We start from the raw sequence: 52135 nt of genomic DNA on the forward strand, positions 1-52135 counted from the left end.
CCGATTTTGCGCAGGCAGCCCGATACCCTCAAAGAGATTTCAGTATCATCGGAAGCCTTGAACGCGACAAGGTTTTTGGAAATGATACCCTTGACGGGATAATCTATTTTTCATTTTTCATGAAAGACAGCAAAAACCTGGTAAAACAGGTCTATTACAGAGGCGCTGAACCTCAGGATTTTATTAAGCTGGAACAAGTTGTGGTTACCGGGAAAATGACCGGTGAGCATTTTATTGCATCGTCAATGGTGCTGAAGTGCCCATCAAAATACAATAATAAAAATGTGCCTGAAGAGTTTGGTGAAAAGGAATTCAGGTAGCCTTTATTTCTGAAATTCAACATCGAAATCATCAACGAATGCGATGTTGTTGTTCGGATTCCAAACGTAGATACTGATGCGGTCATCGGGTTTAATATCTGCCGGCAAAGTATATGCGGCGTTAATATTTGTCCATTCATCCGCTTTCTTAACCTGGTCTTTCAAATCCAAACCTGCCCAAAAAATATTTTTCCCATTATTGTCAATGCTGATCACGAGGTTAGTGGTAATGCCGGTTTTCTTAAATAAGGTCCAAAAATTAATATTTACCCGTGTCGGGAGAAAGGTTGAATCAATATTTTTGAACGTTTGGCAAGGACCATAGCTAAAACGGTTCGTAGTATCAATTTTAGAACAACGACTCCCTGTATGACCGAATCCGGAAATTACTGTGTGCTGATTCATCCAAACGTCATCTTCCATTGAACTGCGCATTTTTGCAGAAGTAGGCCTGTTTACCGGAGTTTCTTCTTCGCATGCAACTAATGCCATAATTACCATGGCAATCAATAATGTACTTAGTCTTTTCATTATTTTACGTGTTAATGTGCAAAAGTATAAATTAATGTCAAATTTGCAATAATTACTGTTTGATTGTGTTTTTCGAAAATCGCGTCCCGGTTTTATAAAGTTATGCCCACATTAAAACCCAGCGTGAATTTCAGATGACCACTATAAATAAGCCCGAATTTTGTTATATCAATAATTTTTGTAGCGCCCGGGATGTGCTCACTCCATTTGTTATTTTTATATCCCGGACCGAGAAAAAAATCAATCGCCACTTTATTGGCTGCAATTACCTGAGCTCCAAATAAAATATTTACATTGAAATGACTTCCTGAATAGTAATCGGCGGTATTTCCTTTTTCAAATATACGGGCACTTGACCATGAGGAATGAAGCGCGAGATACGGCCCTTCAGGTCGTAAGTTCTTTTTAATGAAATAGAATTTGTAGGCAGCCTGGACCCTGTAACCATTGACTGAAAGTACCGGTTGCCCTTTGTTTTGGGAAGATTTTTCAGATAATATCAATAACATACTTTTGCCAAGATACGATGCGCCGATACTTAAAGATTGCCCTCGGGTGGTCATGAATTCGCCGACCAATCGGTATTCGGCGGTATATGGGACGTTTCCCCAGATAATCGGAAGAATATTGGTTTTAATCACCATGCCGATAGGATGCATTTTTTCGAACTTTTTCTTCAGAAGCGTATCGCGTCCGTCGTTATTATGCTGGGCCTGGACGTCAGGGGGCATGAGCATGCCGATTGCGAAAAACACCAATAACAGGCTTTTTGAAAGATGCTGCACGATGTTTGCCGGTCTTCGCAATTGATGTCGGATTAAGTTCTGGTATAGGGTGATGTGTTTTGTGCTGCAAAACGATTTGAAATATACTTATAATATCCGGTTACGGCGACCATGGCGGCATTATCAGTAGAATAAACGGTTGCAGGAATATATGCTGTCCACTTATTTTCTGCCTGCCCTTGCAGCAGTGCCGAACGCAATGCTGAATTTGCCGAAACGCCGCCCGAAACTGCGACGTGAGTGATGCCTGTTTTTCTGACAGCGTTTTCGAGTTTTCCGGTGAGTATTTTTACGATGGAATACTGAAGCGAAGCACAGAGGTTGGCAAGGTTTTCTTCAATAAAATTTGGATTAATTTTTAAATGATCGCGAACAAGGTAAAGGAAGGATGTTTTCAGTCCGCTGAAGCTGAAATCGAGCTCTCCAACGGCAGGTTCGGGAAGTGTGAATGCATGCGGATTTCCGCCAAGGGCATTCTTATCAACCATCTGTCCGCCAGGATACGGAAGCCCTAGAATTTTGGCTCCTTTGTCAAATGCTTCGCCGGCCGCGTCATCAATGGTTTGACCAATAACCTCCATTTCGAAATGGCTTTTTACAAGAATGATTTGTGTATGTCCGCCCGAAACAACCAAACAGAGAAAGGGGAATGGCGGAATCGCTTTATCATTTCCTTGTTCCACAATAAAGTGAGACAGAACATGGGCATGGATATGGTCGACCTCGATGAGTGGAATTCCTAAGCCAAGAGCAAAGGCTTTTGCGAAAGAAGTACCCACAAGCAATGAACCCAGCAGCCCCGGACCGCGTGTAAAGGCAACTGCATGTATGTTTTTTTTGTTTATTTTTGCTTTAATTAGGCATTGCTCAATTACGGGGATAATGTTTTGCTGATGTGCGCGTGAAGCGTATTCGGGTACAACGCCTCCGTAAAGCCGATGAATATCCTGACCGGCAATGACGTTAGACAACATGACATTGTCACAGAAAACAGCTGCAGCCGTATCATCGCAAGAAGATTCAATGCCTAAAATATATATACTCATGAAACGTTACTCATTTAAACGAGACCAAAAATATTAAAAAATTCCGGACTATATTGCTTTGGCTGTACTTAGTGCTGGTTGTTTTTCCGGCATCTCTGTATACATTGCTGCGCAGTAATGCAGTCCAGAACATTATTGCACAAGGCATTGCCACCTACCTTTCGTCTGAACTGAAAACCAGAGTATCCGTCGGGGGTGTCGATATTGCATTTTTTCTGGACGTTGTACTTGAAGATGTCCGGATAGATGACCTTCATGGAAACATTCTTCTGAAGGCGCGGCGCCTGGTGCTCGATGTGGGCGATATTCACCTGAAAGATCATGTGCTGAATGTTGATGAACTTACCCTCGACAATGGGCTGGTGGCGCTGAAACAATATAAAGGTGAGCATGCGCTCAATCTGCAATTTATTATCGATAATTATACTTCGCGCGATACCGTAACTACTTCGGGTGGAACACCCTGGAAGCTTGCTGTTACCGGTTTGAATATTACTGACTCGCGTTTTACCTATCGTAATTTTGAGAAAGATACCCTGGCAAGGGGTATTGATTTTGATAATCTGGATATTCATAATTTAAATTTGAAAATCAGTGATGTTACAATCAGCGGAGATACGATAAATGCTCAGATAAAGAATATCAGCCTGGCTGAAAGAGGCGGGTTTGTCTTGAACAGCATGAGTACGCTCGCTTCTGTAAGTTCGAAAGGAATACGAACCACCGGCCTTAAGATTAAAACTCCGTTTACAAATCTGGATCTGGATTTAGCTTTTGAGTATAATGAATGGGATGATTTCAATGATTTTGTCAACAAAGTCAACATGGTTTCCACAATCAGAGCAAGTGTAGTAAATACCTGCGATATCGCTTTTTTTGTGCCGGAAATGTGGGGAATGAATAATAAAATCAAGCTTATTGCTGAGGTTAGGGGAAAGGTGAAAAACCTGAAGGGGCGAAAGATGAAACTTATGTATGGCCGCTCTACATGGTTTGAGGGAGACATTGCTACCAATGGACTGCCTTTGATTGAAGAAACGTACATTCATGCTTCTGTTCACCGGGCGAGTACGAGCAAAAGTGATCTGGAACGGTTTCTGATTCCCGGGACCGGAGGAACAGCGACACATTTGAATCTTCCACCTGAATTTGCCAAACTGGGTAACGTGAGCGTAACAGGCTTTTTTACTGGGTTTGTGGGCGATTTTGTTGCTAAAGCAGATTTTATTACTGATATCGGAAAAATAACGACCGACCTTAAATTGCAAGGAGGCATGAAAAATAGTTTGCTCGGATATTCGGGCCGTTTGGTTACCAAAGATTTTGATTTGGGAACGCTGTTAAACGGTCAGGGCGGACTTGGCAAAGTGAGCATCAACGCTGCTATCGACGGTAAGGGAATAAGTGCCGAAACGGCCGACCTTTCGCTGACAGGGACTGTCAGCCGTCTCGATTTTAATCAATATTCATACACCGGAATAGCGCTGAATGCTACCCTCGCAAAAAAAATATTTAACGGACACCTGACCGTGAATGACCCCAATCTTGTGACCAATTTTGACGGAGGTGTTGATTTTACCGATACTATACCGGCCTTCGATTTTATTTCGCGCGTCACCTATGCAAATATGAAGGTGCTCAAATGGATAAAAACAGATTCCATTTCTGATGTTTCTGGTTCATTGAACTTTAATTTTAAAGGTAATACAATCGATAATTTGCAAGGCTCTGCATCCATCACGAATGCAAATTATAAGGAAGGTAAAAATGTATTTTATCTCAGCAAACTGGAACTCGACACGCATCGCGATACAACCGGTTACCGAACATTTAATCTGAAATCTGATTATGTGGATGCATGGTTCAAAGGATTTTTTGAGTTTAAGGAAATTCCTGCTTCTGCCTATAAATTTATCTCTGCTTACCTTCCGGGGATTAAGCTAAATCGCGACTCCCTCGAAAAAATTAAAGCTAAACAGCTTTTTGAGTTTGATATTACTTTTTATAACGCGACTCCTGTTGCAAAATATTTTGTGCCGGGGCTGAGTCTGGCGGCAGATACTAAACTGTTTGGCAGCTTTAATTCCGAGCAAAACAGTATGGCGGTGCAGGGCAGGTCAAAGGCAATCAGTCTTAATGGAATTGAACTTCTGAACCTTGAATTCAGAGCCGAAACACAGCACAACTATATTACGGCCAATCTTCTTTCCGATACACTTAAACTCTCCGACAGCACATGGATTCATAATGTAAGAATGAATGCCTTTGTGAGCAACGACAGTATCAAATCTCAATTGCTGTGGAACAACAATCGTTTTGAAGACCGCAATTCCGGCGATATCAAAGCATACGCGCTTATACACGAGAATGCCGGGATGACCATCGGTCTTGCCAATTCGCAGGTGGTTGTGGACGATTCACTCTGGCTCATCAGCAGTGGCAGCCGGATTCTGATTGATTCTTCTCGGTTTGAATTTCGTGATGTGCGGCTGGAATGCAACAGACAAAAACTTGCTGTTAACGGCGTCCTGTCTAAAAATCCTCAGGACTCTCTAAATCTCAGTTTCAACTCCTTTAACCTTTCCGATTTTGATTTTCTTTCCAATGCATATGATTTCGATCTTGACGGAACGGTAACCGGTACGGCGAGTTTGCTTGATGTTTATACCGCACCCACCTATTTCGCCGACCTTAATATAACCGGCCTTGGATTTAACGGCAGCAGGTTGGGCGATGCCGTTGTGAAAAGCAACTGGGATGATATCAACAAAGGCATTTCCATTGATGCACAAGTGCTGAATCGCGGTGATATCGGGACTATAAAACCACTGATTGCCAAGGGATATTATTTCCCCTTAAGTAAAAAGAATAATTTCGATTTGAATATTTTTGTTGAAAAGCTCGACCTGAGAGCACTTTCACGATACCTTGGCGAGACCGCTTCAATTATAAACGGAAATGCCACAGGCAGCCTTACACTTACCGGAACGAACGCAAATCCGGTGCTGGAAGGGCGTTTGAAATTGTGGCGAACATTTTTCAAAATCAATTACCTGAACACAATTTACTCCTGTGCGCCCGAAGATGTTCAGATATTGAAAAATGAAATACGCTTCGACAGCATGTTGGTGCTTGATCAGCCATATGCCGACTCGGCCTGGGTGAACGGAAAAGTAATGCATGATAATTTCAAAAATTTCAGGTTCGATATCAATATTCAGCCTCGCAGCCTGATGTGTATGAATACAAATGCCGCACTGAACGAATTGTTTTACGGTAAAGCATTTGCCTCGGGGAATGCACGCATTTATGGTGATGCCAAAAATATCAATATGGATATCCATGCGAAAACCGAAAAAGGAACGCAATTATTTATTCCGATGAGTTCGACATCATCGGTGAGCGAAAATAAATACATACACTTCAGGAATGCAGGAACAGCTATTAATGATGTGAACGGAGCCATTGACCTTTCAGGTATACAGATGAACTTCGCGTTTGATGTAACCGATGATGCCGAAGTGCAGATTATGTTTGACCCACAGGTGGGAGATAGAATCAGAGGCCGCGGTAATGGAAATATCCAGATGGAGATTAATACCAACGGCAGTTTTAAAATGTACGGCGATTACACGATTAAAAGCGGTGACTATCTTTTTACCTTTGAAAATGTAATTAACAAACGATTCGATATTTTACAGGGCGGAACCATACGATGGAACGGAGATCCATACGATGCCGATCTGGATGTCAAGGCGATTTACCGCGTTAAAGCAGGTCTGGCAGGGCTGGGTGTTGATACTAACAGCCGCTCTGTACCGGTAGAATGTATCATTAATATGTCGGGGAAATTAGTAAACCCAACCTTTAGTTTTGAAATTGATTTTCCCTCGCTTTCCGATTTTGAAAAGAGTCCTTATCTGGCAGAAGTGAACAGAAATCTTTCATCGAATTTCCTCACACTGCTGGTGCTTAACAGCTTTTACAGCTCCGGGGTGACCGGTACCAACGCGCAGGGCAGTGGCACGGGATTTCTCGGTAAAAGCACTACGGAAGTGCTCTCAAACCAGATGAGCAACTGGCTTTCGCAGATTTCAAAAGATGTGGACATTGGTGTTAATTATCGCCCCGGCGATCAGATAACGCGCGAAGAAGTTGAGGTTGCCTTGCGTACCCAGCTGTTCAATGATAAGGTTACTATAGAAAGCAACCTCGGAGTGGGTGGTGGTTCTGCCAATTCGGCCACTCAAAACTCAAACACTATCGTGGGCGATGTAAACGTGGAGGTGAAAATCACCGACAAGGTGAAGCTCAGCGTTTTTAACCGTTCCAATCAGAATGACTATTTGAGTAATAACGCGCCCTATACGCAGGGAGTCGGTGTATTCTACCGTCGTGAATTCAACACCTTCAAGGAATTGTTTCAGCGTAAAAAGAAGAAAAATCAGTAGCGGTTCACTTTTGCAAAGCTGCGTCTGATAGTCTTTTTATAATGAAGCTTCGGATATCCGATAATCAACATCAGCCCCATCTGATTTTTAGGATGAATGCCGTATTTCTTTTTGAGTTTGTAAGCTCCTTTTTGAATAAAAGGACCGACACTGCCAATCATGCATGTTCCCAAACCCAGCGATTCCGCTGCAAGCATGGCGTAGGTGCAGGCAATTTGCGGGTCGGCCGGATCACAGTAAGGTGTTCCATAAAAGTACAAGGCCACCGGGGCATCGTATAACAAATAATTTTTTCCTTCCTTGCGTGCTTTTGCCATAAAGCTGAGAAGCGGCGTGATGAATCCGCGCATCAGTTTTATCATTTCTTTTCCGTAAAACGGACGCATCATGGTGAGCATGAAAGGAGAGAACAGCCACCCTATACTTTTGAAATAGTCCATCACGTCGTTTGAAAATGTGCGCACCTTATCGTTTCCTTGCAGCACAAGCACTTCAACATCCGATGGCGGAAGTCCCATAGGCGCAGTCATTGCTGCGTTCAGGACCTTGTCAATTACCTCCTGTTCAACTTCTTTATCGCGAAAATCGCGTATGCTGCGGCGGTGGTTCATCAGCCTGAGCAGTTGGGTATAGTCCGCGCTTTCTTCCTTAGCGGGAAGCGGAAAAAAGTCATCGCTTGTGAGTGTTCTGCCCTGTACTCTGATACAATCATGCGGGCAAACCGCCTCGCACTGACCGCAACCAATACACCCAAACAATGGGTTGCGACCGAATACAATTTTATCTTCAATAATCTCAAGTGAGAAATCTTTACAAACCATAACACAATTGCCGCAGAGTGTGCAGTGTGTCATATCTATTTTAACCTCCGCTGCTTGATCGGTTCTACTGGTAGGTATTGCCATACACTTCTATTATTTTCTTGTTTTTTGTATGATGGTGTTGTGTGATACGTGTTGTTTGAAATTATTTTTTCTTACATACTACAATGAAATCTTTGGAAGTGCTTTCCAGCGGACTTTTTAAGTAGTCGCCATAAATGGTCACCAGTTCCAGATCAGAGAGGGCAATCAGGTGCTCAATCTCGTAACGGAAATAAAACCTCATTTTGAAATCCCAGCATTCTTCCAGTTGTTTATTTCCTTCGTCCCAAACAAATCGCATGGTAACACTGCTGACCTGATTTACAAGGTCGGCTTTCATGGTTGAGTATCGTTTTAGCTTTTTGCCCGGTTCGTATTCCCCGGAAAAATCCATCACATCGTCCAGACCTTCGGAGAGCATTTTTGGGTTGGGTACGTATAAGTCAAAAATAAAACAGCCGCCCGGTTCGAGGTGGCGTGCAACATTATTCAACGCTGCCAGCTGTTGTTCCACTTCAATAATGTGCGAAAACACTCTGAACGGTGCGAGAATCAAATCAAATTTCAACCCGAGATGCATTGTTACACAATCATCTTCGGTAACCCGGAATTGGTCTTCCGGAGCAAGTTTTCGCTTCAGAACGTCAATCATGCTGCGGCTTACATCAATACCATAAATATCAGCGCCCCTTTGTACAGCCTCTGTGAAGAAGCGTCCTGTTCCGGTGCCTATTTCAAGTACGCGGTTTTTGCAGCGCGCAATCTCATTCATAAAAAAATCGGAATCTGTTTTGTGGCGCAGACGTGCATATATCACATCGTAGAAGCGTGCAAAAGTTTCAGGATAATTAACCGTTTTGCTCATGTTCTGGATTTAAAGATATCGTGTATGTTTGCGGTCAAATCACCGAGCCGGGTGCATACATTGGCAAAGATATTGAAAAACGAAAAAATATCAGAGGCGTATGAGAATAATATAGACCTATGTTCAAACCTTACAGTTAGTTAACTGTTGAAATTCATTATCTGAAATTATCAAATGAAATTTGTACTTTTGTGCTCGTGAAACGGCCCCGTAGTTCAGCTGAATAGAACGTCAGATTCCGGTTCTGAAAGTCGGGGGTTTGAATCCCTCCGGGGTCACATTATTATCAAAATGCCGCTAATAATCAATGATTGAGGCGGCATTTTTTTGTTTTAATACGCACATACGAATTGAGTTATTCTGGTCCAATAAAAAAAGAGACCATCTCGATGTTGAGACAGCCTCTTCTAAATATAATTTCGAATTATTGGTATAAATGAAGGTGTTATTCCAGATTCAGTATCCCGAAATACGGAACTTTATTGCCAATTTTAAGTCCTGTACCGACGAAAATAAATGAGTTGCCATCCTCAATTCTTTTCGTTTGGCTCAAATCAACAAGGGCAAGCTGGCTGCCCACTTTATAGATTATTTTCTTCGTTATTTTACCATCGGCATCAACTACCGCATGCACCAGGCAAAGCTTGTCCGGATTGACCACTTTTACTCTCACCATTTTTGCACTTACCACGTTTGCCGGATTGTCGTAATAAAAAAGATGGGTGCTTGTGCCATCGCCAAATGCTTTACAGAACAATTCCGAAACATATTTTTTACTGCACACGTCTTTTTTAATCACATTGGCCCATTGTATTTCACCATCAAAATCGAATTTTATCAACCCCATGGTTTGCATAAAATATGAGGTTGCCGAGGATTGTGATGAACTGACCGATAATCGGTATTCACACACATAAAGGGCGCCATCATCGAGCTTCACAAGTTTACTTGGAGACGTAATGAACTTGATGCTTTTCTTATCAACATCCGGAAATTTTTCGCTGAAGGTTTTATCAATGGAATATGATTTTACAGTGGCACTGCCTCCTGATGTCAGGTCTTTACTGATGAAGAAAATTGAACTTTTTCCGCTTCCGACAAATCCTCCCTGTGACTGCATACCACTGATGCAAAGCATTCCTTTATTACTGATGCACCATGTATAATTGAACGTACCTTTGGAGTATTCTTCAGACAGAATGAGTTTCCATGAACCCGGTTTATCGGATGCCGCTGCAAATATGGTTCCTTTGGTTTTTTTTGTTATTGCCGTTGGTTGTGAGGCAATCATTACTACCGTTCCATTCACATAGGCGTAATCCACATCATTAAGGAAGGTGATGCTGCCAAAAACATCTTCCCGCTGTACGGAATCTTCGCGTACTTTCTTCAGCTTAGAATCATACACATCGACAAAAATGGTGGCAGGGTCATCATATAGCCGGGGTTTCTCGGGTGGTCTCACTTCAATATTCACCACAAGCATGTATTTTTTATCTTCCGAAATCCTGATTGCCGGCATTCCCGTAAAAGTGTGCTTTTTACCATGCAGTTTGTATGTTTGCTCTACCAGTACTTTGCCTGCATCATCGGTAATTACAAGCTTGTTGTCTTTTGCAAAACTCAGCGGGCTTTCGTCCATTGAACCCGCTAAAACATTGTAGTCGCCAAAGCTGTAAACAGCAAGATAGCCTGGGGCAGCATCGGGCAGGTTGACCAAATCAGACTTCGTAATCTCGGAATCAAAGTTCCGGATATAAACACCTTTGTTGCCTGTACTGAAAGGGTTGTTGTCCGGGATAATGTAAACCGAGCGAAACTCATCGGGCGAAGTTTTGAAAAAATAACTGAACTGTTCACCATCTTTGGTTGTCGGAATTTTTTTCATGTCAAAGTTTGCTTGTGCAGCAGCCATTATTACCGTGCTGCAGGCAAACAATACCAGAAGAATTTTTTTCATACAAATTGGGGTTGGTTTATAATCAATAGTTTCTGAAAATTCAATTCTGATTCAATCTTATGGTCACCGTTGCTCAGTAATTATACCGCGTAAAACTACCACTTATGTGACGAACAAATATATAATAAATTAATCACCAAACGGCATTCTAATAAAAATATAATCAGCAAAACGAGCTACTTCAAAAGGACGCGTCACACTGTCTTATCAGATAGCTTCTACATTGTATTTTTGACTTTGTCAGGAAGAAGCGGTGCGGAAGGTAAACCTGCGCGAACCGGCCAATAACTATTTCGAGAATTCAATTTCCAATATTGTGAAAGTACCCGGGATTACTGATGGTCTCGGATGCGGGTTTTCTTTCGTTGCTTCCGGCGTATCGCCAAAATCTGCTGTCGGCAAATATATTTTGTGTGTCAATTTATCGAGGGCGATGGTGCGTGCTCCTTTCTGAGTGGTCACATTTTCAAGTACCTTGAAGGTATTTTCATTTTCTTCTGCCACTACTGTCATTGTGCCATCACCATTAGAACTATATGCGTATTTTTTTTCAGAATCGAATGCTACCCCGTCCACACGGTCACCGATAGGAAGCGTTGTTATTACTTTTCCCGACAAGGCGTCAACAATTACCATCAATTTGTCACAGACGCTGAATAAACGATGCGTTTTGTTGTCAAGAGCCAGCCCGCTGGGACCTTCGCCCGGTGCGATTGACCAGTTTTGTATAACTTTCATGGCAACAGGATCAATTACGCTGATGTTGCTTTTATCCTCAATATTCACATAAATTTTTCCATTGCTGTCAGTAACCGCGAATTCAGGTTTACCTTCAAGGGCAATGGTTCCTACCACTTTATTTGTTTTTGCGTCCAGCACTGTGGCATTACTGCTGCGCCCGTTGAACGTGAATACACGGTGCGTAAATGGATCGTACAGTATGGCATCCGGGTTATTTCCGGTTACTTTTATTTTTTCAATAGTGGTGAAATTCTGAAGATTAAAGACTGTTACAGAAGTATCTTTTCCGTTGCTGATAAATCCTTTGTTCAGGTCATTGGCAATTGCGATTCCGTGAACTCCTCTGGTATCTTGAATCGTAGCGATAACATTCTTTGTACTGACATCGAGCACTTGCACCACCATTCCGTGTGATATAAAAAGATGGTGTGTGGCTTCATCCATGAAAAGGTAATCCCAGCCGCCATCACCGTCGACGTGAATTTTGTCTGCAATTCTGTAATTTGAATTTTTCTGTTGTGCAATGGTGCCAACTGAACTCATAAATATCAGTACAATAATAATTATCAACGACTTTTTCATCAGATTAAATTTTCTTGTAGTTAAATGATAAAATGTTGTTCACTACTGATAACATCTGTTTATAATAAGCAGAATATCGGGTTTAAATATATGGTCGGAGGCGAAATTAGCTTTTTATTAAATCTCTTGTTACATTTGTGTCAAAGTGAAGGTTGTATAAAAGTGTTTCTAAGGATATCCAATAATAATTATTTCGACCTGAAAATGTTCTTACTAATAAATTATTTGCGATGAAGAACTTGATTAAAGGAAAAACGGTAAGTATGATAATGATTGGTGCACTTATAAGTGTAATTATTATTATGCAGGCAACAACTATTTTCTCACAAACGGTAGGCGTGGCAATAAGCCCCAACGGTGGTTCTCCCGACGGTTCCGCAATATTGGATCTTACAAGTGCCGCGCAGGGACTGCGTATTCCACGGGTTGCGCTCACAGATACGGCACTTGCTTCGCCGGTTGTCAATCCCGCCAATAGTCTGTTGGTTTTTGATACAGTGACTTTTATAAACGGCACATCCGGTTTTTATTACTGGGACGCACCTCATACACAGTGGATAAAGCTAGCCACCGGTAACGGAATTATCGGCCCGACAGGACCTGCAGGTCCCGCGGGTGTAGTTGGACCATCCGGCCCGGCAGGATTGGCAGGTCAGGCAGGTGCAGTCGGACCCACGGGTCCCACAGGCACAAACGGAAGCAACGGAGCAGCCGGTACAACGGGCGCAACGGGTCCCACAGGTCCCACAGGTCCGACAGGTGCAGGGGGATTTTCAAATTTTATTATTATCAGTAATACAGGTACATCAAATGGTACTATTCCTGCCAACATAACAAAAATCATGGTTGAGGTGTGGGGCGCCGGCGGGGGCGGCGGTTGGGGTGCTGCCTATAATAAATTAGGATCCGGAGGAGGAGGAGGTGGTGCCTATACTTTAGCTATTATCAGTGTTACTCCGCTGAGCAGCTACAGCGCTTTTGTCGGCACTGGTGGTCCGGGCGGAGCTGGCGGAACACAAATTGCCGGTACTGCCGGAGGCGCCAGCACTTTTACCTATGGCAGCACCATCATCACTTCGGGGGGAGGGCAAGGCGGACTTCCCGCTACCGGAAGTGCCGGAACGGCAAGTGGTATCGGTGGGGCAGGCGGAACTGCAACAACCCTTAATTGTATCAACATTAATGGAACTCCCGGTGAAAATGGTGATTACCTGAATACAAGCCCCGGCAATTGCGGCAATGGCGGAAGCTCCCCTAATGGCGGTGGAGGAGGATCTGCAGGGGGTGGCGTTCAGGGTTACAGAGATGGCGTTGTCCCCGGTGGTGGCGGTGGTGGAGCGTTTACGTCTCTGGTATCCGGAAATGGCGCAAATGGACGTGTGGTTATTTGGTACTGATAGCTCAATTTTGCAATTTGTCGATTGAACCATCTGAGAAAGCTTTGTGTGTAAAGCATGGTGTTGCAGAAATTAGGTTTTCAGCATATTATATATTATATTTGTTTCCATCAAGCATCAGGAATTATCTGTAAGAAGGGTTTCTTATATTTTAGTTTTGCGCCGAACTAAAGATTTTCGTTGAAAATATACTAATAGTGAAATATTGTGAAAAAATTTATTCTTATCCCGGTATTGCTCGCTTTCAGCACTCTTGCACGGTCACAGGGCGTGATAAATGATGGCGCAGCCATCAAAATTACTGCAGGCACGGTAATGTATTGGGGCGGTACATCAAATTCTTTCACGAATCAAGCGCATGGCACGAGTCAAGGCAGTGTTGATCTTGCCGGAACGATGGTGATATCCGGAAACTTCACGAATAATGCTGCAAATAATGTGTTTATCGGGGCAAACCAGACTGACGGTACGGTGAAGTTTACCGGCACAGCCACGCAAACCATTGGTGGCACAAGCGCAATAAACTTTGAAAATGTCGAGATTAATAAAAGCGGTGGTACAGCTACGCTTAACTCAACGAATAATAAGGTGTATGGGAATATGCTGATAAATGCCGGTGTGTTCAATGCTTCAGATAAAATATTTCATGTTGCCGGGAACTGGACAAATAATGGCACATTTACTTCCGGCACATCCAGTATAATTTTTGATGGCACTGCCACTCAGACCGTGCACTCCGGTGGCAGCTCCTTCTCCGGAATTACATTCAATAACACCGCGACAGGAAATACAGACATCAACCTGAACGACAATTTGTCGATTACATCAAATGCAACTTTCACTAACGGTATCGTTTACTATACCAATAGTGCAATGATGACATTTCAGAATGGTGCAACATCAAACGGCGGCGACTCTCTCAGCTTTGTGGACGGCATTGTAACTAAAAGCGGAAACAACAGTTTCGACTTTCCGATTGGTGATGTTGCCGGTGTAAATGTTGTTTGGGGACCGGCGGCAATTGCTTCTCCCGCTCAAAGTTCAACCATCACTGCCGGATACCAATTTGTTGCACCTGCAAATCCGACAGTCATCTGTTCAGGAATTGACCATGCAAGTAACGCAGAGCAATGGAATCTCACTTCCAATCTTTCTTATCCTGACGTTACACTGTACTGGAAAAATTTGACGCGCAGCGGTCTGGGGAACCTGGCAGATATAAACCTTGTGAACTGGGAGGTTTGCAGCGGCTCCAATAAATGGACGGAAAAAGGAAATGCAGCTATACAGGATAATGCGTGGCAGGGACACATCACCGGGTCTTTTTCATCGTATGGCACGATGACGCTGGGTGCTAAATGCATCACACCGAGTATAACTTCCAGCACACCCGGTTCAAACTGCGGTACAGGAACTGTTATACTCAGCGCGGCATGCAGCCAGGGAACCGTCAACTGGTACACCTCTTCCTCAGGTGGAAGTCCTGTTGGTTCGGGCAGCCCATGGACAACGCCATCAATAAGCACCACTACAACCTATTATGCTGAAAGTGATAATAATGGTTGTAAATCCTTATCGAGAACGCCGGTTATTGCTACCATCAATCCACTGCCCAATGCAACGGTCAGCGCCATAGGTGGCTGCGGCGGTTCGGGCACCGTTACAGTTACGTCCGACATTACCGGAAATCAGACTTTCTATTTGTGTGATGGCTCAGGCAATATACTGAATACTGCCACTGCCAATGCTTCATATTACGATTTTACGTCACAGCCGAATGGAACGTACACCGGGAAAGTGCTGTTTGGTAACTGTACATCGGTACTGTCAACGGCAGTGGTTCTTTCAAGTGCAACCTCAACCACATGGACCGGTTTGGTTTCTATTGACTGGAACACGGCGGGAAACTGGAACTGTGGCATTCCCAGTGCAACTGTCAGCGCGACTATTCCATCCGGGACACCGCGACAGCCAACCATTTCAAACGCGGCAGAATGCAAAGATCTGAACATCCTCAGTGGTGGCATATTGACCATCAGTGCAGGAAAATCACTTACTGCTTCCGGTCCGACCAACCTGAATGGTGCGCTCTGTATGGTTATTAAATCCGATGTCAGCGGAACCGGTTCATTTATAGATAACGGCTCAATCACCGGTGCAGGTACCGCCAAGGTTGAACGCTATATCCTCGCCAACGACTGGCACTATATCAGTAAACCGGTAAACACTGCTACAGCCTCTATTTTCAACGGCAGCTATCTGAAAAAGTGGATAGAGTCAAACTACTCATGGCTCAACATTACGTCTCCGTCTGCGGCATTAGCAATCATGGAAGGCTATGCGCTGAAAAGTCTTACCACCAAGGTTTTTAGCTTTACGGCAAAACCCAATACGGGTGTGCTGTCTATTGCTGTTACACGAAACACATCTCAGGTGTCCAGCAAGCGAGGCTGGAACCTTGTCGGGAATCCGTATCCCAGCTCCATTGACTGGATGGCAGCGACAGGATGGACTAAAACCAACGTGGATAATTCAATCTATATTTACAATAACAACTACGCCAACTATGCTGTGTATAATGGAGGTACACAACTTGGCGTGAATGGCGGTTCACGGTATATTGCAGCCGAGCAAGGTTTTTTTGTGACCTGCAGCAGTTCGGCGGGCGGCACATTGGGAATGAATAATTCTATCCGTATTCATAACAACACACCCTTTCTGAAGTCTTTGGCATCAGGAGACTACGTGAGACTTACCCTTGGGCACCAAGGAACGACAGACGAAATTATCATCAATGTGAATGCCGATGCCAGCAATGATTTTGACGGTGCTTTGGATTCCTACAAGATTATTACTCCTGAAATTGACCAGATATGGTCGGTGAACTTTTCGGATATGACAAAACAATACGCCATCAACAGCATATCTGATGTGGCGAGTAATCCTGATATTCCCGTGGCTTTCGCACCAACAGCAAATGGAACTTATACCATCTCGGCTTCAGAGTTTGAAAGTCTGAAATTACAGACAGGAATTTATCTGGAAGATATTAAATCCGGCATTATCACTGATCTGGTTGAAAATCCATCCTATTCATTTACCGCATCAACAACAGACGATATTAATCGTTTTATTATACATTTTGGTAAACAGCAGACTACAGGAATCAAGGCAGTCGATGGCAACAGTGAACTAAGTCTTTATCCAAATCCGAACAACGGCAGGTTTATTATTTCACTTCGTGATAAACTGGAAGGCACAGCCACGATAACTGTTTATGATGTGCTTGGCCATTGTGTTATCAGCAAAGAAGTGAATGGACTTGTGCAGGAAGAATTTGGTTTGCAGAATCTTGCTTCCGGTGTTTATACGTTGAAAGTTATCGGTGCGAGAGAATTGCCCACCATCCGTTTCATTGTAAATCAATAATTATTAACCTGTGAAAAGAAGCATTAAAACAGCAAGAACATGAAAAATCTGAAATTTACTTTCCGCTTCCTGAACCTGAAAGGTGCAATATGTCTTTTTCTCACTTTTCACAGTTTACTGTTCACGCTTCACGGATTTTCCCAGGGCGTATCAATTAACAGCTCCAATGCAGCGCCCGATCCATCAGCAATGCTCGATGTAAGCGGCACCACTACCGGTGTGCTGATTAACCGTATGACTTCCGCGCAACGTAATGCAATAGTAAATCCTGCTGAAGGGTTACAAATATTTAATACGGATACGAAATGTATTAATTTCTATAAAAACCACGGCTGGTTTGAGGTGTGCGGTAACTGTGTACCACCTGCAGCCCCTGTGGCAGGAAATAACGGACCGCTTTGTCTGACTTCCACATTGAATCTCACAGCATCGGCTATTCCGTATGCTACCTATTCCTGGACCGGACCCAATGGATTTACTTCTACTGCCCAAAATCCTTCAATCACCAATGTTACAACTTCGAATGGTGGGGTATACTCAGTGATGTCATATATCAATTGTAACAGCAGCGTGGCCACAACCAGTGTCACTGTAATAGGCCCGATTCCCTCAACCTTTACATGGAGCTCGTTAAACCCACTTGTTAATGAGTTGGTTACTTTCACGCCCACACAGACGGGCGCTAGTTACAGTTGGACTTTCCAGGGTGGAAATCCGGCTACAAGCACTGCCCAAAACCCGGTTGTTTCCTGGGCTATTGGCGGCACCTATAATGTATCCCTTACGGTTACCGTCAGCGGTTGCGTTTCGGTGGTAACAACACAGCAGATAACAGCTACTTGTCCTCCCGGTACTGCCTCTTTCACATATACCGGAGCTGTTCAAACATGGACAGTACCACCATGCATTGCAAGCATTTCCATTGATGCAAAAGGTGCACAAGGGGGAGGACCTGCGGGTGGAAAAGGCGGTCGGGCGATAGCGACTGTTACTGTAACACCAGGCTCGACGCTCTATATTTATGTCGGTGGACAACCAACCACAAGACCGGGCGCAACAAGTGGCGGGTTTAATGGTGGCGGTAAAGTTATGGCGCTGCCATGCGGTGGCTCTACCTCCGATGGATGGGGTGGTGGAGGAGCTTCAGACGTAAGAACCTCAGTCAGTCTCAGTGACAGGCTGATTGTTGCTGCCGGTGGTGGTGGTTCCGGCTATAGCAGTGGCGCCGGTGGAATCGGCGGCGGTCTCACAGGTGGCTCGGGAACAAGCTTCTCGGGTATTGCAACAGGCGGCACACAAACCGGAGGCGGTACATCCGGTGCCAATCCGGGTAGTCTGGGCATTGGTGGTGATGCGGGTCCCCTTTCCGCTCTTTGTATAGGCGGAGGCGGTGGCGGTGGATATTATGGCGGGGCAGGTGGCAGCACCGGCAGCGGCGGCGGCGGCTCAAGCTGGACCGGGTATCCGGGAAGCACCAACACGACAAATACAGCCAATTATAATACCGGCAATGGTTCCATCTCAATAACGTACTAAAGGGCATTTGTAAATTCCAATACCCGGACTAACGACGGGGCATCTCGCTTGCTGAAATATTGACTAAGCTTTCCAAAAAACGGACTATGCTTGCTGAAATATTGACTTCGCTTCCGGAATAATGGACTACGCTTCCCGAAAAAATGACAATACTTCCTGAAAAAAGGACTACGCTTGCTGAATTATTGACTTGGCTTTTCGTAAAAATGACTACGCTTCCTGAAATGTTGGGAGTGTTCAGAAAAGTGTGTCATTCTGCTTGGTGCAGGGTTCTGCCCTGAAGCCGTAGGCGGAAGGGCAGAACCCTGCAAAGGTATATAATTATAAATATTTTTCATAACGGCTCCCAAACTCCTCCATAAGTTCTTTCTGGATTGATACCCAACTCAGGGCTTTCTTGTGCCAGCTTTTTTGGTTGTGCATTAATGCCAGGTATAATTGTTTCAATAATCCTTTATCATTACTCCATGCGCCTTTTGATTTGGTTACTTTTCGCATTACCCTGTGCAGCGCTTCCACAGGGTTGGTAGTATAAATCATTCTGCGGATATTTTGACTATAATCCATATATGCCATTAACTCTTCCCATTTTTCTTCCCATTTTGGACGTATTTCCTTGTATTTGCTGTCCCACTGCGTGCCAAATGCAATCAATGCTATAGCTGCCTGCTGCCGGTCCGCTGCTGTATATATTTTCCGTAAATCACTGCATAATGCTTTGATGTCTTTGTTGCTAACAAACCTAGTTGAACTGCGAATCATATGAACGATACACCGCTGGATAATGGATAATGGGAAAACCGCCTCTATCACGTTCTGGAAGCCAGTCAGCCCATCAACACAGAAGAAAATAACATCTTCTACACCTCGTTTCTTAATGTCTTCTAAAATTAAACCCCATTGCCGGGAACCTTCGGATTCATTTAAATATAAGCCTAAAACATCACGCAGCCCATCTACGGTAACTCCAAAAGCTGTGTATATAGCTTTACTGATTATCCTGCCATCTTCTCTAACCTTGTAGTGTATGGCATCCAAATATACAATAGCATAACATGGAGCCAATGGGCGTTGCTGCCATTCGATGATCTCTGACCAAACTCGGTCAGTCACCGCACTGATTGCTCCAGCACTTACTTCTAATCCATAAAGTTCCCGAAGTTGATAACGAACATCTTCTACCGAATGTCCTCGGGCATACAGGCTTAAAATGATGTCATCTAGTCCCGTTCCTAAATCCCGATCCCACTTCTTTATCAGATTTGGCTCATGTTCTCCATTACGATCCCTTGGGGTACGAACTTCAATAGGACCGACACGGCTTTTAACCGTTTTATGGGTATGGCCATTGCGCCGATTATCTTTGTCGGTGAGTTTGCTCTCCTTAAGGTGATAATCCATCTCTCCTTCTAAGGCAGCATTTACAAGAGCTTGTAACATATCCGTGAAAATCCCGCCATCACCCACTATGGGATCTCCATTATATAATCTACTTATTACTTCTGCTCTCTTACTTTCGTCCGGTATTAAATCTTCTAATCGCGGTCGTTTTTCTCTTTTATTTTTCTCCATATGTCAAAGTTAAAAATTGTTTATTCGCTTTGACACACTTTTTTGAACAGCCTCGAAATGTTGACTAGGCTTCCTGAAAAAATGACTACGCTTCCCGAAATGTTGACTACGCTTCCGGAATAAATGACTACGCTTGCTGAATAAATGACTACGCTTCCGAAAAAAATGACTACGCTTCCGGAAAATTGGACAGTTTAATTTTTCGAATTGACTAATAGGAACAGCGATTCACAGTAATCAGAATATTTCTATTCCAAACTTTTGAATGTCTGCTAAGAAGTTAGCGTCGTCAAAATCTTTCTCAATCAGGATAGGTTCAATTCTGTCATCAATTTGTCTTCTCAGTTTCCAAAGTATTGGATTTATTGAAAAATAATCACCGTCAATATGGTTGACAACAATTGCCACATCAATGTCGCTGTCTTCTCTGTTTGTGTTTCTTGCGTAGGAACCAAACAGGTATACATTTTCCAGTTGGAAATAATCGTTCAGCAAAAGTTTATACGCTTTTACTTTATCTATAGCTTCGCTTTTATCCATTGCTGTATTTCTTTTGTCTTTTCAATTATTTCAATACACTTTGCATCTGTCAGGCTTTTCATGAGCCGCTCTTTATGCGATGGATATCTTGCTTCAATATTTAATGGTTCTATTTGATCAATGAATTCCTTTTGGTCTTCAGTGAATGATTCATAAAAATCACCTCTTTTAGCAAGAAATGATAAACTGTGACTATAAGGGGGAACTTCTGCTTTAACTTTAGTAAAGAATGCTTTAAATGCTTTTTCGATTGTCTGATGGCACATAAAACCTACATACAAATATCTTTTGCTTTGAAGCATGGCTTCTGCTGTTTCAATATCATAATCAGACAAGTCAATCCAATATTTAATATTATTTTCCTTGCTATTAAATTAATTCAAAGATAAAAAAAAGATTGACTGAGTCGAAAATTTTACTGCGTTTTACCGCCTGAAAACAACTCTCCTGAAAATTCGGTTCGGCACACCACGCCTGCGGAATTTTCAATTAATAATTACTAAAAATAATTATTAATTGAAAACCCTGCATCGCATGCGGTATTATCTGTTCACAACAAATTTGATTACAGTGTGATTATTTGCAGATATTACTTTTAAATAATACACTCCATTACCTAGGTCAGTCAGGTTCAGGTTACGAACGCCCAGGCCGGAGAGCTTCTCGCTATAAACCTTCTCGCCAAGAATATTAAATACTTCAAGGTTTACTTCCTCATTTACAAAACCATCAGACGATATTCTGAAAATACCGTTGTTAGGATTCGGAGTCAGTTCAAAATTGACGGTATTGCTGAGGTTATTGATACCGGTAGTCGTATACGACACCTGGTTCGAAGGTGCGGAAAAGCATCCCAGGCTGTTCACTATTACATAGTAAATCCCGTTGAACGTCGGGGTAAGTACCTGGTCGGTTGCTCCCGGTATTGCACCCGTCTGCTGCTCGTACCATTGATTACCAGCGAGTGCATCCGACACAAGGTCGCTGCCTGCTTGAATCACAACGGGGGTTGCCGGTGCGTTCACACAATTGGTGAAATGCAGCATGAAGCGGTGTATATCATCGGAAGGTGCTCCTGTAAACTGGTACACGCTATCCTGTCTGATATTGACTGTTACATTAAGCTTAAGGTCTTCAAGAATAATAGAAACTGAAGGATCAAAACTGTTGAATTCGCTTGCTGTAATGCTATATGTTCCGGTTGCATCAGGTTTGAACATTACCGGAATATCTGGCGTAAGCTGTATGCTTGATACCGCATTGATGGAGTAGTTTATAGAAGTGTCAGCATATGTGGTTGACCAAATCTGCGTCCCGCCACCAATCATCTTCAGCCCATCATAAATTGCATCAAAGGTATCGGTAGCCACGTTCAGATAACGCACAACGATTTCATCGGTATAAGTACCCTTATGTGCTTTCAGTCTTATATAATCGGCCGGTCCGCCGGTTTTAAAGAAGGTGGTGTCTTTATGAACCCGCACTGAATTGTCTATATTCAGAGAACCAGATGTGAAGGGGTTGGAGCACATTACATAGAAACCCTGTTCGGGGGAAATATATTTAGAACCTCCGTTCACACCGAAGCCATTCACATAAGTGGCGTAAGTGGCGTACTGCTGGTTGTAAACATATATCGCGTTATCCACGTTATTTTTAACCAGGCCTGCAGCGTCCCAGTTGATGGTGCTGGGATACGGATTGCCCACAAGGTTCCAACCGCGTTTACTTGCAACCTGCGTTGTATTTCTTGTTACCGGTATTATATACGCTCCTGTATTTGGTTTGCCTATAAATGCAATAGTTTTGTTCACAGTAGCCTTGAGCGCATATCCTGTTGTAACAGCCAGTGCCGTTGACGGGCTGGTGATGTTAATCCAGGCATAGGTGGATTCTATCCATTTTTTCAGGTAACAGCCGTTGAACAACGCCGCTGTGGCATTGTTAATAGGGCTTGAAATATAATGCCAGTCGTTGGCCGTGATATAGCGTTCAATTTTCGCTGTGCCGCTTCCGCTGATGTTTCCGTTGTCGATAAAGGAGGCGGCTTTGGTTGTACCTGCTTTGAGAATCAAACACTGTGCGCCGTTCAGAACAGTTGGTCCGTTGGCTGTGAGTGAGAAGCCGGGATTGATAGTTACCGTAGCGCCGCTGTTAATTGTAATTCCTTTGCAGACGGCTGCATTCGTAATAACGGGTTTATTCGTTACATTGGGGATGGTAACATCTGTATTGCCTGTCGGTACTTGCAACGCCGACCAGTTTCCCGCGTTATTCCATACAGTGCTTACAGCCCCTGTCCATGATTGTCCGCACACAGTCGGTGTAACCACTGCAGATACACACAATGTATTATTGCAGTCGCCTTCGGCTCTTGTATAATAGGTGGTAGTGCCAGCAGGTGCTACTTTGATGCTTAAGCCACTTCCTTCGGCGGTTCCGCCGCAGCTTCCGCTGTACCATTGCCATGTAGCGCCTGTTCCCAGTGAACCACCGCTGAAGGTTATCAGTGATGAATCACCTGCGCAAATGCTCGAAGGAGTTGCAGTTGCCGATACCGGAGCTACAGACGCTATTTTAGTATTTATTGTAAGGCTGGCACATACTGAATTCCCGGCACAGCCTTCGGCACGTACAAAATAGTCGGTGGTTGTAAGCGGTGATACGGAGATGCTGTTTCCGCTTCCTGCAGATGTTCCGCCGCAGCTTCCGCTGTACCATTGCCATGTAGCGCCTGTTCCCAACGAACCACCCGAAACACTTAAGGTCGTCGGACTTCCGGGGCACACCGGGTTTACGGTTGCACTTATGGACGAAGGCGCATTTGAAGCCGTTATTTCATCCGCTCCGATGCAGGGTCTGGCCGGGCTTACCGGTCTTGGCTGATTGTCGATGTCGACTGTAACTGTCGGGATTATCTCTCCTTTATTCCACACTCCTGCGGAACACGTATGCAGGTCGCAGGTGACGGTATTGGTATAGGTAGGATTTACCGAGATGGAATGTGCATCTTTTCCAAGAGCTTTCCATGCTGTAGTATCAATTTGATCCGTACTTCCGTTATAACCGATGAATCCTCCGGTACCTGTTACGAGCAGGTCGTTGTAGTCGGATGTTAGCGATGCGGGACTCGCCATATAAATGGCATAATTCTTTCCTGTTCCTGTTCCGTTGCTTCTTGCATTCAACAGAATATTATTTTTAAGAACACTTGTGAATGCCCCGTACAGATAAAAACAGGCGCTGTTTGCAGTACCTGTAACCGCAGTACCACCAATATACACCGAGTTATGATAAATGTATAAGGTCGTTGAATTGTAAGCGTTGTTCTCAATTCCCCTGATAAGTACCCCGTTATTCGTATAAGAAGCATCCAGCGAAATGAAATTGTTGGTGAGATACAGGTTTTCGTTTGATGCGTATGAGCTTGCAGAATAATAAATGCCTCTGATTGAAGGTGTGCTCGAGTAAGTGGTTCTGAGGTCATGAATACGGTTCTTTGTTACCACTGTGCTGCTTTGGGCATAATTGACCGTAATTCCGGTAATATCTCTAATATATTGTCCGGCAGTCTGGTAGATATTATTGCCTGTTATCAGATTGTTGTTATAATACTGGTTCTGATAAATACCGCTGGTGCTGAAATTAAAGATATTGTTATTTTGAATAAGGATGTTGTTCCCCATTGTTGCGGTAGATGCACCGTACAGGTAGATACCATATGTTGGAGAAGATCCTGAGTTATTGCAGATATCGCAACTGCTGATTGTATCATAGCTGCATCCCGGAGCAGTAACGGTAGTGCTGAAATTCACCACATACGCATTTCCCTTCAGTACACAATTCTTTATCATGATGTTTGAAGAACTGTTGACGAATTGTATCGCGCTTCCGCTTCCGTTGGTATTCGAAATGGTGAGGTCTTTAGAGCTTCCGCCAACTGTGTTGGAACCATCAAAAATCACATATTTGGAATTGTCGAAATTAAACAGGGCGGTAGTATTGCTTCCGGAAATAACGGCTGTAGCTCCCGTCGCAGGTTTAACCGTAAGTGTATTGATTGCTGAAATGCCCAGTATTCCGTTGAATGTAATCGGGAAGGTTTCCGTTTTACCCGGTGCCGGATACACTGATTTGAGCTGCAGCACAACCGGTCCGCAGATGCCATAAATCTTGAGTGTTGAATCGGCCGCATAAAGAGTTTTAAAATCGCTGGGGGAACCACCAACAGTAAACGTTCCTGATACTCCCGGATAAATGGCGGTTTCAGTTTTAGAATCGTTCAGCGTATTACCGTCGGTTGTGTTATTGGGTAAGCTTGTGGCGGCTGTGATTGTCACGGGAACTCCAAACTGGAACGACGGATAGGAAGGTGTCAGTTGCACATTTGTATAACTGCCCGGTGCCAGGTTTCCACTCCAGCTGTTCTGAGGCTGAGTATTACCACCAATTGACCAGTCAATCTTTACGGAAGTAAGCGGGCTGCTGCCGAAATTGGCCAGGGTTACTGAAACGGCTTGAGACCCGATGCAGTAGAGACGATTGACGGCACTGATGCCGGCATCAATATTCGCCGGTGTAAATTCATCGGCACCAATACAAGGTTTGTTCGGGCTTGAAGGTCTTGCCTGATTATCAAAGTCATTTGTAACGGCTGGTATTATTTCACCTTTGGCTGCGACACCACTCGTGTTGGCATGCAGATCACAGGTCAGTGGGTTTACGTACGAAGGATTCACGGAAGTGGAATGGGTGTCTTTTCCAAGAGCTTTCCAGGCTGTAGTATCAATTTGATCCGTAGTTCCGTTATTGCCAATGACGCCACCGTAACCTGTTACCAGCAGGTCGTTGTAGTCAGAAGTAAGCGATGCGGGACTTGCCATGTAAATGGCATAATTCTTTCCTGTTCCGCTTCCGTTGCTTCTTGCGTTCAACAGAATATTATTTTTAAGAACACTTGTGAATGCCCCGTACAGATAGAAACAGGCGCTGTTTGCAGTACCGGTAACCGCATTGCCGCCAATATACACCGAGTTATGATAAATGTATAAGGTCGTTGAATTGTAAGCATTGTTCTCAATTCCCCTGATAAGTACCCCATTATTCGTATAAGAAGCATCCAGCGAAATAAAGTTGTTTGTAATAAACAGGTTTTCGCTTGAGGCATAAAAACTGGCTGAGTAATAGATACCACGTATTGAAGGCGTGCTCGTGTAGGTGGTTCTGAGGTCATGAATACGGTTCTTTGTAACCAATGTATTGCTTTGTGCATAATTGACCGTAATCCCCGTAATATCCTTAATATATTGTCCGGTAGTCTGGTAGATATTATTGCCTGTTATCAGCGTGTTGTTATAATACTGGTTCTGATAAATACCGCTGGTGCTGAAATTAAAGATGTTGTTCTTCTCTATAATGATGTTATTCCCCATCGTTGCGGTAGACGAACCGTACAGATATATGCCATACGTTGGAGAAGACCCTGAATTATTGCAGATATCGCAATTACTGATAGTGTCATTATTGCATCCCGGAGCAGTAACGGTCGTACTGAAATTCACCACATACGCATTTCCTTTGAGGACACAATTTTTAATCATGGTATTCGCACTGCCGTTCAGATACTGTATCGTACTTCCGCTGCCGTTTGTGTTCGAAATGGTGAGGTCTTTTGTTGTTCCTCCAATTGTGTTAGAGCCATCAAAAGTCACAAATTCCGTATTATTAAAATTAAACAGAGCGGTTGCATTTGAACCGGTAATGGTTGGTGTGGCAAGCGGTGCCGGTTTTATGGTAACAGTATTCACTGCTGAGATACCTGGAATCCCGTTAAATGTAATCGGGAATGTTTCGGTTTTACCGGGTGCCGGATATACGGATTTAATCTGTAACACGACCGGAGCGCATATACCATAAATTTTAAGTGTTGAGTCTGCAGCATACAGTGTTTTATAATCACTGGGCGGAGCACCCACGGTCATTGTTCCCGATATTCTTGGATAAATGGCATTTTCGGTTTTAGAATCGTTTGCAGGATTAACATCCATTACGTTATTGGGCAGACTTGTTGTGGCAATTATTGTATACGGTGTTCCGGGAACAAATGATGAATACGAAGGTGTAAGCGTAACTGTTGTATAAGTTCCTGGTGTCAGGGTTCCGGTCCAGCTGTTTTGTGGTTGTGCCGTACCATTCACTGACCAGTCAATTTTTACAGATGTGAGATCTACTACTCCGAAATTGGCAAGAGTAACTGTCACATCTTGGGCGCCTGCGCAGTAAGCACGGTTAATGGCGTTTATTCCGGCATCACTCTGAGGGGGCGTAAATTCGTCGGCACCGATACATGGTTTGCCCGGACTTGCAGGTCTCGGCTGTTTGTCGTAGTCAATCATAACTGATGCAATAATATCGCCCTTGGCAAGAATACTGCTGGAGCTGGCATGAAGGTCGCCTGTTACAATATTGGAATATGCCGGGTTGGCCGAAATGGAATGTGCATCCTTGCCTGTCGCTTTCCAGGCGGAAGTGTCAGCCTGATCATTACTTCCATTATATCCTATAGTACCGTCGGTGCCGGTAACTAACAGGTCATTATAATCTGAAGTAAGAGAGAACGGACTTGCCGCGTATATTGCATAATTCTTTCCTGTTCCGCTGCCATTGCTTCGCGCATTGAACAGAATATTATTTTTAAGCACCGTAGTGAAGGCTCCGTAAAGATAGAAGCAGGCGCTGTTTGCGGTGCCCGTGACTGAAGTTCCACCAAGGTATATTGAATTATGATAAATGTAAACGGTGGTTGAGCTGTAAGCGTTGTTTTCAATTCCACGTATCAGTGTTCCGTTATTTGTAGCAGATGCATCCAGCGAGATAAAGTTGTTTGTAATATACAGATTTTCGTTTGAAGCATAAAAGCTGGCGGAGTAATAGATACCACGCAAAGAGGGAGAACTGCTGTATATCGTCTTCAGATCATGAATCATGTTTCTGGTTACAACGGTATTGCTTTGAGCATAATTAATTGTGATTCCGGTAATATCCTTAGTATTCTGACCGGAGGTCTGATAAATATTATTATCAGAGATTAAGGTATTATTATAATATTGATTCTGATAAATACCGCTGGTGCTGAAATTATAGATATTGTTATTTTGAATAATGATATTGTTTCCTATTGCGGTACCTGACGATCCCAGCAAGTAGATGCCATAGGTTGATGATGAGCTGGTGCTGTTGCAAATGTCACAATGGCTGATGGTATCATAACTGCAACCGGGGGCTGTTCCTGAAGTACTGAAGTTAATTACGGAGGCATTTCCTTTTAGCAGGCAGTTTTTAATCATAGTATTTGAACTGCTGTTCAGGTATTGGAAAACACTGCCGCTTGCATGAGTATTTGAAATCGTAAGGTCCTTGGACGTGCCGCCGATTGCATTGGATCCGTCGAAGACAACGTATTTTGTATTGTCGAAATTGAACAGAGCAGTTGCATTGCTCCCTGAAATTACGGGAGTGGTTCCCGGACCTGGCTTGATGGTTACACTGTTTGAAGCCGATATTCCCTGTATCCCGTTAAAGGTAATAGGGAATGTTTCTGTTTTACCCGGTGCCGGATATACTGATTTTAACTGCAGCACAACCGGTCCGCAAATTCCGTAAAGTCTTAGTGTGGAATCGGCAGCACTTAAGGTTTTGAAATCGCTGGGGGAACCACCAACAGTGAAAGTGCCCGATACTCCCGGGTAAATGGCAGTTTCAGTTTTAGAATCGTTGAGCGGATTACCATCGGTTGTATAATTGGGTAAACTTGTGTATGCTGTGATTGTAACAGGAACTCCGAACTGGAAGGATGAAAAGGTAGGTGTGAGCACCACGTTTGTGTAGCTTCCCGGTGCCAGGTTCCCGCTCCAGCTATTCTGAGGCTGGCTGCTACCGCCTATCGACCAGTCAATCTTGACGGATGTCAACGGGCTGGTGCCAAAATTGGCAAGTGTTACCGACACCGGCTGACTTCCGATACAATAGAGCCTGTTAATAACACTTATGCCTGCATCAGAAGCAGAGGGTGAGAACTCGTCAGCGCCAATGCATGGTTTCCCCGGACTAAGTGGTCTTGACTGGTTATCAAAATCGTTGGTAACAGCTGAAATTACATCGCCTTTCGCGGCGATACCGCTTGAGTTGGCATGCAAATCACAGGTCAGGTAATTTACAAATGAAGGATTTACGGAAATGGAATGTGCATCTTTTCCTATTGCTTTCCATGCAGTAGTGTCAACCTGGTCGTTTGTGCCATTGTTCCCAATAGCGGCACCGGTGCCTGTCGACAGCAAATCATTATAGTCAGAAGTCAGCGAAGCCGGGCTTGCCATATAAATGGCATAGTTCTTTCCCGTTCCGCTGCCATTGCTTCGGGCGTTGTACAGAATATTATTTTTCAATACGGTAGTAAAAGCTCCGTAGAGATAGAAGCAGGCGCTGCCGGCGGTACCTGTAACCGCATTCCCACCAATATAAACGGAGTTATGATAAATGTTTAAAGTAGTTGAACTGTATGCATTATTCTCAATTCCCCTGATTATTACGCCATGGTTTGTATAAGAGGCATCCAGAGAGATGAAATTATTGGTGAGATACAGATTTTCGTTTGATGCATAAAAGCTTGCTGAATAATAGATACCACGTATCGACGGTGCATTCGTGTACGTAGTTCTGAGATCATGAATGCGATTATTTGTAACGGTGGTTTTGCTCTGGGCATAATATATCAGAACACCGACAATATCCTTTATATTCTGCCCGCTGGTCTGATAAATATTATTACCTGTTATCAGAGTATTGTTATAATATTGGTACTGGTAAATTCCATTTGTACTGAAGTTGAAGATATTGTTATTCTGTATAACGATGTTGTTCCCCATATTAGCAGTAGAGGTACCATAAAGGTAGACACCATAGGTGGGTGAAGCTCCGGTGTTATTGTATACGTCGCAGTTACGTAGTGTGTCATAGCTGCATCCCGGCGCACTTGTCGAAGTATTATATAATACCATACTGGAACCACTGCCTTTAATGGCGCAGTTTTTCGTCATATTATTTGAACTGCTGTTCTGATAAAGAATTACAGAGCCGCCCGCATAAGTATTTGAAAAGGTCAGGTCTTTTGTTGTTCCGCCAACTGAATTTGAACCGTCAATAATAATATTCCGTGCATTGTCAAAAACAAATAACGCGGTGGAATTGCTGCCGGTTACGTTCAGAGAAGCACCCGGAGCAGGTTTGATTGTTACGGTATTTGTGGACGAAGCTCCGGAAATGGCACTGAATGTTATTGGAAATACTTCACTGCCGGAGGTATAGCCCGATAAAAGCTGCAGCACAACAGGACCGCATATGCCATTTGTGTTCAGGTCTGTCGCCGCGGCTTTGATGGTTGCATAGTTCCCGCCGCTGCCAACAGTATATGTATTGGGCGATATTCTTGGATATACAGTATTTTCCGACCTTGAGTCATTTGACGCGTTAACATCCGGTCCGGGTGTCGGATTGCTGCAAGCAGCAATGAGGTTATAGGCTGTTCCAATGTTGAATGTGCCATTGTATGTCAGTGGAATGGTAATACTCGAATTGGCCGCTAAGGAACCTGTCCACGCGTAGGTGGGCAGTTGAGGAGTTCCACCGACTGACAGGCTGAGTGTGGCCGCTGTTACCGTGGTAGTGCCATAGTTTGAAAGTGTCACATAAACTGTACTGCTGCCTCCACACACCGACCTGTTGATATCTGAAATTCCGATATCAATGCCCGAAATGTCATACTCATCAGCGCCGGCGTCGGGTATGACGGTATTGCGTGTATTGCCGTCAATATCTGTGGTAATCCCGCTGACAGGAGTTCCTGCACCATTCATGTTTGTGCCTGTAGTAATATGGAGGTCGGTTCCCGAAACAAATTGTGGATCGAGTGATTTTGAGGCGGCGTCTTGTCCTGTCGCTGTTCTCCAGGCACTCAGCGTTGTAACATCTGCTCCAAAGTAACCGAATACACCATAGGTACCCGATACGTAGTAATCATTATAATTTATGGCACTGAATGTCATTGCACTTTGAACATATACTGCATATGATTTGCTTCCTGAAATACCGGTGATACTGTTTGCGAAAATGTTATTCCGTATATCTGAGCCGGAAGCGGAGGTAGCCGTAATCAGCAATGCAGCAGAAATTGAAGCGGTAGTTCCTGGCAACAACTGTGCACCTGACAGGTTGATGGAGTTATTATAAATCTTATGTCCGGTTCCTGAAGTAATCCGTATGCCAAAAGGATTGTATGTTGTACTTGAAACGCTGTAGTTCGTCGTATTGATTTTCCATATCATATTATTGTCAATCTGGATGCCGGTAGTTCCGCCCGAAGAAGGTTCAATGTTAATTCCATATGCCCCGGTTCCGCTTGAATAGGTATTTTGAAGGTCATGGATTTTATTTTTTGAAATGATTCCGTTCGTCACGTAATCGTAGATATCTATTCCCGCCATCGTAGTGGTGGTAGCGGTTATCATGTTATATATTTCATTGCCGCTCACGGTTGGCGCGTTGGCTCCGGAGATATAAATGCCGCGGTACGTAATATAATCTGTTGAAGTTGCCGACCCGATTGTATTACCGCTAATAACCAGATTATCATTCACGCCTGTTGAGGCTGATATGCAATAGATACCGTAATAGGCTTTGCTTATCAGATTGTTCTGTATGGTCAGGTTATCATTATCATAGCCGTTGGAACTCAAACTTGAGCCACTGGCTGCAATAGCATACGTAGTTGATGAAATTAAACCGGCTTTCAGAATACAATTTTTAATTGTAACAAAAGTGTTGCCTGCACCTGCAGCAGGGCTGGATAGCCAGATTACAGAGGTCGACGATGACGTTGATGTGTTTGATAATGTCAGGTTTCGGCTGGTAGAACCGTTATTTGAACCATCAATAATAATATAATCTGCGCCGTTCAGTTTGAGTAACGAAGTGGTTGAGGATACCGAAATGCTTATTGTTGCAGCTGCATCAGGTAAAATGGTAATTGTATTTGTGGCCGATGCTCCGGGAATATCATTGATAATGACCGGATATGTATCGGTACCACCGGTGTACCCGCTTAATAGTTTTAAACGGACAGGTCCGCATACTCCCAGTGTGGTGAGGTCGGCAATAGCCGAAGATAGTAATGTATAACTTCCGCCGGTTCCAATGGTGTAGTCGCCTGTCATTTGTGGCTTTATCAGTGTTTCAGTCCAGGAGTCATTGGATGTATTGGCGTCAGAAACACCGTTTGGCAGGCTTGAAGTCGCCGTTATACTGTATGTGTTGGTTCCATTAAATGTGTAGGTTGGAGTCAGTGATATATTTGTATACGCTCCGGGAGAAAGGCTCGGGCCATTCCACGAAAACTGGGGCGTTTGCTGTGTGCCGTTTACATACCAGTCAATTTTTGCGGAGTTCAAAGGAACAAGACCATTGTTTTTCAGTGTAACGTTTACGTTCACCGCGCCTCCCGGGCAAAGGCTGCGGTTGATTGCAGCTATTCCTGCATCGTTATTGATCGGACTGAACTCGTCTGCACCAATATCCGGAGTGCTGATATTTCGCACATCGCCATCTAAATCAGTTGTGATACCCGTGATGGGCGTTGCTGCTGCATTAAGTTCAATGGCCGATGCATGAAGGTTTGATACAGAAAAGTACGAAGGATTTGCACTTATCGAATTTACATCCTGCCCGCTCGTTATTTTCCAGGCGCTGAGTGAAGTTACGTCGGCTCCATAGTAGCCAAGAATAGCATAGGTTCCGCTACTGTAATAGTCGTTGTTATTAATAGTGCCAAAAACCAATGATCCTGAAAAGTAAACAGCATAAGACTTCGATCCTGCTGCACCTGTCAATCCGTTCGCAAAAATATTGTTTCGGATATCCGTGCCTGAAACTGATGAAGATGAAATGAGTAATGCTGCTGATAAAGTTCCTGCGGTTCCTGCATTATATTGTGTGCCGGTAAGGTTGACCGAGTTATAATAAATTTTATAAGCTGTGCCATTTGTAATCCTTATTCCAAAAGGATTGTAGGACGTGCTGGCAGGGCTGTAATTTGCAGTTGTAATCTTTGTAATCATATTATTATCAACCTGAATACCGGAAGTGCCGGATGACGGGTCAATGTTGATCCCATACGCACCTGAACTGCTGGCGTTATACTGAATATCATGGATGCTGTTCTTTGATATGCTCCCGTTTGAAACATAATCAGAAATATCTATTCCGGCAATGATACTTCCAGCCGTAGCAATGATATTGTATATTTCATTTCCGCTTACCACTGGGGCAGCGGCTCCCGTAAGGTAAATACCCCTGTAGGTGACATAGTCGGTGGCAGTTGCTGAGCCAATAGTATTTCCTCTGATAACCAGATTGTCATTCACACCGCTTGAGGAGGAATAGCAATAGATACCATAATACGCTTTACTGATGGCATTATTTTGTATGGTCAGGTTGTCGTTATCATAGCCTGAAGAGCTAATACTCGTGCCACTGACGGCAATGGCATATGTGGAGTTGGTGATGGAGCCTGCTTTTAAATTACAATTCTTAATGGTTACACTGGTGCATCCGGCGCCGGCTCCGATACTTGAAAGCCAGATTGCTGCTGTAGAGGAAGACGTCAACGTATTGGATAACGTGAGATTGCGGCTGGTGGATCCATTATTTGAACCGTCAATAATAATATAGTCAGCACCATTCAGCTTAAGTATAGAAGGGGATGCCGAAACTGCAATTGCTACTGTGGCGCCGGCATCCGGCATTATTGTTATTGTATTTGTTGCCGAAGCCCCCGGAATCTCATTGATGATTACAGGGTAAGTATCGGCACTTCCTGTATATCCACTGAGCAATTTCAGGCGGACAGGTCCGCATACTCCAAGTGTATTCAAGTCGGCAATGGCAGCAGATAACAGCGTATAGCTGCCTCCGGTACCAATAGTGTAATCGCCTGACATCTGAGGCCGAATAAGAATTTCAGTCCATGAGTCATTGCTGGTGTTTCCATCGGTACTTCCGTTTGGCAGGCTTGTCGCTGCTGTAATACTATATGTTGAACTTCCCGTAAAGGTATAAGCAGGAGTGAGTGTAACGCTGGTATAGGCACCCGGCGACAGGCTCGGACCATTCCATGAAAACTGGGGCGTTTGCTGAGTTCCGTTTACATACCAGTCTATTTTAGCTGAATTCAACGTTGTTTGCCCGTTATTTTTAATCGTGACGACTACGTTCGTCGGGCTTCCCGGGCATAATACACGGCTGATAGCCGATATGCCTGCATCATTATTAACGGTATTGAATTCGTCTGCACCAATATCCGGAGTCGAAATATTTCTGGTATCTCCTTCCATGTCGGTAGTAATCCCTGTAATCGGTAAAGCTGCCGCATTGATTTCCATGGCTGAGGCATGCAGATTATCTGTCGCGTAGAACGATGGATTTGCGTTTACGGAATGTGAATCCTTACCGGTGGCTGTTTGCCAGGAGCTCAGGGATGACTGGTCTGAAGTAAGATATCCCAGCATTCCCTGATTGCCACTTACCCAGTAATCATTATTGTCAATGGCTGTATAGGCTGTATTTGCAACATTGCTATTAATGGAATACGATTTCACCCCGTTCGTTGCTGCAGTCTGGGTATTCATGAAGATATTATTTCTGACGTCCAGCGAACTTCCTGCGTAAGCATAAAAACAAGCTGAGATTGAATTGGCTTTTGTTGTATAGGCATCGCGATCACCACTCAGATATACCGAATTGTAATAGAAATTGTAAGTATTACCAGTGTAGAGATAAAAACCATAAGTACCGTAGGTTGTACTGCTGGCGCCGTTTCCGAGTATTTTGTAAATGCTGTTATTTGAAAAGGTCAGGTTTGCAGTTGTCCCTGTGTTGATATAGAAACCACAAGCCCTGTATCCGCCGGTGTTGTATATATCATGCACTTTATTCTTACTAAATGTTGTGTTCGTGACAGCTGTACCAATAACAACTCCGTCAACACTTGTTGTTGTTGTTGTATTGCCAATAATGTCGTTTTGTGTAACGAGAGAATTGTTCACATAGGCCAGGTTTATTCCGTTCATGGCTATCTGACTGCCTGCCGTGAGTGAGCCCAGGGTGTTGTCTGTTATCGTAACATTATCGTGCGGTCCTGTTGAACTGCCTAATAAAAAGTATCCGTAATAAGATTTAGTAACTAGATTGTTTTGCAAAGTGAGGTAGTCATTATCATCACCTGCGGCACTTAAACTTGAAGTGCCTCCTGAATATACACCGGCTATTGCCGAAGTGCTTATACTTCCGCAAGTAATATTGCAATTCTTTATGGTGATATTGGTCGCTCCTGCGGCTGTACCCAGACTGGCCACCCAAATTGCCGCTGTATAACTTGATGTGCTGTTATTTGTAATGGAAAGATTACGGCTGCCGGAACCATTATTGGAGCCGTCTATTGTAAGATAATCGGTACCGTTCAGTTTAATAATAGCAGTAGCCGACCCGGAAATTACCGGATTTGCAGAGGCCGCCGGTCTGATGGTAATGGTGTTGGTAGACGAAGCACCTGCAATAGCTCCGAATGTAATCGGAAACGTTTCGGCAGTACCGGGATAGGTAGACAATAGCTCAAGAACCACGGGGCCGCATATGCCATTTGTGTTCAGAGCAGTCGCGGCATTTGTCAGCGAAGTATAGGTGCCGCCGGTACCGACGGTATAAACATTCGGTGTCATCCCCGGCACAACAGCAGTCTCGGTTTTTGTATTGTTTGTCGCGTACACATCAGGGCCCGGAGTTGGGCTACTGCAGGTTACCGCTAGGGTGTTGGACGAGCCTGAACCAAAAGTGCCACTATAGGTGAGTGTTACTGTGGTGCTTGCATTAGGTGCCAGAGATCCAGTCCACGAATAGGGCGTCTGCGCTATTGTGTTCACTGAAAGCACCAGTGTTGCTGCCGTAACTGTTGTACTCCCGCAATTTGAGAGTGTCACTTTCACGGTATTGCCGTTAATGCATATTGCTCTGTTAATTGCTGAAATACTGATATCAGTTCCTGTTGGCGTGAATTCATCAGCGCCCATATCGGGTATACTGCTGCTTCGTGTATCGCCTTCAAAATCGCTTGTAATACCACTGACAGGAATCCCTGCGCCATTTATGGCAGAAGCTGAGGCATGGAGGTCGGTTGCGCCGGCAAAAACCGGGTCAGTATTTACAGACTGACCGTCTTTACTTGTGATAGTTTGCCAGTCACTCAGTGCAGTTCTATTTGCCGAAGAATAATAACCAACGTAATTATTCGTACCTGTGGCTATGTAGAGGTCATTGTTGTTGGACACTGCAATGGTTCCTCCGGAATTATAATAACAATACCGCAATGATGTGCTTCCGGCAGTTGAGACGTTGGCAAAGACATTGTTGAGTGTAGTGACAACTCCGCCGCCGCAATAAAATGCAGAATTCGATGCCGCATTTCCCAGCGCCATTCTTATACTGTTATAACTGACAGCCACCTGTCCTGAGGCAACCAGCCTGATGCCGAAGGCAACCTGTGTGCTGCTGGCGGTACTGATAGCATGTGTAAAGCCGGAGATTCTGTTATTATAAATATTCCCGTTTACAATATCAAGATACATCCCGTAAAGTGCAGCACTCGTACTGGTACTTGTTGTTCCCAGGTCATGAATATTATTATTGTAAACAGTAGCTGTTCCGGTGCAGCTTTCGAAGAATATTCCATACACGGGAACTGACGAAGTACTTGTTGCATTTCTAATTTCATTGCCATATGCGCTGGCACCCGACTCGTTTGTAAATCTCAGGGCATAAACCGTAGAAGTCCCGTTTCCGATATCATTTGTTGTTGATGCACCTATTGTACAGTTGCGGACCGTTGTTCCGGTTGTATTGACCGACGAACTCCCGTAAAAGTACATACCGCAATAACTGTTCTCAACAGTCACCGCGTCATAAGTATTATACGAATTGCATCCCAGGGGTGACGAAGGTGTGGTAACATAATACTGATAAATGCCCTTCGTATTTACGTTTGTCCTGTTCAGCGTAATTTTGCAATTTCTGATGGTGTTATTCTGTGCTCCTTCTGACGCTGAATTGCTGATGATATAATATCCATATTCTGCCTGCGTTGTGGTGGTCAGATTGGCACTGTTATCTGCAAGGTCAATACCATCAAAAGTAATGTTGCGGGCACCTTTAATGGTGATGATTGCATCACTGCTGCCTACGCCTGTAGCAGAGGTAATCTTTGGATTGTTACCCAATCCGGATTTCTGGAACGTAACAGGTCCGCCGCAGGCTGTAATGGCCGGGCAATTTTCCGTGGATGTAAATCCCGCGTCAACAAGTATAGTTATACCTCCGGGGCAAACTGTCCTTGCCTGAATATCGTTTATGGCGGCAGTAAAAGTACTATAGTCTCCACCGCTACTTTTAATAGTCAATGATGAACACAACGGAACCGGTGGAGTCAAGGTATAAATAGTTCCACTGGGCAGGTAGGGCACATGAGCTGCATTGACGGTATTAAATGCCGTTGAACTTGATGATGTCGGTGTTATGCCGGGCGTCACACTCTGAAAATGTCCGCTTCCGCCTGTCTGGTCAGTGATTCCGATTGAAGCGGCAACAGAAGCTCCGGGAGTTGTCCCGATAGTGCCGTATATAAATTGAATAATGTTGCTTGTTTCGAACAATTTTATCTGAAAGCAGGCGATATTTGCAACATTAAAATTCCAAAGCAGGTTCTTAAACTCAACAGTCAGTACCCTGTTTGGCGAGCTTCCCGAAAGCTGGTAGGTCACTTCGCCTGTTGCGTCTGTTGCCAGATTATCCCAGAACGGAGCAATTACAAGCAAATTCGAAGTACTTGAAAGGTCGTTGGTAGGAAGCGAATTTGTCTGAGCACCTCCCAGATAAATAAAGCCGTTAGAGCTTGCTTTGATATTTGTGTAGGGTATACCACAATATGAAAAATTAAATCCAATGGGTGTTACGGCGGATACAACGTCATCCTGATTTCCACCAATTATTTGCGTGCCTCCGGTAATGGCAGTGTAAGTTCCCGAAGCCGAGGCAAAGGTGTAACCGGCTGCAGACTGTCCGTTCACATGAAGGCTTAGAAAAATCGCAACTAAAAGAATTGTAAATTTTTTCATGGCAATGGTATCTTAATTATTTATCAAATATCGAATGAATTGATGCAACAACATAACATTACAGCTCTAACCGAATAAACGGATAGTAATAGAGTAATAATGATAAAAAAGAATATTGTTTCAACCAGCACAAATATATTGAAGTAGAGTGACTTCACCAAATGTTTTTATCCAACCAGAGTGATATTCTAATAACTTGGAATAATAGACAGTTGACAAGAATTTATCATTATTTGCCGGAAATGTGCCGTTTTTTTCAGGCTTTCAATAATATTTCAGCTCTTTTAACAGATGGATTTTGTGAAGCTTTGCTAAGAATGAACAAAGAGATGGATAATAATTAACGGGTAGTTAATTATTTAAACGTCACCATTACAATTTCGCCTTCCTGAGAATTCAGGCTGAGTGGCGTCCTCCATGCTGAATATGCAGGGCGGGATATTGCATTGAGAATGGCTTGAGTTTCGTGAAAAACAAATTATATCAAAGCAATCGTGGTTACATGATTTCATCACGGGAGTAGAAGCAGTATAAACGAATAACCGGTAAGAACCCTGTAAAGGTCATTTGCCCGTTAAGCATTGTTTATTTATATTTGCTACGAGTTTTACTAAAAAAAATAGAAATATCATGATCAAAACACTTACAAAAACCGTTTCCATCCTTTTGTTGATGGCAGCCGCCCAGAATGTGGCGGGGCAGGGGTATAACCTGCAATTTAATCGTGTAATCGACACTTCATTATCGGTTTCGGTGACTTCTTGTACGGATATCACAACCACCGGTATCAGTTCAACGAGTGTGACTGTTCCGGCAGGTAAAGTGTGGAAAATAGAATCTATTGGCCCTCTGGAATATTATGGCGGTACATATCTTTATAACAGTTGCTCATATAGCAGCAGTACCTCGAATAATACAATCTGGGCATTGTGCATGGATGATGGAACACGGGCAACACTTAAACGTTATGCGTATTTGCTGAGTGGCTCTTATGGTGAACAGGCTGCCAATATGCCCGTATGGTTGCGTGCCGGTACATCGCTGTATGTTAACATAAGCCCGCGTAATACAGGCTATCGTTATACGGATGGCTCGCAAACCAGCGTGAAAACAAGTTTGAGTATTATTGAATTTAATTTGAATACACCATGATAAAAAAGGTATTTTTTCTGGTTTTACTTGCGTTGCCTTTGTTTGTTGAAGCACAGGGATACGGCCTTCGATTCAACAGAGTTATCGACACGGTATTTGTAGCGAGTATTACTTCATGTAACGGTTATACATCTTCTGGACAAAACGGAACAACAGTTACGGTGCCTGCAAATTGTGTTTGGAAGATAGAATCAGTTGGCCCTGCCGGAGTAACGGGAAACTGCTTTTATGGTGATTGCGGATACAGCGGTGGATGTACGAGAACCTTTTCCAGCGTTTATTTTATAGACACTCAAACGGAACGTGGCTACTTGTATAAATACGAATATAATGGGTCGAATTGGGTTGCCACCACGCCTTCAGGGACTGTGTGGCTGAGCGCAGGTACGCAGATTATCGCAAATGTGGGTCATACCAGTAGTTCTACAGTATATTCTGCTGGCGCTACATCAACGAGCCCTTGGTATATAAGGCTGCCGATAACTATTATTGAATTCATTAAAGTAACTCCTTAAAAAATGAAAAAATACCTTCTGTACGGGTTGACTATTATTGCCCTCTTTCTCACGATTACTGATGTCAAAGCTCAGAGCCTTCAGTTCAGTCAGGTTTTACTGGTGAGCAGTACTCAGCTTACGGTGCCTGTTGGCAAAGTTTGGAAAGTTGAATCGTACTGGAAAGCAAACACGTTTCTTACGAGTAATACGAATTACACTACTTGTACTGGCAATGATTACCATTCACCCTTTATGGTTAACGGGAATATTTATTATGTGCTCAAGGGTGTGACCACCGGTTATTCGGCACTCTACACCTGTGTCGGTAATGAGTTCCCATTATGGCTGCCCGCAGGCACTACCGTAAAAACCATATGCTCCTGCGATTTTTTAAGTGTAATCGAATTTACGATTATTCCTTAAAACTAAAACGTCAAGTATTTTCCTTTCACAAAAAATGAAAGACTCTGTGCGCTTTGATGTGCCTTCCTGAGTTTTTCTGAATTTTTCATGCTGTACATTTCCTTCAAAAGGCCAGATGTCTTAATATCTTTTTGTCCTGTATATTGTTAATTTACCTTTTATAATTGGTTATAATTGGGAATAGAAATTTTCAAAACAGGACAAAATTCTATTTTATCAATAGCTAAATAGTTATAAAACAGGTTTAAGCAAACTTGGTATATTTTGTGATAATTTTTATCATGAAATTAATATATAGTTTTTGATATTATTATGTATTTGGCACAAATCTACATCTCAATTTTCATTAGGATAGTTATAAATCGTTGTATGACATAACAAATATTTTCACGATGGAACGTCCGAAAAATAATCACAGTACTTCTTTAATGCAGCGGGAAAGACGATATATCCGCATTGACAATAAAATTTGTTTTCTGGATGAGAATTATTACGAGAAAGTTTTTTGTAAAGACGCAAATTGCTTATGGCCGAAAATATTTACGGTCGTGATAATAATTTCAATTATTGCTCTGATTGGGCTGTTGTAGTTTTCTTGTATTCATTCAGTCGGACTATGGTTAATTCTTTTCACGCAATTATAGGTCGTATGCCTGTCAGGCGAAATTGAAGTAAATAATGAATCACACATTGATAAAATTATGGTCGCACTGAATCAATCGTGAACGCTGATACCAGCCAATAAAAATAGAATAGTAAAAACAAATAAAATGAAAACAAAATTACTAAAGCAGATTATTTCAGTCACCACATTGCTGATACTAGGTATTTGCATGATGATTACGGCAACCGGGCAAACAACTAAAACTGCCTCCTCCGGGAACTGGAGCTCCTCCTCAACCTGGAGCCCAGCAGGCGTGCCTGCAGCAGGTGATTTTATTGTTATTCCAAATGCTGTAAATCTGGCCGCGAATGTTACAACAACATGCGCATCCATCACATTTACCGGTGCATCTTGTGGAATGACAGTAAATTCCGGAATCACTCTTTCAGTGACGGGCGCAGTTACTTTGATGGCTTATGCCGGAGCAACAAACACCGCATGCACTATCAGCGGTGCCGGTAAACTGAATGCCGGTACAGTAAATGCGGGAGTTTCCGGACTTGTTTCAAACGACGGCAGCACAAACACACTAACAATAAATGTTTCAGAACTCGATATTGCAGGAGACCTCAATATTTATAATAATGATCAGGGAAGTGCAAAAGCTAATATCCCGACTGTGAATATCAACTCACCATGTGCTCTTTCGCTCAGTAAGATTAATATGATACAGACAGGGGCCGGGTCTGCAGGGAGCAGGAAAATCTATTTTAATACAGCAGCGGGTTCAACCATCAATCTTAATGGCGGCCCGGATCCAATCATCATTAGCAGTTCTGTTTCCTTAAAAACGTCTCATGTAGTGCTGACATTAAATAGTTCAACATTCAATTATAATTCATCCGTTACGGGTCAGACTATTCCTTTAAGTCTGGCAAACAGCGGCACCGGCGGCACATCAAATGCAATACTGCTCAATTATGGCAATTTATCCGTTAATAACACAAGCAGCGCCGGAGCAACATTGGGTGCTGCCATTAGTGCAACCAATGTAACCGGCAATCTCAGAATTCAATCCGGCACTCTGAATAACGGCGGGTTCGCCATGGGGCTGGCTTCATCAAAAACTTTTGAAGTACTGGATAATGCCACGTTAAATCTTACGGGTACATCCGGTATGGTGTCCGGCACGTCCCTGACCAAAATATTTGGCGCAACGAGCATTATTAAATACTCAGGAGGCAATCAGACTGTTGCTGCGGAAAACTACGGCAACTTAGTTTTGAGTGGCAACGGCACAAAAACATTTTCCGCTGTTACTGCGATTTCAGGTGGACTTTACATCAGCGGTTCAGCGATTGCAAAATTCCCCAACAGTACCAATAGTAGTGCGAATACGCTTTCATTCGAAGGAATTTATCAAAGTCCGGGAACCTGGGGCGGAACCGGCTCCGGTGCCACGAATATCAACACAACCTATTTTTCACCCACAACCAACGGAAAAATCACGATAGCGTCAAATCCTTGTTCAAATCAGGCATGGCTTGGTGTCGGCTCAGACTGGAATACGCCCTCAAACTGGTCGGGCGGATGCGTTCCTTCAGCTACTACCGTTATTACTATACCTGCCGGATTATCAGCTTATCCTGTTATCGGGAGTTCAAACGGAATTTGCAAATCAATTACAGATATTGCCGGTGGGACAATTTCAGGCAACGGGTTCCTTACTATTGTTGGGAATACCGGAGTTGCGATTGGAAATGTTTCGGGGACTGTCACAATAGCCTGTGCAGTGGTTATGCCTGCAAGCTCTTCAATTACCGTTTCCGGTGAGTTGACAATTTCAGGTGTAATAAGCGGTGTGGCAACCGGCTTAGTAAAAAATGGTTCGGGAACACTTGTACTTTCCGGAAGCAATTCTTACAATGGCACCACAACCATTGCTGAGGGTATTTTGGATATCCGAAATTCAAACGCACTGGGTACCACCGTTAGTGGTACTTTAGTTAATAATGGCGCCAGTCTCAAATTGAATAACAATATTAATGTCGGTGCAGAAGCATTATCACTCAGCGGCATTGGAGTCGGCGCCATGGGAGCGCTCAACAACCAGAGTGGTGACAACTCATGGGGTGGATCAATTTCGTTATCAGGTCTTACAGATGTTAGGATTCAATCAGAATCCGGAGGAACACTGAATCTAAGTGCCACAAATGCTATTGTTACAGGCTCAACACCATTATATATTGAAGGAGATGGCAATACGAATATTTCCGGAATAATTTCCGGATCAGGTTCATTGCGTAAAGGTGGAAATTCAGGAATATTAAGGCTGCAGGGTGCCAATACCTATACCGGGAAGACAATGATACAGGCCGGTGTCGTGGTAGTTAACTCCTTAAATAAAATATTGAATGGGGTGGCAGGCAGCAGTCTCGGAGCTCCAACGACTGTTGAAAACGGGACGATTACCTTAGGCCGTTCAGATTGGAATGTTCCCTGTGAATTGAGATACACAGGTTCGGGAGAATCAACAGATAGAATAATCGACCTGTCCAACGGAACCGGCGATTGTGTGATTGATGCATCGGGTACCGGAGCACTGGTTTTTTTATCTGCCTTCGCGGCAAGCGGAGCCGGCAGTAAAAACCTAATTCTTAAAGGCAGCAACACCGACGGAAACCAGATATGCAATTCAATTATCGATAACTCAACCTCCATGATGACTGCCGTAGTTAAAACCGGAACAGGAACATGGGCGCTTTCTGGTGTCAATACATATTCAGGAGGCACTTCACTTCATGAAGGCACACTTAATATAAACAGCTCACGGGCACTGGGAAGTATATCGGGCATGCTCTCTATATATGGAGGCACTATTGACAATACATCTGGTGGTTCAGTTACTACTGTAAACTACCCTCAAGTGTGGAATGGCGACTTCACCTGCGGGCAAAGCAATAATCTCAACCTTGGTAATGGTAACGTAGTGTTGAACGCAAATTGCCGGATAACTGTTTTATCAAAATCGATTATTATCGGTGGCGTAATTGAAGGAGCTGACTATAATCTGACGAAAGCAGGGGGCGGAGCGCTTTGTTTCGGCAGCCATAATGTGTCGTTTAAGAATATCACCATCAGCGAAGGTGAGCTTATTGCAACATCCGGTACTCTGTATATTGGAGGCGATTTTTCAAACAGCGGTACATTTTCCCATAATAGCGGTAATGTTTGTTTTAATGGCATTGCTGCTCAAAATATTTTAACCGGAGGAGGCAGGTTTTATAATGTCACTTTTAATAACAGTTCTTCAACAGCGCCGGTTATCCATATATCCGATGGTTTGGAAGTTACTAATTCTGCTGCTTTCATTCACGGAATAGTTAACTGTACAAGTACAGGCTCGCTTACATTTGGAACTGCTGCAACTTCAAATGGAGGTACGGCAACAAGTTTTGTTGATGGTCCTGTGCACAAAACCGGAGGCGTAAGTTCACCGGCATTTGAATTTCCGATTGGCAATAATTCAAAGTGGGCACGTCTCAAAATAGATACACCTACCGATATTGCAACGTTTACTGCTCAGTACCATTCCACGGCATATACCAACACAAGTTCTGTATCAACAATCGGAGCACTTAATCATGTCAGCACTGTGGAATACTGGACGCTCGACCGAACAGGTGCAGGAGAAGTGAAAGTGACTTTATGCTGGGAGGATGCCATCAGAAGCGGGATATATAATTGCTCTACCGGCGACTTGCGAATTGCCCATTGGAATGGTACAGCCTGGGAAAACAATAATGATGCGATAACTACAAGCGGTTGCTGTGGTGGCTCTAATCAGGCCGGCTCTATTTCTACGGTGTCAAAAGTGAATTCGTACAGTCCTTTTACGTTTGGCTCAAAATCGTCGAATCTCAACCCATTGCCTGTTGACTTGCTTTCATTTACTGCCTATTGCGATAATCAAAGCGTGAATATTGAGTGGAGTACCGCTACCGAAACAGACAATGATTTTTTTACAATTGAACGAAGTTATAATGCATTTACATGGGAGTTTTTAGAAAATGTAAAGGGGGCAGGGAATAGCGCCGAGCTCCGGAAGTATAATGCAACTGATGAAAATCCGAAAGATGGAATTTCCTACTACCGGCTGAAACAAACCGATTATAATGGACAATACAAATATTCCAATCCTGTTTCGGCAGAATGCAGTAAAAATAACACCTGCATTTTTCCAAATCCGAGTAACGGAAAGTTCTCGATAATGTTTGATGTGGATGATCTGTCTTTTATTATAACAAACCCTCTTGGTCAGATTATCTTAAATGAAGTCATTGATAACAGGCTCGTTGATGTTGATATATCAAATATGCCTGCCGGATACTATTTGGTGAGAACTATCAGCAGTGACAAAACAGTGTTCAGCAAAATACTAATCAAATAAAATCTAAACAGTTTCTAATTGTTGAATCATGATAAAAAAATGCCTTATAGTTTTTGGCTTGATGCTTGGGTATGCCTTGTTTAGCCAGAAGGCTTCAGCCCAGCTGATAACAGTTAAGCCGGGATCGTTTCTTATAAATATGGGGGCAACCAACCCTCAGACCATTGCAAACGGGCTTAAACCTTATGGATTGATTTATGATCTTATTAGAAATCATTCAGTCCCGGTTATCCGTGTTATTGGACAGGGTAAACCAAAAGACGGAACCGATTTTATTTACAACGGCGTAGCCTACAAAGGCGGCAGTTTCATTATTCTGAAAGAATATATATCCGTTGCAGTGAGTGCAAAAATCTCAAGTTGGATGGCATCAGGTGTGGTTGGCGCATATACCACAAGCACATTTCAGGTTAACAGCACGTATATCCTAACGGCAGTCCCGACATGGACTCTTGACGCACAGAATGGTGACATTGCTGAGGAATTTTTGGCCAATGCAGGCATAACAAATACAGCCTTCCCAAATGCCTTTAACTGGAAAACCCCGGCACAGCTTAATAATTGTAATGATCTTTACGTAATGCCGCATGCTGACCCTACATGGGCAGTACACAGCAATTTGTATTATTGGAATACGAACTCAAAAGGTTCTATTTGGCTGGGATGTCATGCAACCAGTGTACTCGAAAATCTTACAAATGGACTTCCTTCTTCCAATCCTAACTATATAAGAACTAATTTTCTGACCACAAATGGTCTTATCCCATTTGGTTCGCAATCAAATGGTTCTGTTCCGTATACTCATTGTCTGTTTTCGGATCCATGTGCCCAGTATATCGGAAGTACCGATAATGCTCAATTGAATGGCTCGGAGCAAATATTTATCCCGCAGTCTGCAAGTGTCTGGCGTCCTACAACCAAAATTTTAGCCTACGATCCAAGTCAGGCAGACGTACCTGTTCTCAATCCCAATCTTTCGAATGCGGCAGCCGTAATTGTTTATGGCCGCGCATATGGCGATAATTCAAAAGGTCTGGTCATGTACGAAGGAGGACATGATATAAACAATGGCGCCACCGGATCAGTTGCAGCTCAACGCGCTTTTTTCGATTTCTGCTTGCTTCAGACTTTTGATAAGATACCGTTTGTAGTATCCATAAATTGGGTTAAAGCTCCCGGCGACACCGCCGTCCTTCCAGCATCATTTACAAGTCCTCCGGCAGCTTATCGGCTTACGGCAACGATAACTTCACCGGTTGGGGCAGCGCCTTTCACATACCTGTGGACGGTAAGCAGTGGCAGCTTCAGCGCAACAGATACAAACGTGAAAACATCAACATCTGCCTGTCCAGTATATTATCCTCCGATTGTTACGTCCGATTGTCCGATAGTATTGTCGGTTAAAGCCCGAGATATTTGCGGTCGAGAATCATTTATTGCTTCGCCGTCTTATACCGTCTTGCCGCGCGACAGAGCGCCTGTACCCAATCCGGACAATGCAAGTATCGTTGGGAAATGCGCCCAACCCGGGTCGTTTGTCGTTGTTCCGGTGTTGGATAATGATACAGACCCCGATGGAGACCCTTTGCATGTGAGTGCTGTAAATGGTTCAAATGGCACATGGACCACCAACGGAACAACAGTGACATTTTATCCGTCAACTAATTTTTTCGGCACAGCGTGGGCTACCTATACTGTTTGCGATACCACTTATCCTGTCAATATGTGCAGTTCGGCTGTAATTACAGTAGGTGTTGGCAGTCCTGATGTGAATGGCTGCTTCCCGGGTTCACTGTTCAGTATTGTAACGGATGATACCGTTAAAGATGCCAGTACTGGCTCAGTCAGCATTACCGGCGCTTCCGGTGCACAAGGACACTCAAATTACCTGCAAACGGATGCCGCAACGTATGCGTTGATAAATAATTCTCTTGATGAACTTGTAATGGATTTTGGAAGTATCAAATCAGCGTATGATTCAGTAGCTGTTTTTTTTGCCAGCGAAACGGCGGGAAGTCCTGTTACGATTCAGGTGCAATATGCTACGGCATCCAATACCGGGCCATGGAGCATACTGTCGAGTGCTTCAACCAGTCTCGTCAATCCTGTTACCGTTCAGCGATTTGCTTTTCCGTCAGGCGGAATACGCTATCTTAAAATTGTTCGCACAGCAGGGTCGGCTAACGTAAGGATTGATGCGGCTGCTCTTGATGACTACAGTTGTGTCACCGCTATACCTTTTGCCAATACAGATATTCTTACAGTCTATGAAGATATTCCTTCAAAAATCAATGTGCTTGCAAATGATGTGAACCCGGGAAATCTAGCCTTGACAATGAGCATTATTTCTCTACCGTCACATGGCATGATAAGTTTGAATATTGACAATACGATAAGTTATGTTAATAATGCAGACTATCCTTCTGCACCGGGCGATGCATCAGACCTGTTTATATATCAGATTTGCAACTCGCAGGGACTTTGCGATACTGCGCGGGTAATACTGCGGATAAAAAATGACGAATGTACAGCGGGCAATTACAAACCCTACGGTTGGGGTTCTCCAATTACAACCACATTTGTAAATGCGGCAGCAGCAGATGTTACAGTGAGAGATGCGATGGCAGATCAGTTCTCGACACGGCAAATGTTTAATTACGGCGGAAGTACAACGATTAAAATTGGGAAACTTGCATTTGCAGCTGAAAGCGAGCGAGGCCTGTTTCAGTTTACAACATTATCTTCTATACCTGCTGATGCAATGATACAGTCGGCGGTCTTTTCAATCAACAGGACGGCGGGTCTGAGTGCTCTGACATTTGGAGTTCATCGTGTAACCGAAAGTTGGACGGAAGGAAGTGAAACTGGCGCCGCCAGTACCGGAGGAGTTACATGGAGTAACCGTTCTAATGCAACGCCATGGGCACCGACAGCCGGGGGAACATTTGTTGCTGCTCCCGAAGCGACCACCTTGATTCAAAATGTAAATGGATATAAAGATTTTTCAATTGTACCTTTAGTGCAAGGCTGGGTGAACGGCACCTTCCCAAACTATGGGCTACTGGTTCAACAAGTAGAGGCAGGTGGCTCATCTGAGGATTTGACTTTTGGCACTTCTGAAAATACGACGTCAGGAAACCGACCAAAACTCACCGTAACATATTTTACATCATTGCCGTGCACTGCTACGCCAAACCGTGCGCCAATGGCCAACTCTGATACTGCTACGGTGTTGTCAGGTAATATCAGGGTTGTTCCTGTTCTGAATAACGACAGGGACCCCGATGGCAATGTTCTGAGCCTGGTTAGTATAGCAAATCCACCTCCCTCAGCTCAGGGAACTGCTGTAATTTCTGGATTTAATATAGTTTTTACAGCGAATGCTGCCTTTACGGGAAGCAGTAAGTTTAAATACATTGTGCAGGATAATGGCGCGGGAAATTTGAAAGATACTGCTGAGGTTAATGTTACAGTGCGGAACTCACCACCTTCGGCAAATCAGGATCTTCCTTCGGTATTATCCAATTCCGTTAATAACGTAATCGATGTTCAAAGTAACGATGCGAACCCTGATGGTCCTAATCCATGGTTCACTTCAATAAATTCACCTCCAAACCATGGCTCCGCATCTGTTTCAGGAAATAATATTATATATACTCCGTACTGGGGCTTTACGGGTAAAGACACATTAATCTATAATTTGTGCGAACCGGCAGATCCTAATGTCTGCGTTCAGGGTAACCTTTGTGATACGGCAAAAGTTATAATAACTGTTGCGAATCAAAGACCAATGGCCGTTTCTGAAACGGTGACGATATTACCTTGTGATCCCAGTACTGTGAATCTTACCGATAACGATAGTGACCCCGAAGGCGGTGTGCTAAGTATCGGCTTAGTTTCCGGTCCTGTACCTTCAGGCGCCGGAACATTGATTAACAACCATGATGGTACTATTACTTTTGATCCGGTTACCGGATTTCTTGGAACCGTAACAGTTACATACAGTGTAACCGATAACGGAACGCCTCCTATGACAAGTCTTTCAACGGCTACGCTTACCATCAATGTTGTAAATCCTTCGAATAATGTGCCGGTTGCAAACGCTGATTTGGAGGACATGAATATGGACCAGACTGATTATTTCAGCGTGCTGGATAATGATTTTGATCCTGATGGGCAGAGTTTAACAAATCCGGCAGTAACAATTCAACCGGTCCACGGCACTGCAAGTGTGCTGATGAATGGCAGTATCAGATACAAACCGAATCCCGGTTTTTTTGGAATCGACTGGTTAGTTTACCGCATTTATGATCTTGTTATCAATCCTGCAACGTGTTCTTTAGCGCCCACCTTGTCGGATACGGCGATTGTGAGAGTCGATGTGAATACACCGCCTTTGGTTGAAGCAGTGAATGACCAGAACAGTACCTGGCAGGACGTGAATTGCACCGGTCAGGTGATGACGAATGATTTCGATCCTTTTGAAAACTTGTCTGTAGTTTTTGATGGGTTTTTTGACAGCATCGGGAACCTTCATACGACTGGGAATCTTAATGTTTACGCTATAGACGGAATTACCCTTGCCGGTGTTTTATCAATAAGCAATGATGGGTCTTACAGCTTTGATCCGGCAACATCCTTTGTCGGTCAGACGACTATCCCGTATCAGATTCACCATGATTACCTCTATAATGTGACTGATCAGGGTGTATTGCAAATAACAGTTAATCCTTTACCGCAGCAGTCGAACAGCGTAATCGCCAGTAATGATGAATATGTTTCCTATGGAGCAGCTGTAATCGGGAATATTCTTATTAATGATGGGGACCCTCAGGGACAGTATTTCGGGGTAACTTCACTTATGGTTGATCATGACGGAATTCCCGGAACCCTGCCGGTTGCCGGTTTGCTTAGTACACCTGTTATTTCGGGAGGCGTGACTTCGGCAGGCAATCCGACCACCGGCGCAGGAACGCTGTTGCTGAATCCCAATGGAACTTTTACATTTACGCCAATCAATGATTTTCATGGTGAAGTCGTTTTTACATATACCATTTGTGATGCTGATATTCCTGCAGCATGCAGCTCGGCAATCCTGAGCTTTGACGTTATTCCGGACACAAACGGTTCGGCCAATAATGCCCCTTTTGCAGGTGATGATTTTAGTTTTATTCCTGTAAATTCTCAGATTTTGATTGATTATTATGCAAATGATAATGATACCGATGGGGATTCTCTTTCGCTGAATGGCGTAAAAATTTTACCGGGTGGGCCTCATACTGCTGCCGGTAGTCTGATTGCTACTGCTGCAGGTGGTACAATGCAGTTTTTTGCGGACGGTACCTGCACCTATGTTCCTCCGGCTAATTTTTCCGGTCCCGATTATGTAACCTATAAATTATGTGATAATGGTGTGCCTTCGCTTTGTGCAAATGCTACTATTTATCTTTTATGCGGAGGGCAGGCTGATATGAGTGTGATCAAAACCGCTATCCCTGATACTGCCGCTGCAGGGCAACTTCTGACGTATTCAATTATTGCAACAAATAATGGCCCGGGAACCGCTTTTAATGTGGTTATTGTTGATAATGTCACAGCATTTCCTTCACCTGAATATGCTGCCGATTCTGCCGGTCCCTGGTCTGCCTGGCAAGGCTCATTCAATGTTGGAATTCTGGGCGTAAATGAAAGTGATACAATTTTTATCAGAGGGACTTTGAGCACGAATCAGTGCGATGAGGTTATGAATGTGGCTTCAGTCGGAAGCTCTACGCCAGATACATACTTAGTTAACAATAATGATAGAATAATGACGGTTATACTGGACCATATACCACCGTATATTAATTGTCCTGTAAATCAGCAGCGAAATAATAATGTTGGAGTATGCACCTATACAGCTGTTGGCGCTGAATTTGATCCGCTGAATTATAATGATAATTGCGGGGGCGTTAGTATTACTTATTCTTTAACAGGCGTCACAATTGGAAACGGATTGTCATCGTTAACCGGCGTGGTCTTCAACAACGGAATTACGACTGTAACATGGACTGTAACTGACCTCTCAGGCAATTCTTCATCTTGCAGTTTTAATGTTCAGGTAAATGACAATACTGCTCCTTCTATTACATGCGCTGTAAGCGAAACACAGAATGTAAGTGCTGGTGCGAATTGCACATACACTCACACCGGCACATCGTGGGATGCCACAGCGACCGACAATTGCGGCATCAAAACACTGACCTTCGCATTATCAGGCGCAACAGGCGGTTCGGGCACTTCGCTCAATAATATAGCTTTCAATAAAGGCACTACAACAGTTACATGGATAGCCGTTGATTCTGCCAATAATTCGGTCAATTGCAGTTTTAATGTACAGGTAAATGATAATACAAATCCTGTTATAATATGCGCTGTAAGCGGAACACAGAATGTAAGTGCTGGTGCGAATTGCACATACACTCACACCGGCACATCGTGGGATGCTACTGCGACAGACAATTGCGGCATCAAAACACTGACTTTCGCATTATCAGGCGCAACAGGCGGTTTGGGAACTTCGCTCAATAATATCACCTTCAACAAAGGCACTACAACAGTAACATGGACAGCCGTTGATTCTGCCAATAATTCGGTCAATTGCAGTTTTAATGTACAGGTAAATGATAATACAAATCCTGTTATAATATGCGCTGTAAGCGGAACACAGAATGTAAGTGCTGGTGCGAATTGCACATACACTCACACCGGTACATCGTGGGATGCTACAGCGGCAGACAATTGCGGCATCAAAACACTGACCTTCGCATTATCAGGCGCAACAGGCGGTTCGGGCACTTCGCTCAATAATATCACCTTCAATAAAGGCATTACAACAGTAACATGGACAGCCGCTGATTCTGCCAATAATTCGGTCAATTGCAGTTTTAATGTACAGGTAAATGATAATACAAATCCTGTTATAATATGCGCTGTAAGCGGAACACAGAATGTAAGTGCTGGTGCGAATTGCACATACACTCACACCGGTACATCGTGGGATGCTACAGCGGCAGACAATTGCGGCATCAAAACACTGACCTTCGCATTATCAGGCGCAACAGGCGGTTCGGGCACTTCGC

The 52135-nt window shown here is 43.7% G+C and carries 21 protein-coding genes and 1 tRNA gene (1 of these 22 running past the window's edge); 11 read left to right on the forward strand and 11 right to left on the reverse strand.

All coding sequences use genetic code 11. The annotated features are described in order from the left end of the window. Positions 1 to 320: the 3' portion of a cytochrome c maturation protein CcmE gene (locus tag WCM76_04415; GenBank protein ID MEI6764862.1), read on the forward strand. 88 nt of this gene lie to the left of the window's left edge; the window shows 320 of its 408 coding nt (coding positions 89–408); its start codon lies off the left edge, out of view; it ends in the stop codon at positions 318 to 320. A gap of 3 nt (positions 321 to 323) precedes the next feature. Here WCM76_04415 and WCM76_04420 read toward each other — a convergent pair whose 3' ends face one another. From WCM76_04420 to tsaD, 3 genes are all read right to left on the reverse strand, one after another. After that, entirely contained in the window at positions 324 to 851 is a 528-nt protein-coding gene (locus tag WCM76_04420) for a hypothetical protein (GenBank protein ID MEI6764863.1), read from the reverse strand. Positions 852 to 943: 92 nt separating this feature from the next. Further along, the gene (locus WCM76_04425; GenBank protein MEI6764864.1) at positions 944 to 1657 is read right to left on the reverse strand and encodes a hypothetical protein; all 714 of its coding nucleotides are present in this window, start codon (positions 1655 to 1657) and stop codon (positions 944 to 946) included. An 11-nt stretch (positions 1658 to 1668) separates the two neighbouring features. Next, positions 1669 to 2682 (reverse strand): tRNA (adenosine(37)-N6)-threonylcarbamoyltransferase complex transferase subunit TsaD, encoded by a 1014-nt coding sequence (gene tsaD, locus WCM76_04430; protein MEI6764865.1) that lies wholly within the window; start codon positions 2680 to 2682, stop codon positions 1669 to 1671. A gap of 53 nt (positions 2683 to 2735) precedes the next feature. Here tsaD and WCM76_04435 point away from each other — a divergent pair, with 53 nt between their 5' ends. Continuing rightward, positions 2736 to 7133, forward strand: a complete 4398-nt coding sequence (locus tag WCM76_04435; GenBank protein ID MEI6764866.1) for a translocation/assembly module TamB domain-containing protein — start codon at positions 2736 to 2738, stop codon at positions 7131 to 7133. On the opposite strand, the gene WCM76_04440 is transcribed toward WCM76_04435, so the two are convergent. Further along, positions 7127 to 8038, reverse strand: a complete 912-nt coding sequence (locus WCM76_04440; protein MEI6764867.1) for a nitroreductase family protein — start codon at positions 8036 to 8038, stop codon at positions 7127 to 7129. The two genes, WCM76_04435 and WCM76_04440, sit on opposite strands and share 7 nt — an antisense overlap. A 61-nt stretch (positions 8039 to 8099) precedes the next feature. Then, positions 8100 to 8861: a class I SAM-dependent methyltransferase gene (locus WCM76_04445; protein ID MEI6764868.1), complete on the reverse strand. Its 762-nt coding sequence runs from the start codon at positions 8859 to 8861 to the stop codon at positions 8100 to 8102. A gap of 204 nt (positions 8862 to 9065) precedes the next feature. Here WCM76_04445 and WCM76_04450 point away from each other — a divergent pair. Further along, positions 9066 to 9139, forward strand: a tRNA-Arg gene (locus WCM76_04450). A 167-nt stretch (positions 9140 to 9306) separates the two neighbouring features. On the opposite strand, the gene WCM76_04455 is transcribed toward WCM76_04450, so the two are convergent. Continuing rightward, on the reverse strand, positions 9307 to 10821 hold the full coding sequence (locus tag WCM76_04455; protein ID MEI6764869.1) for a hypothetical protein: 1515 nt from the start codon (positions 10819 to 10821) through the stop codon (positions 9307 to 9309). Between the two features lie 288 nt (positions 10822 to 11109). Beyond that, positions 11110 to 12144 (reverse strand): YncE family protein, encoded by a 1035-nt coding sequence (locus WCM76_04460; GenBank protein MEI6764870.1) that lies wholly within the window; start codon positions 12142 to 12144, stop codon positions 11110 to 11112. Positions 12145 to 12374: 230 nt separating this feature from the next. Between WCM76_04460 and WCM76_04465 the strand changes: the two genes are divergently transcribed. The 3 genes from WCM76_04465 to WCM76_04475 all read left to right on the forward strand — a co-directional run bounded on the left by WCM76_04465 (position 12375) and on the right by WCM76_04475 (position 18506). Further along, the gene (locus WCM76_04465) at positions 12375 to 13541 is read left to right on the forward strand and encodes a glycine-rich domain-containing protein (protein ID MEI6764871.1); all 1167 of its coding nucleotides are present in this window, start codon (positions 12375 to 12377) and stop codon (positions 13539 to 13541) included. 207 nt (positions 13542 to 13748) lie between these two features. Next, complete coding sequence (locus tag WCM76_04470; GenBank protein ID MEI6764872.1) at positions 13749 to 16970, forward strand: T9SS type A sorting domain-containing protein; 3222 nt, start codon at positions 13749 to 13751, stop codon at positions 16968 to 16970. Positions 16971 to 17009: 39 nt separating this feature from the next. Next, on the forward strand, positions 17010 to 18506 hold the full coding sequence (locus tag WCM76_04475; GenBank protein ID MEI6764873.1) for a glycine-rich protein: 1497 nt from the start codon (positions 17010 to 17012) through the stop codon (positions 18504 to 18506). A 321-nt stretch (positions 18507 to 18827) separates the two neighbouring features. On the opposite strand, the gene WCM76_04480 is transcribed toward WCM76_04475, so the two are convergent. The 4 genes from WCM76_04480 to WCM76_04495 form a co-directional block, all read right to left on the reverse strand. Continuing rightward, entirely contained in the window at positions 18828 to 20078 is a 1251-nt protein-coding gene (locus WCM76_04480) for an IS256 family transposase (GenBank protein ID MEI6764874.1), read from the reverse strand. A 237-nt stretch (positions 20079 to 20315) separates the two neighbouring features. After that, positions 20316 to 20618, reverse strand: coding sequence for a nucleotidyltransferase domain-containing protein (locus WCM76_04485; protein MEI6764875.1), 303 nt, complete (start codon positions 20616 to 20618; stop codon positions 20316 to 20318). Continuing rightward, complete coding sequence (locus tag WCM76_04490; protein ID MEI6764876.1) at positions 20597 to 20953, reverse strand: HEPN domain-containing protein; 357 nt, start codon at positions 20951 to 20953, stop codon at positions 20597 to 20599. Before WCM76_04490 ends, WCM76_04485 begins: the two co-directional genes overlap by 22 nt. A 207-nt stretch (positions 20954 to 21160) precedes the next feature. Then, a complete protein-coding gene (locus tag WCM76_04495; protein ID MEI6764877.1) occupies positions 21161 to 37888 on the reverse strand; it encodes a CARDB domain-containing protein in 16728 nt (5575 codons plus the stop codon). A gap of 630 nt (positions 37889 to 38518) precedes the next feature. Here WCM76_04495 and WCM76_04500 point away from each other — a divergent pair. The 5 genes from WCM76_04500 to WCM76_04520 all read left to right on the forward strand — a co-directional run. Continuing rightward, positions 38519 to 39040 (forward strand): hypothetical protein, encoded by a 522-nt coding sequence (locus tag WCM76_04500; GenBank protein MEI6764878.1) that lies wholly within the window; start codon positions 38519 to 38521, stop codon positions 39038 to 39040. After that, positions 39037 to 39555 (forward strand): hypothetical protein, encoded by a 519-nt coding sequence (locus WCM76_04505; protein MEI6764879.1) that lies wholly within the window; start codon positions 39037 to 39039, stop codon positions 39553 to 39555. Before WCM76_04500 ends, WCM76_04505 begins: the two co-directional genes overlap by 4 nt. 3 nt (positions 39556 to 39558) lie before the next feature. Beyond that, on the forward strand, positions 39559 to 39960 hold the full coding sequence (locus WCM76_04510; protein MEI6764880.1) for a hypothetical protein: 402 nt from the start codon (positions 39559 to 39561) through the stop codon (positions 39958 to 39960). Positions 39961 to 40730: 770 nt separating this feature from the next. Then, a complete protein-coding gene (locus WCM76_04515; protein ID MEI6764881.1) occupies positions 40731 to 45014 on the forward strand; it encodes an autotransporter-associated beta strand repeat-containing protein in 4284 nt (1427 codons plus the stop codon). 28 nt (positions 45015 to 45042) lie between these two features. Further along, positions 45043 to 52135: Ig-like domain-containing protein (locus WCM76_04520; protein ID MEI6764882.1), on the forward strand; the 7093-nt coding region annotated here is incomplete at its 3' end.

This window comes from Bacteroidota bacterium (assembly GCA_037133915.1).
Taxonomy (GTDB): domain Bacteria; phylum Bacteroidota; class Bacteroidia; order Bacteroidales; family CAIWKO01; genus JBAXND01.

Excerpts from the sequence above, each read along its gene's own strand:
- WCM76_04455 (MEI6764869.1), bottom strand. The coding sequence starts at position 10,821 with ATGAAAAAAATTCTTCTGGTATTGTTTGCCTGCAGCACGGTAATAATG.
- WCM76_04480 (MEI6764874.1), bottom strand. The coding sequence starts at position 20,078 with ATGGAGAAAAATAAAAGAGAAAAACGACCGCGATTAGAAGATTTAATA.
- WCM76_04510 (MEI6764880.1), top strand. The coding sequence starts at position 39,559 with ATGAAAAAATACCTTCTGTACGGGTTGACTATTATTGCCCTCTTTCTC.
- WCM76_04500 (MEI6764878.1), top strand. The coding sequence starts at position 38,519 with ATGATCAAAACACTTACAAAAACCGTTTCCATCCTTTTGTTGATGGCA.
- WCM76_04475 (MEI6764873.1), top strand. The coding sequence starts at position 17,010 with ATGAAAAATCTGAAATTTACTTTCCGCTTCCTGAACCTGAAAGGTGCA.
- WCM76_04420 (MEI6764863.1), bottom strand. The coding sequence starts at position 851 with ATGAAAAGACTAAGTACATTATTGATTGCCATGGTAATTATGGCATTA.
- WCM76_04445 (MEI6764868.1), bottom strand. The coding sequence starts at position 8,861 with ATGAGCAAAACGGTTAATTATCCTGAAACTTTTGCACGCTTCTACGAT.
- WCM76_04465 (MEI6764871.1), top strand. The coding sequence starts at position 12,375 with ATGAAGAACTTGATTAAAGGAAAAACGGTAAGTATGATAATGATTGGT.
- WCM76_04485 (MEI6764875.1), bottom strand. The coding sequence starts at position 20,618 with ATGGATAAAAGCGAAGCTATAGATAAAGTAAAAGCGTATAAACTTTTG.
- WCM76_04515 (MEI6764881.1), top strand. The coding sequence starts at position 40,731 with ATGAAAACAAAATTACTAAAGCAGATTATTTCAGTCACCACATTGCTG.
- tsaD (MEI6764865.1), bottom strand. The coding sequence starts at position 2,682 with ATGAGTATATATATTTTAGGCATTGAATCTTCTTGCGATGATACGGCT.
- WCM76_04440 (MEI6764867.1), bottom strand. The coding sequence starts at position 8,038 with ATGGCAATACCTACCAGTAGAACCGATCAAGCAGCGGAGGTTAAAATA.
- WCM76_04460 (MEI6764870.1), bottom strand. The coding sequence starts at position 12,144 with ATGAAAAAGTCGTTGATAATTATTATTGTACTGATATTTATGAGTTCA.
- WCM76_04505 (MEI6764879.1), top strand. The coding sequence starts at position 39,037 with ATGATAAAAAAGGTATTTTTTCTGGTTTTACTTGCGTTGCCTTTGTTT.
- WCM76_04495 (MEI6764877.1), bottom strand. The coding sequence starts at position 37,888 with ATGAAAAAATTTACAATTCTTTTAGTTGCGATTTTTCTAAGCCTTCAT.